The 57,671-nt window shown below is 62.8% G+C and carries 44 protein-coding genes (1 of these 44 running past the window's edge); 23 read left to right on the top strand and 21 right to left on the bottom strand.

Features of this window, described 5'->3' with window-relative positions; genetic code table 11:
* Window positions 1-387 carry the final stretch of a DUF4159 domain-containing protein gene (locus VHD36_21170; GenBank protein HVU89855.1) on the top strand. Its footprint begins 1,947 nt before the window's first position, so 387 of the gene's 2,334 nt are visible here — the last part of the coding sequence; its start codon lies off the left edge, out of view; the stop codon is at window positions 385-387.
* A 139-nt stretch (window positions 388-526) separates the two neighbouring features.
* The gene (locus tag VHD36_21165; GenBank protein ID HVU89854.1) at window positions 527-1,591 is read left to right on the top strand and encodes a class I fructose-bisphosphate aldolase; all 1,065 of its coding nucleotides are present in this window, start codon (window positions 527-529) and stop codon (window positions 1,589-1,591) included.
* Window positions 1,592-1,746: 155 nt separating this feature from the next.
* On the opposite strand, the gene VHD36_21160 is transcribed toward VHD36_21165, so the two are convergent.
* Window positions 1,747-1,971 carry a hypothetical protein gene (locus VHD36_21160; GenBank protein ID HVU89853.1) on the bottom strand — a complete coding sequence of 75 codons (225 nt, stop codon included), beginning with the start codon at window positions 1,969-1,971 and terminating at the stop codon, window positions 1,747-1,749.
* A 164-nt stretch (window positions 1,972-2,135) separates the two neighbouring features.
* Here VHD36_21160 and VHD36_21155 point away from each other — a divergent pair, with 164 nt between their 5' ends.
* From VHD36_21155 to VHD36_21135, 5 genes are all read left to right on the top strand, one after another.
* Window positions 2,136-3,083 carry a hypothetical protein gene (locus VHD36_21155; GenBank protein ID HVU89852.1) on the top strand — a complete coding sequence of 316 codons (948 nt, stop codon included), beginning with the start codon at window positions 2,136-2,138 and terminating at the stop codon, window positions 3,081-3,083.
* A gap of 132 nt (window positions 3,084-3,215) precedes the next feature.
* Window positions 3,216-6,242 (top strand): VWA domain-containing protein, encoded by a 3,027-nt coding sequence (locus tag VHD36_21150; protein ID HVU89851.1) that lies wholly within the window; start codon window positions 3,216-3,218, stop codon window positions 6,240-6,242.
* Entirely contained in the window at window positions 6,217-7,344 is a 1,128-nt protein-coding gene (locus VHD36_21145; protein ID HVU89850.1) for a DUF1559 domain-containing protein, read from the top strand. Before VHD36_21150 ends, VHD36_21145 begins: the two co-directional genes overlap by 26 nt.
* Before the next feature lie 88 nt (window positions 7,345-7,432).
* Window positions 7,433-8,716 (top strand): glutamate-1-semialdehyde 2,1-aminomutase, encoded by a 1,284-nt coding sequence (hemL, locus tag VHD36_21140; GenBank protein ID HVU89849.1) that lies wholly within the window; start codon window positions 7,433-7,435, stop codon window positions 8,714-8,716.
* A gap of 136 nt (window positions 8,717-8,852) precedes the next feature.
* Window positions 8,853-9,587 carry a matrixin family metalloprotease gene (locus VHD36_21135; protein HVU89848.1) on the top strand — a complete coding sequence of 245 codons (735 nt, stop codon included), beginning with the start codon at window positions 8,853-8,855 and terminating at the stop codon, window positions 9,585-9,587.
* Between the two features lie 107 nt (window positions 9,588-9,694).
* On the opposite strand, the gene VHD36_21130 is transcribed toward VHD36_21135, so the two are convergent.
* The 4 genes from VHD36_21130 to queA all read right to left on the bottom strand — a co-directional run bounded on the left by VHD36_21130 (window position 9,695) and on the right by queA (window position 13,366).
* On the bottom strand, window positions 9,695-10,228 hold the full coding sequence (locus VHD36_21130; protein ID HVU89847.1) for a hypothetical protein: 534 nt from the start codon (window positions 10,226-10,228) through the stop codon (window positions 9,695-9,697).
* Entirely contained in the window at window positions 10,225-10,611 is a 387-nt protein-coding gene (locus VHD36_21125) for a hypothetical protein (protein HVU89846.1), read from the bottom strand. The genes VHD36_21130 and VHD36_21125 overlap by 4 nt, the downstream gene beginning before the upstream one ends.
* 195 nt (window positions 10,612-10,806) lie before the next feature.
* Window positions 10,807-12,087: a phosphopyruvate hydratase gene (gene eno / locus VHD36_21120; GenBank protein ID HVU89845.1), complete on the bottom strand. Its 1,281-nt coding sequence runs from the start codon at window positions 12,085-12,087 to the stop codon at window positions 10,807-10,809.
* Window positions 12,088-12,319: 232 nt separating this feature from the next.
* Window positions 12,320-13,366 carry a tRNA preQ1(34) S-adenosylmethionine ribosyltransferase-isomerase QueA gene (gene queA / locus VHD36_21115; GenBank protein ID HVU89844.1) on the bottom strand — a complete coding sequence of 349 codons (1,047 nt, stop codon included), beginning with the start codon at window positions 13,364-13,366 and terminating at the stop codon, window positions 12,320-12,322.
* A 191-nt stretch (window positions 13,367-13,557) separates the two neighbouring features.
* Between queA and VHD36_21110 the strand changes: the two genes are divergently transcribed.
* From VHD36_21110 to VHD36_21095, 4 genes are all read left to right on the top strand, one after another.
* Window positions 13,558-14,736, top strand: coding sequence for a glycosyltransferase (locus tag VHD36_21110; protein ID HVU89843.1), 1,179 nt, complete (start codon window positions 13,558-13,560; stop codon window positions 14,734-14,736).
* Window positions 14,737-14,816: 80 nt separating this feature from the next.
* Entirely contained in the window at window positions 14,817-15,701 is an 885-nt protein-coding gene (gene rsmH, locus VHD36_21105) for a 16S rRNA (cytosine(1402)-N(4))-methyltransferase RsmH (protein HVU89842.1), read from the top strand.
* Window positions 15,702-15,764: 63 nt separating this feature from the next.
* Complete coding sequence (locus VHD36_21100) at window positions 15,765-17,387, top strand: LysM peptidoglycan-binding domain-containing protein (GenBank protein ID HVU89841.1); 1,623 nt, start codon at window positions 15,765-15,767, stop codon at window positions 17,385-17,387.
* Window positions 17,388-17,563: 176 nt separating this feature from the next.
* Window positions 17,564-18,895 (top strand): dockerin type I domain-containing protein, encoded by a 1,332-nt coding sequence (locus VHD36_21095; GenBank protein HVU89840.1) that lies wholly within the window; start codon window positions 17,564-17,566, stop codon window positions 18,893-18,895.
* A gap of 242 nt (window positions 18,896-19,137) precedes the next feature.
* Here the strand turns inward: VHD36_21095 and VHD36_21090 are convergent, their stop codons facing one another.
* A complete protein-coding gene (locus tag VHD36_21090; protein ID HVU89839.1) occupies window positions 19,138-20,610 on the bottom strand; it encodes a DUF1571 domain-containing protein in 1,473 nt (490 codons plus the stop codon).
* A 391-nt stretch (window positions 20,611-21,001) separates the two neighbouring features.
* On the opposite strand from VHD36_21090, the gene VHD36_21085 reads away from it, so the two are divergent.
* Window positions 21,002-21,694 (top strand): MBL fold metallo-hydrolase, encoded by a 693-nt coding sequence (locus VHD36_21085; protein ID HVU89838.1) that lies wholly within the window; start codon window positions 21,002-21,004, stop codon window positions 21,692-21,694.
* Window positions 21,695-22,031: 337 nt separating this feature from the next.
* Here the strand turns inward: VHD36_21085 and VHD36_21080 are convergent, their stop codons facing one another.
* From VHD36_21080 to VHD36_21065, 4 genes are all read right to left on the bottom strand, one after another.
* The gene (locus VHD36_21080; GenBank protein ID HVU89837.1) at window positions 22,032-22,448 is read right to left on the bottom strand and encodes a DUF433 domain-containing protein; all 417 of its coding nucleotides are present in this window, start codon (window positions 22,446-22,448) and stop codon (window positions 22,032-22,034) included.
* Window positions 22,449-22,898 (bottom strand): enhanced serine sensitivity protein SseB C-terminal domain-containing protein, encoded by a 450-nt coding sequence (locus VHD36_21075; GenBank protein HVU89836.1) that lies wholly within the window; start codon window positions 22,896-22,898, stop codon window positions 22,449-22,451. It lies immediately after the preceding gene.
* The gene (locus VHD36_21070) at window positions 22,895-24,646 is read right to left on the bottom strand and encodes an ATP-binding protein (GenBank protein HVU89835.1); all 1,752 of its coding nucleotides are present in this window, start codon (window positions 24,644-24,646) and stop codon (window positions 22,895-22,897) included. The genes VHD36_21075 and VHD36_21070 overlap by 4 nt, the downstream gene beginning before the upstream one ends.
* Window positions 24,647-24,858: 212 nt before the next feature.
* Window positions 24,859-25,245 (bottom strand): hypothetical protein, encoded by a 387-nt coding sequence (locus VHD36_21065; protein ID HVU89834.1) that lies wholly within the window; start codon window positions 25,243-25,245, stop codon window positions 24,859-24,861.
* A gap of 561 nt (window positions 25,246-25,806) precedes the next feature.
* On the opposite strand from VHD36_21065, the gene VHD36_21060 reads away from it, so the two are divergent.
* From VHD36_21060 to VHD36_21040, 5 genes are all read left to right on the top strand, one after another.
* Complete coding sequence (locus VHD36_21060; GenBank protein HVU89833.1) at window positions 25,807-27,798, top strand: M20/M25/M40 family metallo-hydrolase; 1,992 nt, start codon at window positions 25,807-25,809, stop codon at window positions 27,796-27,798.
* A 164-nt stretch (window positions 27,799-27,962) separates the two neighbouring features.
* Window positions 27,963-28,679: a hypothetical protein gene (locus VHD36_21055; protein ID HVU89832.1), complete on the top strand. Its 717-nt coding sequence runs from the start codon at window positions 27,963-27,965 to the stop codon at window positions 28,677-28,679.
* A gap of 1,325 nt (window positions 28,680-30,004) precedes the next feature.
* Complete coding sequence (locus VHD36_21050) at window positions 30,005-30,604, top strand: hypothetical protein (GenBank protein HVU89831.1); 600 nt, start codon at window positions 30,005-30,007, stop codon at window positions 30,602-30,604.
* Window positions 30,601-31,668: a hypothetical protein gene (locus VHD36_21045; GenBank protein ID HVU89830.1), complete on the top strand. Its 1,068-nt coding sequence runs from the start codon at window positions 30,601-30,603 to the stop codon at window positions 31,666-31,668. The genes VHD36_21050 and VHD36_21045 overlap by 4 nt, the downstream gene beginning before the upstream one ends.
* A gap of 66 nt (window positions 31,669-31,734) precedes the next feature.
* Complete coding sequence (locus VHD36_21040; GenBank protein HVU89829.1) at window positions 31,735-32,655, top strand: sugar phosphate isomerase/epimerase family protein; 921 nt, start codon at window positions 31,735-31,737, stop codon at window positions 32,653-32,655.
* A gap of 62 nt (window positions 32,656-32,717) precedes the next feature.
* Here the strand turns inward: VHD36_21040 and VHD36_21035 are convergent, their stop codons facing one another.
* Complete coding sequence (locus VHD36_21035; protein ID HVU89828.1) at window positions 32,718-33,773, bottom strand: hypothetical protein; 1,056 nt, start codon at window positions 33,771-33,773, stop codon at window positions 32,718-32,720.
* Between the two features lie 101 nt (window positions 33,774-33,874).
* On the opposite strand from VHD36_21035, the gene VHD36_21030 reads away from it, so the two are divergent.
* Window positions 33,875-34,387 carry a hypothetical protein gene (locus VHD36_21030; GenBank protein HVU89827.1) on the top strand — a complete coding sequence of 171 codons (513 nt, stop codon included), beginning with the start codon at window positions 33,875-33,877 and terminating at the stop codon, window positions 34,385-34,387.
* Here the strand turns inward: VHD36_21030 and VHD36_21025 are convergent.
* The gene (locus VHD36_21025; protein ID HVU89826.1) at window positions 34,328-35,845 is read right to left on the bottom strand and encodes an MmgE/PrpD family protein; all 1,518 of its coding nucleotides are present in this window, start codon (window positions 35,843-35,845) and stop codon (window positions 34,328-34,330) included. The genes VHD36_21030 and VHD36_21025 overlap by 60 nt on opposite strands.
* A gap of 483 nt (window positions 35,846-36,328) precedes the next feature.
* Between VHD36_21025 and VHD36_21020 the strand changes: the two genes are divergently transcribed.
* Complete coding sequence (locus tag VHD36_21020) at window positions 36,329-38,227, top strand: protein kinase (GenBank protein HVU89825.1); 1,899 nt, start codon at window positions 36,329-36,331, stop codon at window positions 38,225-38,227.
* Between the two features lie 20 nt (window positions 38,228-38,247).
* The gene (gene hemB / locus VHD36_21015) at window positions 38,248-39,261 is read left to right on the top strand and encodes a porphobilinogen synthase (GenBank protein HVU89824.1); all 1,014 of its coding nucleotides are present in this window, start codon (window positions 38,248-38,250) and stop codon (window positions 39,259-39,261) included.
* A gap of 177 nt (window positions 39,262-39,438) precedes the next feature.
* Here the strand turns inward: hemB and VHD36_21010 are convergent, their stop codons facing one another.
* The 3 genes from VHD36_21010 to VHD36_21000 all read right to left on the bottom strand — a co-directional run bounded on the left by VHD36_21010 (window position 39,439) and on the right by VHD36_21000 (window position 42,336).
* Window positions 39,439-39,999, bottom strand: a complete 561-nt coding sequence (locus VHD36_21010) for a hypothetical protein (protein HVU89823.1) — start codon at window positions 39,997-39,999, stop codon at window positions 39,439-39,441.
* Between the two features lie 149 nt (window positions 40,000-40,148).
* Window positions 40,149-40,451 (bottom strand): hypothetical protein, encoded by a 303-nt coding sequence (locus VHD36_21005; protein ID HVU89822.1) that lies wholly within the window; start codon window positions 40,449-40,451, stop codon window positions 40,149-40,151.
* Between the two features lie 19 nt (window positions 40,452-40,470).
* A complete protein-coding gene (locus VHD36_21000; protein ID HVU89821.1) occupies window positions 40,471-42,336 on the bottom strand; it encodes a pyrroloquinoline quinone-dependent dehydrogenase in 1,866 nt (621 codons plus the stop codon).
* A 320-nt stretch (window positions 42,337-42,656) separates the two neighbouring features.
* On the opposite strand from VHD36_21000, the gene VHD36_20995 reads away from it, so the two are divergent.
* On the top strand, window positions 42,657-43,934 hold the full coding sequence (locus VHD36_20995; protein ID HVU89820.1) for a serine hydrolase domain-containing protein: 1,278 nt from the start codon (window positions 42,657-42,659) through the stop codon (window positions 43,932-43,934).
* A gap of 261 nt (window positions 43,935-44,195) precedes the next feature.
* Window positions 44,196-45,062: a glycoside hydrolase family 16 protein gene (locus tag VHD36_20990; GenBank protein ID HVU89819.1), complete on the top strand. Its 867-nt coding sequence runs from the start codon at window positions 44,196-44,198 to the stop codon at window positions 45,060-45,062.
* Between the two features lie 228 nt (window positions 45,063-45,290).
* Here the strand turns inward: VHD36_20990 and VHD36_20985 are convergent, their stop codons facing one another.
* The 5 genes from VHD36_20985 to VHD36_20965 all read right to left on the bottom strand — a co-directional run bounded on the left by VHD36_20985 (window position 45,291) and on the right by VHD36_20965 (window position 54,292).
* Window positions 45,291-47,696: an MMPL family transporter gene (locus VHD36_20985; GenBank protein HVU89818.1), complete on the bottom strand. Its 2,406-nt coding sequence runs from the start codon at window positions 47,694-47,696 to the stop codon at window positions 45,291-45,293.
* Window positions 47,697-47,816: 120 nt separating this feature from the next.
* Complete coding sequence (locus VHD36_20980) at window positions 47,817-50,510, bottom strand: aminotransferase class III-fold pyridoxal phosphate-dependent enzyme (GenBank protein HVU89817.1); 2,694 nt, start codon at window positions 50,508-50,510, stop codon at window positions 47,817-47,819.
* A 129-nt stretch (window positions 50,511-50,639) separates the two neighbouring features.
* Entirely contained in the window at window positions 50,640-51,233 is a 594-nt protein-coding gene (locus VHD36_20975) for an aminodeoxychorismate/anthranilate synthase component II (protein ID HVU89816.1), read from the bottom strand.
* Between the two features lie 30 nt (window positions 51,234-51,263).
* The gene (gene pabB / locus VHD36_20970; GenBank protein ID HVU89815.1) at window positions 51,264-52,814 is read right to left on the bottom strand and encodes an aminodeoxychorismate synthase component I; all 1,551 of its coding nucleotides are present in this window, start codon (window positions 52,812-52,814) and stop codon (window positions 51,264-51,266) included.
* A complete protein-coding gene (locus tag VHD36_20965) occupies window positions 52,814-54,292 on the bottom strand; it encodes an AMP-binding protein (GenBank protein ID HVU89814.1) in 1,479 nt (492 codons plus the stop codon). Before VHD36_20965 ends, pabB begins: the two co-directional genes overlap by 1 nt.
* A gap of 435 nt (window positions 54,293-54,727) precedes the next feature.
* Here VHD36_20965 and VHD36_20960 point away from each other — a divergent pair, with 435 nt between their 5' ends.
* Window positions 54,728-56,074: a hypothetical protein gene (locus VHD36_20960; GenBank protein ID HVU89813.1), complete on the top strand. Its 1,347-nt coding sequence runs from the start codon at window positions 54,728-54,730 to the stop codon at window positions 56,072-56,074.
* Window positions 56,075-56,164: 90 nt separating this feature from the next.
* On the opposite strand, the gene VHD36_20955 is transcribed toward VHD36_20960, so the two are convergent.
* The coding region (locus tag VHD36_20955) for an aspartate aminotransferase family protein (protein HVU89812.1) at window positions 56,165-57,671 on the bottom strand (1,507 nt) is incomplete at its 5' end.

Raw genomic sequence — 57,671 nt, 5'->3', positions numbered from 1 at the left:
TTGGTGGCCGACGCCATCTGTTCGAGCGAAGAATTCGCCAACTCGATGCGGCAAGAGATGGCCGCGATTTTTCCCGACCAACCGCTCGCGCGACTGCCGCCCACGGATGAAGTTTTCACCGACAAGTACGGCGGCTTCGAGCTAAAGACGCTCGAGCGTCGCGAGCCGCAGCGACAAGCCCCCGGCGGCCCCCTCAAGGCCCACGTACGCCAGGCCGAGCCCGAGTTGGAAGGGCTGAAGCTGGGCGATCGGTACGCGGTGCTGTTCTCGAAATACGATCTGAGCTGCGCGCTCGAACGGCACGACTCGCTGGAATGCCCCGGCTACTCGCGCGACGATGCGGCCCGGCTGGGGTTGAACGTCGTGCTCTACGCGCTGCATCAGTAAGAGCCCTTATTTCACAACGCGTGTGCCCTCACGCCGCGACGAAACGCCCACGATTGTCTATACTACGGGCCATTCGACGTACGCTTCGTTCCGAACCTGATCTCCACCAGATATCGGCCGTCACGCCGGAGGTGTCCTGATGAGCGAATGGATTGTGAAACTGTTGGGGCCTGACGCCACGAAACTGCTCGAACATCGCTGCACGACGGTTCCCAAGGAGCAACTGCACCTGCCGGGACCCGATTTCGTCGACCGCATCTTTGTCCCCAGCGATCGCAATCAGCGCGTGATCGGCAACCTGGCCTGGATGCACAATCACGGCCGCCTGGCCGGCACCGGTTATATGTCGATCCTGCCCGTGGACCAGGGTATCGAGCATTCGGCCGGTGCGTCGTTCGCACCCAACCCCGAATACTTCGATCCGGAGAACATCGTCCGCCTGGCGATCGAGGGGGGCTGCAACGCCGTGGCCTCGACGTTTGGCGTCTTGGGCAGCGTCGCCCGCAAGTACGCGCACAAGATTCCTTTCCTCGTGAAGTTCAATCACAACGAACTGCTGACGTATCCGAATAAATTTGAGCAGATCATGTTCGGCACGATCCAGCGCGCTTATGACATGGGGGCTGCGGCCGTCGGGGCAACGATCTACTTCGGCTCGGAAGACGGCGATCGCCAGTTGGTCGAAGTGGCCAAGGCCTTCGATCACGCCCACGAGTTGGGCATGGCCACCGTGCTGTGGTGCTACTTGCGCAACAAGGCCTTCAAGAAGGACAAGGACTATCACGTGTCGGCCGACCTGACAGGCCAGGCCAATCACCTGGGCGTAACGATCCAGGCCGACATCATCAAGCAGAAGCTCCCCGAGAATAACGGCGGCTACAAGGCCCTCAACACCGGCGGCGAGAGCTACGGCAAGTACGACGAGCGGATGTACACCCAGCTGTCGACCGATAACCCGATCGATCTGACGCGCTACCAGGTCGTCAATTGCTACATGGGACGCGCCGGACTGATCAACTCAGGCGGCGCATCGGGCAAGCACGACCTGGTCGATGCCGTGCGCACCGCCGTGATCAACAAGCGTGCCGGCGGCACCGGCCTGATCAGCGGTCGCAAGGCATTCCAACGCCCCATGAAAGACGGCATCGAACTGTTGAACAAGATCCAGGACGTCTATCTCGATAAGAACGTCACGGTGGCATAGATAGCGGGCAGTCGGCAGAGGGCAGTAGGGTGCCCTGCGGGCACCAGAAATCGGCATCCTCGACCAAAAATAAAAGGCCCGCGGCGAATCTCGCCGCGGGCCTTTGTCATTGCTACTCGCTACCGCGCCGTGTGGCGCGGCGAAGTGGACACTGCTTAGATCACCACGACCGTGCGGCGGCGCACGACGCGACGGTAGCGGCGAGCCAGGTCGTCGCTGGACGCCTTTTTCGCGCTCACCGACGTGGCCGAAGACGGCGTTGATCCCGTGGTCGATTTTGTGTCTTCATGATTTGCGGTGGCAACCCAGCCTGCGGCACAGACGCAGCCGGCGACGACGATCGACGCCGCGATCACGCGAATCTTCAATCCTTTGCTCATGGCAAACTCTCCGTTGCACGAAAACTGGCTCCTGGAAAAACACTAGCCCTCATGCTAACGGGCGAGCCCGAGGTGTCAAACAAGGTGGCGAAAAGTTCAGCTTCGGAAACCGCGGTGCGGAATGGCATTATGGGGCAACCACGCGGCCCTGGTAGAATCGAGACATGCGCCTGCGACCAACCGGACCGCTGTTCGGATTCACACTGCGCGGCCTTTTCCTCATCACCACGCTCGTCGCGGTGGGCGTGGCATTCGTGGGCGTGAAGGTGAAGCGCGCCCGCGACGAAAAAGCCGTCTCCGCGGAACTCGTTCGCCTGGGCGCCTCAGTACAATATGCGATTGGCGACGTCGAAGGCGTCCCCTTGCGCGAGCATCGCACCTGGTTCGAACGCTGGCTCGATCTCGATCTGGAATGGCACGTCGCTAGGGTCACCGTGCCCGACCCCAAGGATTTAGACAAATCACTTGCCTTGGCTACCCAGCTTCCATACCTGAAGCGCATCGGGTTTTGGGGACAGCCTGACTTCACCGTAGAGAACCTCGCTGTGCTCAGCCGTCTGCCGGAGCAGAGCTTGCGGCAACTTGATCTTCGTGACTCCGCAAAGTTATCCGATGCGCTCGTGGCGGCCGCTGCCAAAGTTCCGCATCTCGAAACATTGTGGTTACGGAAAGATTCACGGGGGTCATCTCAGGCAGAATCTGCCGATTGGACGAATAAGAGCCTCGTGCCGCTTTCACAGGCAACCGACTTGAAGGAGCTCCATGTTCGCGGCCGAGGGTTCACCGACGCGCATGTACAAAGCCTTCCCGCCTTACTTCAGTTGAAATCGTGCTCCATCAGTGACACCAGGATTTCAAACGCAGGCTTGATCGCGATTCTGCACGCCGCACCACGTTTAGAGCGCCTTACGGTTGGAAACAGCCCAATAGGCGGCTCCGGATTGTCCTTCCTGAAGCAGTGCCCAAAGCTTCTCGAACTCTGGATTGCCGAATGCGAACTTACCGACGACGAAATCGCGACGATTCGCGAGAGGCGTCTATTCACACGGCTAACTCCCAAGATCGCAAAACCGACGTCCCCACCCGCACCGTGGCCCTTTGGTTTCGATTAGCGATTCCGTCGCGTTAAGAAACCTTCGCAGAATAGGCTGTCTCGATTCCGGCGCGATATAATGACCCGCGAGAGGGTAATGGCAGCTCTATTGACGCGTGCTTTCCCGCCGCTTCTCGAACGGTCGTGACGGATGTCCTACGGAATCTCTTTCGACAGTCCTGCCTGGTTGGCGCTGCTGGCCACGATCCCACTGGTGTGGTGGATCGGCCAGCGCAGCCTGGGGGCGATGGGGCGCGTGCGGAAACTGCTGGTTTGTCTCATGCGCGCGCTCGTCGTAGCGCTTTTCGTGCTAGCCCTGGCCGAGCTCGAAATCGTCCATTCGACCGACCGCGTGGCCGTCGTCTATTTGCTCGATCAGTCGTCGAGCATTCCGCCCGAAGATCGCCAGGCGATGATCGACTACGTCGATGCCGCGATCGCCGAGCAGCGCACGCCGCGCGACATGGCCGGTGTTATCGTTTTCGGCCACGAGGCGGGCATCGAAGTTCCTCCCTCGGCCGAGCAGGTGCGGATCGCGCGGCGCGTGGAAAGCCAGCTCGATCCCTCATTCACGGACATCGCGGCGGCGATCAAGCTGGCCGAAGCGACCTTTCCGTACGACGCCGCCAAGCGCATCGTGCTCGTGAGCGACGGCAATCAGAATCTCGGAAGCGCTCTCGACGAGGCGCAGGCGGCCTCGGCCGCCGGGATCGGCATCGATGTTGTGCCGGTGCGCTATCAGTCGCGCGGGGAAGTGCTGGTCGAAAAAATCACGGTGCCCCCCGACATTCGCAAAGGGCAGCCCTTTGACCTGCGCATCGTCGTCAATAACACGAACGATACCGGCAAGGTTGCCGGCCGGCTGCGGGTGCTCGAGCGCACCAGCGATCAGCCAATCGAGCTATCGAGCGAGCAGGTCGCGCTTTCGCCGGGCAAAAACGTGTTCACGATCCGGCAAGAGATCGACCAGCCTGATTTCTACACGTACGAAGCACGATTCGTGCCCGATGATGCCGCAGACGACGCGATGTCGCAGAACAACCGGGCGACGACGTTCACGCACGTGCGCGGCAGCGGCCGCGTGCTGTTGATCGAAAGCATGGAGAATCGGGGCGAGCACGCGCACCTGGTTGACCGATTGCGAAACAACAACCTGGAAGTGACCGTGCAGCCGGACAATCAGTTGTTTCAGACCATGGCCGAGTTGCAAGCTTTCGACACCGTCATCCTGGCCAACGTCCCGCGGTCCGACGGCGAAGACGCCGCGCGGCTGACGCATTTCAACGACGACCAGATGAAGCTGCTGGCCCGCAATACCGAGCTGACCGGCGCCGGCCTGGTAATGCTGGGCGGCCCGCGCAGCTTCGGCGCCGGCGGTTGGACCAATACGACGATCGAAAAGGCGATGCCGGTCGATTTCCAGGTAAAGAACCTGAAGGTCGTGCCCAGTGGGGCGCTGATGATCGTGCTCGATCGATCGGGCTCGATGGCGGGCGAAAAGCTGGCCATGAGCAAGATGGCCGCGGCCGCCGCCGTGCGCACGTTGGGCGAACGCGACCAGGTCGGCGTCATTGCCTTCGATGGCGAGTACCAATGGATCGTGCCGCTGTTGAAGGTTGGCGACGGTGGTCGCGCTTTGGACCACATCGCCGAAATCGGCAACGGCGGCGGCACCAACTTGTCGCCCGGCATGCGGGAAGGATTTCGCGCGCTCGACAAAGTCGACGCTGCCGTCAAGCACATGATCGTGCTGACCGACGGCCGCACCGAGGGAAGCGGTTACCCCGAGTTGGCCGCCGACATGCGCAAACGCCGCATCACGGTGACGGCCGTGGCCGTGGGCGATGACGCCGATATCGACCTGATGGGGCGCATCGCCAACGCCGGCGGAGGCAAGTTCTACAAGGTCGACAACCCGCGCGTGATTCCACGCATCTTCATGAAAGAGGCGATGCGCGTTTCGCGCTCGGTGATCTACGAAAAGGCTTCCGGCTTCCAGCCCGTCATCCGTTATCCGCACGAAATCGTCAGCGGCCTCTCTGGCGCGCTCCCCCCGCTGACAGGCTTCGTGCGGACGACGCTCAAGGACAATCCACTCGTCGAACAAGTGATCGTGGCGCCGGTCGATGCGGAAGAGACGAATTCCACGGTCCTCGGCACGTGGACCTACGGGCTGGGGCGCGCCGTGGCCTTCACCACCGACGACGGCGCACGGTGGGCCACCCAGTGGACCGCCTGGCCCGACTACGACAAGTTCTTTACGCAACTGGTCCGCTGGTCGATGCGGCCGGTGAATGACAGTGGCAAATTTACGATCGCCACCGACGTCGAAGGGAACCGGGTCAAATTGTTCGTCACGGCGCTCGACAGCCAGGATGAGTTCTTGAACTTTCTCGATCTGACCGGCAGCGTCGTCGGGCCCGACTCCGAGCCGCGCGAGGTGCAACTGGAACAGATTTCGCCGGGACGCTACGTCGGCGAATTCGAGGCCAACGAGACCGGCAGCTATTTCGCCATGATCAGCCCCGGACCAGGGCTGGCGCCGATCCGGGCGGGCATTAACGTCCCCTACTCGGCCGAGTTTCGCGACCGCGAGGCGAACATCGCACTGCTCGACTCAATCGCCGAATTGACCCCGCCCGGAGGACGAGCGGGGCAGATGATGTCTGGCGCGCTCGCGGACCCGCGCGGGCGCGAGTCGCTATTTGCAGTGAATAGTTTTCGCCGCGACCTGCCCCCGGCCGCGCGCCGGCAGGGTGTCTGGCATCTGCTCGTGTTCGCAGCGGGCTGCTTATTCTTCTTCGACATCTTCTTGCGGCGCGTGGCGGTGAATCTCTCCTGGGCTCCGCATGTGGCGGCGACGGCCCGCAACTGGCTGTTGCGCCGCAAGCCGGCGGTCGCGCCCACGGAGTACATGGATCGACTGCGAAGCCGCAAAGCCGAAATCGCCGAACGCTTGGAGCAAGCGCGGGCCGGCGCGCGTTATGAGCCGCTGGGCGAGGTGCCACAGGCGGCGACAGCAGCAATGCTCGATGCCGAAGCACCGCCAAAAACCGCTGCGCAGCCCGAGCCGGCGGCCGTCGCTACAGCCGCCCCACCGGCCGAAGAAAGCTACACCAGCCGCCTCTTGAAAGCCAAAAAGCAAGTCTGGGATGGGCCGCCGGGGCGGCATCGATAAGTTCGAGCACGCGCCCCAGGGTCGCTTTGCTCGGGCCGGCGAATACAATCGAGCGTACGAGAATGACGAGCGCGTAACGGGCAGCCTCATGCGATTCTTCTCCAGGACCAACGATCCGCAAAACAATAACCGCCTGCGCCGCGCGGCGTTCACACTCGTCGAGCTGCTGGTCGTGATCGCGATCATCGGGTTCTTGATCGCGCTCTTGCTGCCGGCCGTGCAAGCGGCCCGCGAGAGTAGCCGCCGCGTATCCTGCGCCAATAATCTCAAGCAATTGGGGCTGGCGCTACTCGAGTGCTACGACGCCCAGCAGCATTTTCCCGCCGGCCGTGGTGGCCCGACACCACTGGTGTTTTCACCCCAAGCATACATTCTGCCCTACGTCGAGCAGAACGGGTTGTACGGGCAGCTCGACTTGAAATCGGCGCCGACGACTTTGGGAATTGCCGGAGTGACGTACAGTGGCGCGAACAACGCCGCGGCGGCTGCGCAAGCGGTGCGCGTCTTGCAGTGCCCCAGCGACCCGGCCGAGGGGCAAGTGCCCGGCTCGACTTTCGGCGGCACCAATTACGTGGCAAATACCGGCAGCGGAACGGTCGACAACGGGACGCTCGTCAGCGCCGATGGCGTTTTCTATCTCACCTCGGCGGTGCGCTTCGCGGATCTGGTCGACGGCTCGTCGCACACCGCGGCCTTCAGCGAGCGCATGCTGGGCACTGGCCTGACGCTCAACGTGCCGACGCTATCCCAATCTGACGCGGCGTATTACGTCCTGGAGCTGGGCAACGGCATCGACGCCAGCGTCCTGAATTGCGCCACGCTGGCTACCGGCGATTGGTACAGCACGCGCAGCGCAAAATGGATTCTTGGCAACTACGGCAACACGCTGTACAACCACTTTTACGGGCCAAACGCCACTACTTACGATTGCATGAACCAGGCGCAGCAAAAGGGCTTCATGGCCGCGCGCAGCAATCACCCGTCGGGCGTCAACCTGCTGGCCTGCGACGGCAGCGCGCGGTTTATCGCCACGAACATTGACCTGGCCGTCTGGCAAGCGCTGTCGACACGCGCCGGCAGCGAACCCGTGGAAATGCCGTAAGCTATGCGCTCGTGGCGCGCCGTTCTACCGATGGATTCTCCAGCAGTGCCCGCCCTACAACCGCCGACAAGCGAAGGAGAACGTTTTCGTGCCCTATGAGAAGAGTCGGGCGGCCTTTGCCCGGGCCAAAGAGCTGATTCCTGGCGGCGTGAACAGCCCGGCCCGCGCCTATGGCGCGGTCGGCGGCGAACCGTTGTTTATCGAGCGCGGCGAAGGCGCGTACCTTTTCGACATCGACGGCCGCCGCTACCTCGATTACATCGGCTCCTGGGGCCCGATGATCCTGGGGCATTGTCATCCGGCGGTCGAAGCAGCGCTCTCCGCCGCCATTCGGCGCGGCACGAGCTTTGGCGCGCCGACGCTGGCCGAAAGCGAGTTGGCTGAATTGATCGTTGATGCCGTTCCGTCGGTCGAGAAGGTCCGGCTGGTCAGCTCCGGCACCGAAGCCACGATGAGCGCCATTCGCCTGGCGCGCGGTTATACGGGCCGTGACGTGATCGTGAAATTCGCCGGCAACTACCACGGCCACGTCGATAGCTTGCTCGTGGCCGCCGGCAGCGCCGCGGCCACGCTCGGCGTGCCCAACTCGCCCGGCGTCACGGCCGGCACGACGCGCGATACACTCGTGCTCGAATACAACGACATCGCCGGCGTCGAGCGCGCCTTCGCCGAGCATGGCGCGCGCATCGCCGGCGTGATTCTGGAACCGGTCGTGGGCAACATGGGCTGCGTGATTCCCACGCCCGAGTTTCTGGCCACGCTGCGCTCGGCAACAGCCAAGGCCGGCGCGGTATTGATTTTCGACGAAGTGATGACCGGTTTCCGCGTGGCTTACGGCGGCGCGCAAACGATCTTCGGCATCACGCCCGACCTGACGACGCTGGGCAAAATCGTCGGGGGGGGCTTGCCAGTGGGTGCTTATGGCGGGCGGGCCGAAATCATGGACCACATCCTGCCGGCCGGCAAAGTGTTTCAGGCCGGCACGCTCAGCGGCAATCCCCTGGCCACGGCGGCGGGCATTGCCACGCTCAAAATCCTCCGCGATCAGCCCCCTTACGCCCGGCTCGAAAAGCTCGGCCACCGGCTGGAAACCGGGCTGTGCGAGGCGGCCGAGGCCGCCGGAATTTCGTGTACAGTCGCGCGCGTCGGAAGTATGATGACACTATTCTTCAACCCGCGGCCGGTCGCCAACTGGGAGCAAGCTAGCCACTCGGACACCAAGCGTTTTGCCCGTTGGTTCTGGGAGTTGGTCGACCGAGGCATTTACATGCCTTGCAGCCAGTACGAGGCGCTTTTCATCTCGGCAGCCCATAGCGACGAAGACATCGACGCTACGATCGCCGAGGCGCGGGAAGTCTTGTCGCGACTGTAACCCTCTCGCGAATCATTCGCGGTCATCGGCTTGGAAGTCGGGCGCCCGTTCTGGCGCGCCGCGTTATCCCCAATGGTTCGTCGCTGCGAAGACTCTGCGCACTGAATCGGCGATTCCCCGCATTGATAAAACAACCATGATTCGACGCTGCATTTTTTCGATGCTGCTGCTGGGCATCGTCGCCCACACGGCGAGCGCATTTACGCTGACGGGCGACAAATGGCCGCAAGCTTTTCTCGGCGCGCCGGTGACGATCACGTACAGCTACGCGAACATCTTCGACGGCGGACTTTTGGACCCCAACAATCAGGCCGTGCCAGGTTCGATCATTCGGGAAAGCATCCAGGAAGCGCTATCGTTGTGGGCCGGGGTCGCGCCGTTGAACTTCGTCGAAGTGCCCGACTCCGGGCCAGCGGTTTCCGATGAGGAGTATTCTCCGTCGCTGAGCAACGCCGAAATCCGTTTCGGCGACCACTTCATCGATGGCTTTGGCAACACCAAAGCGCACGCCTACTTTCCGCTGCCGAACTCCGGCCTGGCCGGTGACGTTCATTTCGACACGGGTGACCGCTGGGCCCTGGTCGGCACGCTCACCTATCCGGACCTGCTCGGCTGTGCCGAACACGAGATCGGCCACGCTTTGGGGCTCGATCATTCGCTCGATCCCAACGCCGTGATGTACCCGACCTTCCATCGCATGGACGGCTTGGGAACCGGTTTCTTGACGCCAGATGACATTGCCGGCATCCAGGCGATTTACGGAGCGGGCGTTGGTTCGGTGACGCCGCTCCCCGAGCCGGCAACGATTTCGCTAGTCGCAGCGGCCGCGGTGATGGTAACTCTGGCGGCACAGCGCCGCAGGTTACGGTAGCCTTGGGTGCCACTAGTGGCTTGCCACTAGTGCAAGGAGTGCGGTAAGCACTGGTCGACAAGCGACCAGTGGCTCACACTCCCCACGGTTCGCGATATTCTAGTGACTCACCGCATCGGCCCGGTCCGATCGTGCATTTCGTAGTCGGTCATCAGCCACCGGTCTCCCTCGCGACGCAGGCGAACCATGAAGCGCCCTGCGAAGCTTTCGTAGGGTAATTCGCCGCGCCGATCATGAGCATTGATGTAGCCCATGAAGTCGGCCTCGGCCGTGGGGGGGCTCGTGTGGCGGTTGAACTTCACGTCCAAGCGGCTGAACGTCGCCTTATTGATCGTCACGCGCGACATTTCCGAAGCCACGCGGTTGCGCATGGGCGAGGCCGGATCGATGAATTGCTGCACCGCTTGCGGATCGTTCGCCTCGAGAGCTTGCGCCGCGGCGGTCAACGTGTCTTCGACGGTCTCCTTGTCGGTAACGACGAGGCGTTCGACGATCAAGAGGCCGGCGCCCAAGAGGCCCACGCCGGCGATCACGGCCAGCAAAATGCCGCGTCCGGTTTTGACCAACGCGATGGCCAATACGGCCTCGATGAGCACGATCGCCACGAACGTGGGCGTGGGATCTTCGACAAGCCAGCTCATAATCTTGCTTTTCGTTCCTGGCGTTCAGCACGTCGGGCATCGGCCTTCAGATAGCCCGTGACGCCGGCGGCGATCGCGCCGACGGCCAGCAAGATGGCGAGCGCCGCGGCCAACGGGCCCAGCGTGTGCTGCCGCGCGTCGTGCGTAGCGAGCAAATGATCGGCGGCCTTTTCGGCCTCGGTAACTTCGCCCGCGGCCCGGCGGCGGATTTCTTCGCGAGTGTCGTTCATCCGTTCGAGCCGCGCCTGGCGATACGCGTGCTTCGGACCAATGACGACGATCGCCGCCAGGGCGCCACACACGAACAGTGCCAGCCAGAACCAGGGCGAATCGGTGAGCGGCGCCGAGGGCCGCTTATCGGGTTCGTGCTGTCGTTCGGACATGACGCCCGTCTCCGCCGGCAGAACGTCTCGAACCGCGTTGCTTCGAGTAGTCAGCCCGTTCTCAACCGCTTTTCCGTACCCGGGGTCTTCGGCCCCGGTCCATCCCTGGGTGGCCCTGACAACTCGTTGTCAGGGCGCCGTAGGCGCTTCAGGTTTCTTGTCCGTGCTGCGAAGCAGCAGGAACGTTAACCACCGCTACCGCTTCGGGAAGAGCGGCCCGCCGTAGAGGGCCGCCTCGCCGAGCGACTCTTCGATCCGCAGCAATTCATTGTACTTGGCGGTCCGATCGGTGCGCGATAGCGAGCCAGTTTTGATCTGGCCGGTGCCGAGCGCCACGGCCAGGTCGGCGATGGTCGAATCCTCGGTCTCGCCGCTGCGGTGGCTGGAAATGCTCGTATAGCCGTTACGGTGAGCCATTTGGATGGCCTCGATCGTCTCGGTCAGCGTGCCGATCTGGTTCACCTTGATCAGGATGCTGTTGGCGATGTGTTCGCGGATGCCGCGTTCGAGACGCTTCGTGTTGGTTACGAACAAATCGTCGCCTACCAGTTGCGTCGTCGCGCCAAGCTTCTCCGTTAGCAACTTCCAACCGGCCCAGTCGTCTTCGGCGCAGCCGTCTTCGATCGAGCAGATCGGGTATTTCTTGCGCCAGCCGGCCAGAAATTCGACCATGCCGGCCGCATCGAGCTTCTTGCCGTCCATGGTGTAGGTCTTCGACGCACTGTCGAACAGCTCGGTCGCCGCCACATCGAGCGCGATGAACACTTGCTTGCCGACTTCATAGCCCGCCTTGCCCACGGCCTCGACGATGACGTCCAGGGCCTCGGTGTTGCTGCCCAGGTCGGGGGCAAAGCCCCCTTCGTCGCCGACGGCGGTTTTGAAGCCCTTCGCTTGCAAAACCTTCTTGAGCGAATGAAAGACTTCGACGCCGCAGCGCAGAGCCTCGCTGAAGCATTCGAAGCCCAGCGGCATGACCATGAATTCCTGCACGTCGACTTTATTGTCCGCGTGTGCGCCGCCGTTGATGATGTTCATCATCGGCGCTGGCAGCACGCGGGCCCCCACGCCGCCCAAATACCGATACAGCGGCAGGCCGCAATGCTCGGCCGCGGCGTGGGCCACGGCCAGCGACACGCCCAGGATGGCATTGGCGCCCAGGTTCTTTTTGTTTTCGCTGCCGTCGATTTCGATCATGCGGCGGTCGATCGCGGTCTGCTCGAGTGCATCGGCGCCGATCAATTCGCCGGCCAGTTTCTCGTTGACGTTCGTAACCGCCCGGGCCACGGCTTTCCCGCCAAAGCGTTTATCGTCGGTATCGCGCAGCTCCCACGCTTCGTGTACACCCGTGCTGGCTCCGCTCGGTACGGCGGCCCGGCCGAATGCCCCGTCCGCCAGGCGCACGTCCACTTCCACGGTTGGGTTGCCGCGGCTATCGAGAATCTGGCGGGCATGAATATCAACGATCGAAGAAGGCATGGCTGGGCTCTCCTGGAAATTCGGACGATTGGATTGAGGCGACGTCCTGCCACCGGCTCTCTGCAGGAACGACGGCGATGGACGGGCGGCGGCGCGACGATTCGCACGGAACGAATCACGAACACCGGGCGGGCGATTGCGACCCGCATTGTAGAGGTCCGGAACGAGTTCAACGAGGGGGGTGTCGCGAGGATCGCGTCGCCGAAATGGTTCTCGATCCGGGCGGCCGCGATCACGAAATCAGCATCGCGTCGCCGTAACTGTAGAACCGATAACCTTGGCGGATGGCTTCCTCGTAGGCGCGGGTGAGCAGATCATCGCCGCCAAACGTGCGCACGAGAACCAACAGAGTCGTGCGCGGCAGATGAAAATTGGTCATCAGCGCGTCGACCGCGCGGAATTGGTACGGCGGCCGGATGAATAAATCGGTCGAACCGCTCCAAGGCGCCAGCTCACCTGATGCCGCCGCGGTTTCCAGCACGCGCACGCTGGTCGTACCCACCGCGACGACGCGCCCTCCCGCGGCGCGGGCAGCGCGAATCGCGGCGACGGTCGCCTCGTCAATGGCGCCGCGCTCGGTGTGCATCGTGTGCTCGGCAAGCGACTCGACGGCGATCGGACGAAAAGTGTCCAATCCGACGTGCAGTACCAGGCGGCAGACGCGGACTCCCGCCGCTTCGATATCCGCGAGCAGTCGCTCGCTAAAGTGCAAACCTGCCGTGGGCGCCGCGACCGAACCGGCTTGCCGGGCATAGACCGTCTGATAGGTGTGCCGGTCCTCGTCGGTCATGTCGCCGCCGCGAATGTAGTGCGGCAGCGGCACGCGGCCGACACGTTCAAGCAGGTCGTACGTCGGCTCATCTGATTCGACTTCAACGATCCATACCCCCCCTGGCTGCCGTTCGATGAGCCGCAGCGAGACATCGGCACGTGATTGCCGATCCGCGAGGGTGATCCGTTCGCCCACGGCCGGTTTGCCACGCGTTTTGGCCAAAATTCGCCAGAGCCGCGGCGGTTGATGGGCGAGAAACAATCCTTCCCACGCGCCACCCGTCGCGGCCCGGCTGCCGACCAGCCGCGCCGGCACGACGCGTGTCTCGTTAATGACCAGACAATCGCCCGGCGAGAGTAGGGTCGGCAAATCGCGGACGTGCGCATGCTCGATCGATTGGCTAGCCCGATCGACCAGCATCAGACGTGCATCGGCGCGTTGCGCAAGCGGTCGCTGCGAAATCAATTCCCGCGGAAGCCGGTAATCATAGCGCGACAGCTCGGACATCTTGACCCTGGAAATACTCGTATCGAATCAGCCTTGCACGGCCCAGGCGGCATTGCAGGCTCGGTCGCAGCACGCGGCGAAGCTAGAATCGAGTATACGAAGCCGATTCCAGGCGTCGATACCATGGTCGACCGTCCATTGATGCCCGGCCAGGCTGCCGATTTCACAGACCAAACGCCTGCGCGAGAATTGTGACGCAATCGATCCCCACACCTGCAGATTCCGCCGCGCCGCCTGCTGGTGGTCGCAAGCTGCGCGTGTCGTTCGTGATTACGGACCTCGACGTGGGGGGGGCGGAGCGCGCGCTGGTGGAACTGGCAACGCGGCTCGATCGCGAAGCGTTTGACGTGCGTGTGTGGAGTCTGATGCCGGAGGCCGCGGACGAGCATCGCTCTCTGTTCCCCACGCTGCGCGCGGCTGGCATCCGCGCCGTCGCCTTGAACGCCATCGGCGTTGCGTCGGCGCCGCGCGTCGTGCGCAGGCTCACCGCTGATTGGCGCGAGTGGCGCCCCGACGTGGTGCAGACGTTTCTCTTCCATGCCAACATTCTGGGCCGGTTGGCGGCCCGGCGCACGGGGTTGCCGCATGTCGTGTCGGGCATTCGCGTCGCCGAGCGACGCGGGCGACTCCGGCTCCGGCTCGATCGGTGGACCGATCGCTGGATCGAAAAACACGTCTGTGTCAGCCGGAGCGTGGCCGAGTATTCGCACAGCGTCGGCGGCTTGCCGTCCGACAAGCTAGTGGTGATTCCCAACGGAATCGACGTGGCACGTTATCTGGAGGTGTCGCCCATTGCGCCCGGCGAACTGTCACTGCCCACGGGGCGACGGTGGATCACATACGTCGGGCGACTCGATCGGCAAAAGGGCCTGGACTGGCTCATTGAGCAAACGCCAGACTGGCTGGCTGCACATCCGCAGCATGACTTGCTGCTGGTCGGCGCCGGGCCTGAGCGGCAAGCCTTGGAAAACCTGGCCGCGCGCGTGGCGCCTGCCGAGCGCGTGCATTTCGTGGGCTGGCAGGCGAATGTGCCAGGAATCCTCGCGGCCAGCGACGTGCTCGTGCTACCATCGCAATGGGAGGGAATGCCGAACGTCGTCCTCGAAGCAATGGCCAGCGGCCGGCCCGTGCTAGCAGCGGACGTCGAGGGAATTCGCGAGCTGTTGGGCGATTCGAGCGAGCAGATCGCTCCCCCGGGCGACGCAGCTGGGTGGCGAGCGATGCTCCATCGGCTGCTCACCGATCCGACGCTAGCTGCGGAACTCTCGGCGACAAATCGCGAGCGGGCGCAACGCTGCTTCTCGCTCGAAACGATGGTGCAAGCGTATGCCGACTTGTATCGTTCGCTAGCACCTCTTCCACCGATGTGATGTAACCCGATCTAGCTTGACCTCTCGGGCAAACTCGGTCATTGTGGGCGACCCTCTCGGAGTCCGGACTGGAAAAACGTATGCCGCCGCGCTCCGAACATGTGCCGGTGATGCTGGCTGAAGTTCTGGCGTGGCTCGATCCGCGGCCGGGTCAGGTCTTCGTCGACGGCACGCTGGGGGGCGGCGGTCATACGCGTGCGATTGCCGAGCGGGTCGGCCCGTCGGGACTGGTGATTGCGCTCGATCGCGACCGCGTGGCCGTCGAACGGGCGCGGGGTGAGTTGGCGGATACACCGGTGCGCGTCGTGCAGGCGAACTATCGAAGCCTGACAGGCGTGCTGGAAGAATTGCAGATAAAGAGGGTTTCAGGCACGCTCTTGGATTTAGGTTTATCGAGCGACCAGTTAGCAGATCGCGAACGAGGATTCAGCTTCGATGCCGAGGGCCCACTCGATCTGCGTTTTGATACAGGCGAAGGCGAGCCGGCCAGCGAACTGGTAAACCGGATGAAGGAAACGGCGCTGGCTGATTTGATCTATCAACTTGGTGAAGAACGCTTCAGCCGACGGATCGCGCGGCGCATCGTGGAACAGCGGCAGCAGGAACGAATCGAAACGGCCCATCAATTGGCCGAGATCGTCCGTCGCGCAGTACCGCGCTCGGCCGATACGCGGCGCATCGATCCGGCAACGCGCACATTTCAAGCCTTGCGAATCGCGGTCAATGACGAACTGGGGGCGCTCGACCAGGCGCTTGCGGAAATGCCCGATTGCCTGGAACCGGGCGGCAAATTGGCGATCATCAGCTTTCATTCGCTGGAGGATCGGCGCGTGAAGGAGGCCTTTCGCGGCGACGATCGCTGGCAGCCGCTCACAAAGAAACCCCTCCGCGCGAGTGAACAGGAGACTTTGCAAAACCCACGGGCGCGCAGCGCAAAGCTGCGCGTGGCCGCACGCCGCGTCTGAGTCAAACTAAATTACGTCCCCGGCACGACCGGTCACCTGCCAAGTTAGGGAGAACGAGGCACTATGACGGAAGATCTCAAGCAGCATGATGCCGACTTAATCGACGAGCCCGATTCGCCCGCCGCCGCCTCGGCACTAGGCCGGGAAGTGCGCTTTGGGCTATCGCTGCTCGGGCTTTTGTTGGCGATGCTGGCCGTTGCCGTGTACGTGAAGATGGGAACGCCCGGCCTGCCATGGGGCCGTCAGGAAGTGGCCGCGACAGACGATGGTCCGGAAGCCGCGGCCGCCCCGGCCGAGGAAACGGCTCATGTCGAGGCGGCGCCGCAGACGCCCGTTCCGGCCCCGGAAGATACTTCGAGCACCAAGCCGCTTTGGTCCGGCGATCAGTACGCCGGACGCCACGAGGCAGCGCCTCCGACCGACGCGCCGCTGCCTGTCGGAAATGTCGAGTCGACGATGGCGGAGCCACGAGCTATCGCCGAGCAGCCGACCGAAGTCGTGCCGGGAAATCCGTTTGCCGACGTGGATCAGGCGCCGTCCGGCGCGATCGATCAGGTTTCGGCCGAAGCCGAGGTGACTCCCGAACCCGAGCCCGCGCAAGCAGGCCCTGAACCCGAGGCGCCAGCGTTCGCAGCACCCGCCATGATGGTCGCTGGCGCCGAGCAATCGGCTGCCGGCGCTGATCAACCGCCCGCGGAGATGGAGCCGGAACCCGACCTGGCCGGCGACGCGCCCGCGAACGGCGCGCCTCTGGTGGCCGAGGAAAACGAATCAAGAGGATCGGTGCGCGAGCCGGGCTTGATTCAGCCTGCCGCGGGGCAACAGCCTACCCTGGCCGAGCCCCGAGCCGCTCCCTACGGGCGCCCCGCAGCCCAAGATCGATATGCCAACGCGCCGCGGAACAATCTGCGCGAAGGTTCGCTCGAAGAGGGTCCGCGTGCGGCCCCTTCGGCGGAGCACACGCCGCTGCACGCGGTGCCCGATCAACATTTGAACTCGCGTGGTGTACCACCGTCGGCAGATCCCTATGCGACGCCGCTGGAGCGCGATTTGCAGAACGCGCGCACACCGCAGTACGGCCAGCCCCATCACGCCGCGCCTCCTCCGGCGACGAATGATCTCGATGCGCCGGCCGCGGAGTTCGCGCCACCGCAGGACGATATTTCGCGGCATCAGCATCACCCGGCGCATACCCCCACGCCCGACGGTACATACGCCGTCGAGCCGAACGACAGCTTCTGGACGATCTCGCAGAAAGTTTATGGCACGGGCGGTTACTTCAAAGCCATCCAGCGGCACAATCGCAAGCCGGGAGCCAATGCCGACGGACTCGAGATCGGCGAGCGGATCATCGTGCCGCCGGTCGAGGAATTGGAACAGCGCTATCCGCAATTGTGCCCCAAGCGGCGTGCCGCCCCGCCGGCGGGTACGCGCGCCCTGCCCACCAGCTCGCAAGGCTATGGCGGCCGGGTCTATGTCGTGCAGGACGGCGATACGCTCTTCGACATCGCCCGCTACGAGTTGGGCAAAGCCTCGCGCTGGGCGGAGATCTACGAATTGAATCGGGCACAAATCGGCAGCGATTACAACTTCGTCGCGCCTGGCACGAAGCTCATGCTGCCCGACGAGGAAATGAGCCAACCTGACAACGTCACCGCACGCCCCGGCTCGCAATTCCCCCGCTAATTGTCGTGCTTCCGGCCACTCTACGCGTCTGATCCCAAGAGACCTTTGCCGGGCTGACAAAGGTGCCTTGCCACAGGTTACAATGGCGCAGCACCGAGCGCTTGTTAGGGCCTGCGTCTCAGGTGGCACGAGTTGCTATTTCAACAGGTCAACCACCTGTTCTTTCGGGGGCAGCTATGGCGAAGTGCATTCGCGCATTGGTCGGTCTGCTGAGCATTGCGCTGGTTTCGCGGGTGTGCGCCGCGGCCACATTCACGCCATTGGGGATTCTTTCCGGCTACCAGGGGAGCATTGCCAACGACATCTCCTCGGACGGCTCGACCGTCGTGGGATATTCGAGCAGCAACAGCGGAGGCGGCGGCGGCTGGCGATGGACGGCAGCCACGGGGCTCGTCGCGCTGCCGAACGTCACCGCAGGCGACAACGCGACTCCCTACGGGGTCTCGGGCAACGGCTCGGTGATTGGCGGCGACGAGCAATCAAGCGATTCCCTCACGTTGAACGGCTACCTGTGGTCTGCGACCCAAGGTCCATCGTTTCTGAGTGCTCCGGCGGGTGCCAGTCGTCCTTCGGTGCGCGATGTCTCGTCAGCCGGTTCAGCGGCCGCGGGCATTATGTCTGTCGCCGGCAATAACGAGGCATTCCTGTGGACGAGCAGTGCGGGCATCACGGATCTCGGAAAACTTCCCGCGGCGATCGACAGCCGCGCGCTGGGAATCTCGGCCGACGGCGCTACCGTTGTGGGTGCATCCGGCACTCAGCCGTTTCTATGGACGAAGGCCGGCGGCATGGTCGGCCTCCCCTCGTTGCCGGGCGCCACGCTCACATACGGAACCGCGGTGACAAACAACGACACCATCGTTGCCGGCAGCGGCTTATTCCTGGGCGCGCCCGCGGCTACGTTCCTCGAAGCCTTTCGCTGGACAAGCAAAACCGGCTCAGTGAGCTTGGGATTTTTGCCGGGGGCGAGTTCCAGTCAGGTGGGCGGCATGTCTCTTGATGGTTCCATGATCGTCGGCAGCTCGGGGACCGCCTTTGTATGGACGCAAGCCAGCGGAATGCTGAACCTCAAATCGGTCCTGTCTGCCAACGGCGCCACAGGCCTGACCGGCTGGACGCTGCTCGCCGGGAACGGGGTTTCGGGCGATGGTCGCGAAATCGCTGGTTACGGACTGGATCCGGCCGGGCATTATGAAGCATTCCTGGCGACGCTCCCTTCGTTCGCGACGGGCGATGTGAATCTGGATGGCATCGTAAACAGTCAGGACATCGCTTTCGCTTCGAGCAATTGGCTACAAACAGGCATCGGCGTAACGGGCGACGCCAACGGCGATGGCATCGTGAATACCCAGGACCTGGCCCTCATGTCCTCGAACTGGTTGAAATCCGCGGCCGCTTCCAATGCGGCGGCTGTGCCCGAACCGGCCACGGCTTTGCTGGCTCTTGCAGCGATGATGTTTCTCGCCTGGCAGCAGACGTGGCGAAAACAAATCACCAAAGCGCGGTGAGAGCCAGGCACATCGCGAAGCGTCTTCACTTCCGCCAGCGCCTCGATAAACAGGCCAATCCACCGAGCACCGCGAGGACCAGCGCGAAAGGCTCAGGCACGGGGGCGTGCTGGGTGCCGCCGACCATGCCATGTCCAAGTGACGTGCCCAGCCAGTTCGACGACACGGGGGCAGGTCCTGCGCGTTGACGATCGACAGGCGATCTGCCGGTGGGGTCCTTACGCTGTCGAAGGGCCGGCCGACTATTTAAACCCGTAGCTCGGGTTCTCGGTGCTGAAGTCGGCGTCGGTGAAGCCGTTGTTCACCTTCACGTTGAGGAACGTGTACTCCTCGTTCAGCTGCGGCTGGTTCGACGGGCCCGACGGCCAATCGTAGGCCTCATAGCGGATCGGCAATTGCATTTCGTCGTCGACGTAGATTCGCGCCAGGTGGAACAGGAAATTTCGGCGCGGATGGGGATGCTCGACCTGGATGCAAGTGCAAGTCCGGTTGTTGACCTTCGCGCCTTGGATCCAGTTGACCGTGCATTCACCGTACTTCACGTCGTTCGAGCCAATTTCCAGCAAGCGTTCCAGCAACCGACGCATGCCCATTTCGGTGATCGGATAGCGGTTGCCGCTCATCGCCAGCGCACTGGTGGGCTTGAGCGACACAGTGCCGATCAAGCGATGCTTGATGCCGTTGCCATGTGCGAGCAGACTACCGTCGTTGGCGCCGTCGACGAAAATGGCCTCTTGCCCTTTGACGCGGGCGGGGCCGAGGAAGTACGTGTACACGCTGAACGGCTGGTGCCGCACCTTGACGAAAATGTACTCGTGCTCGCCCAGCGTGCCGTCAATGCGCTCGCGCTTCACCAGCGTGCAGGAATAGTCCTGGATTTTGCTGAAATCCGCGAGCCCCTGCTTGGCCCAACGCAAGGCGGGCATCAGCGGATGCTCTTGCGGAGTCTGCTCGCCAGCGGCTGCCGACGGAACCGTATTCGGCAGCGACGACGCCGTCGAAACTTCAGTGGCCCGGAAGCCGGGAGGATCATTCGCCGCGGGCGTTTGCTCGGCCGGCGCAGCCGCGGGCTGCCCGGCGTCGATCGGTTGTTCGAATTGCGCCGGACGCACTCCGCCACGCACACCCGCCGGGGCACGGTTAGCTTCAGGATAGGAAGCCACGCCCGGCGCTTGCGGCATGCGCGAGTTATCGAATCGGCTCGGCGCTGCTGACGTGGCACCGAACTGTTGGCGGCCCGGCTGAGCGCCATAGGCGTTCGGTTGCGCTTGGTACTGCGGATTGGCCGGCGCCTGATTCGCGTAAGGCTGGTTGCCGTACGGCTGGCCGGAATACTGCGGCGAACCGGCCGGCACCTGGAATTGCGCTTGCGCGTTCATGTTGGCGGGGGCCTGGGTGGCCGCGCCATACTGCTGGCCTTGCGGACTCTGAAAGCGCGTCGCCGCGGGGGCCGGGTATTGCGGGCTTTGGAAGCGCGTGGACGGCGGCGGCTGGTAACGCGGCCCAGAATTCTGTAGCGCTGCGTTCTGCGGCGCTTGATACTGCACCGGCGACTGCTGATTGGGATATTGGGGGTAGGTCGCTGCCGGCTGCTGATTGCCAGGCGGCGCGGAAGGCGCCTGCTGACTATAGACCTGTGCGTCGGCGGAGCGGGCGGCCAGGGCGGTGACGATGCCGGCCGCCCACGACTTCCAGCCATTCTTCCTGAAGGCCATCAAACCGACTCCTTTCGGTCGCGGTAGCGGATTGCTGCGGCGCCGCGCCAGTATGTTTTTGTTCCGTGCGCCCCCGTGCATCACGCCCCTGCAAAGCCCAGACGTTCGCGAGCAAGTGCCGTGCCGGCGCGCCGCCTGAACGGATCGCGATCAGTCGAGCTTTTGCCTAAGGTCACTGCCTGTCGGCAGATTCTCGAAATTCGTGCGCAGCAAGCGGCGGGCGATGCGGGGATGCTGTCATGGGTAGTTATCGCCAATCGCTGGTGCGGAATTTACAATGCCTGAGCCGGTCGACACGATCGTCTGGGCTACGCGGTGCTAGCAGTCGTCGCCCCCAAAGCGCCTGCTGCCTGGGCAGACTATACGATTAACCACGTTCGAGGAATACCGAGTGCAGCCGCCGCAGCCGACTATCGCGACAATCGTTTCCGCACCTTTCGCCGAAAACTCGTACATCGCGCATTTTGAAGGGCGCAACGACTGCGTTGTGGTCGACCCGGGCTTCGAGCCGGAGAAGATCTTCGCCTACATCCAAGAGCAACGACGGGTGCCAGCGGCCTTTTTGATTACCCACGGCCACGCGGACCATATCGTCGGGAACGTGGCGATGAAAGAGCGCTGGCCCGAGGTCCCCATCGTGATCGGGCGCGAAGAGGCACCGAAACTGACGAACGCTGACTTGAACCTGTCGGCCAGTTTCGGCGCGCCTTTGGTTACCCCACCGGCGGACATTTTGCTCGATGAGGGTCAGACGTACTCGGTGGCCGGATTCGACTTTGAAGCCCGTACGATTCCTGGCCATTCGTCAGGGCACATGGTGTTCATCGCGCGGGCGCTCCGGCCCATTATGGTCTTCGGTGGCGATGTGCTGTTCGCCGGCAGCATCGGGCGAACCGATTTTCCCGGCGGCAGCTTCGAGGCGCTGGCCCGGGGGATTCACCAGCATCTCTTCACGTTGCCCGACGACACGATTGTCTTTCCGGGGCACGGCCCGGCAACAACGGTCGGTGAAGAGAAGATCGAAAACCCATTCGTAGGCGTCGATGCGGGCAGGGGCGGACGTGGGCAAAGCTCGTTCGGTTAAATCGCGGGCGTGCGGAATGATTGATTGCAGTTACAGAAACTCGATTCGCGCGAACATTTCCTCGGCTGACTCCAAGCGCCAGAGCAGTGTTAGCAGATTCACGACCTCGCCGAGTCGCTCGTGGTGTGGCGACCAATAGATCAACCCGGCGTGTGGAGTTCCTGATGCTGCAAGAACCAGAAAATCGTCATCGCGCGTGATGAGCACGCGCTTTGCGAGCAGAGCGTATGCGAGTTGCTCTGCATCCGATGCCGCAAGTAAGCCGGCTTCGGCGGTAGTCGTGACATCGATCCCTCGCCTCCGTAGCGCGGCGGCAACGATCGTCGTAACGTTCTCATCAAGATGAAAGGAGATCGGTGTCGGCATCGCCTCCCCGCAGCCGGTCAAGAGTGCTTGACCGCGTCTCCGACTTCAATCGCACGGCGACGTTGATCTCTTCACGAATGTCCGCGTCGATCTGCTCGCGGTGGTCGTGGTAGAAGGCTAGAGCCGCATACACGTCGGCGATTTTGATCGACGGAATATGGGCGACGATCTCTTCGGCTGATCGGCCTTGCTCGGTCCAGATCACGACGTCTTGCACGCGCACACGGTGGCCCGCGATGCGCGGCTTGCCGCCACAAGTCCCAGGGGAAATCTCGATATGTTGCCGCTCGACATATGCCATGTGGCAATTATACCCTGCAACCCGATGGACCGGTTTCGCCTCGTCTACCAAAATCCGCCGCTTACCGCGAACCGCAACCTCGCCCAATTACGGCCATGCGTTCCAGAATGGCCGACATACCCTACTAAGCCGTTCTTCCTGCTCTTCCGTCAGATACAAGATGTCAAGATGTTCCTCGGCGTTGAAGATGGACGAAAATACTTGACCGATCTCACGCAATAGCGGGTGTCGCCCCCATTTCGCTCGAATGCAGAGTGCCACGTTAATGCTCTCGATGTCCTCATATTGTGTTATGGCAAGATAAGCTCGTTGGATGTCCTTTCGTCGTTCGAAGAGCTGGATCAATTTATCTTTGAGCTCACGTTCGGGCGCACCGTCGTGCTCGCCAAGAAAATGAAGCTGCTCCGCCCGAAACTTCTCGGGTAGCCGGGCCACTTCCTTTCGACGAAACCAGGGAAACCGCATGTTGGCACCTTTCGGGCCGGATGTCGCGCCGGGTTTACCGTAAGCGAAACGCAGCGCCGCCAGTCGCGTCACTTCGCCGGTGGCGGTATCTGCAGTTCCGCCGTGGGCCGCGGAACATCGGGCAATAGCGCTGGCAATTCCAGCGTGAAACGGCTGCCGGCGCCCACCTCGCTTTCGACCGTGATCCGGCCGCCGTGTTCCTTCACGATTTTCTCACTGACCGACAGGCCCAGGCCGGTGCCACGGCTCCCCTTGTGCGACACAAAGAGTGAGAAAATATTCTTCAGCTCTTCGGGCGGTATGCCAGTACCGTTGTCCTCGACGGTGATGCGGGCCACGCTTTCGGCCATGTCGAAAGAGGTGGAAATCACCACGCGACCCGGTGGCCGCGCTTTCGCGTCGGCTGATTCGTCCTCCTCGTCGCTGGCCGCCGCGGCGCAGGCGTCGACGGCGTTGGTCGCGACATTCAAAACGGCACGGTGAATGCCGTCAGGATCGAACGTCAACGTGGGCAGCTCGTCGGCCGGCTGCCATAGTAGTTCCACACCTTTTTCGCTCGCCCGGGCTTTGACCAACTCGGCCACGTCGGCCACCACCTGGTTCAAGTCGCCGGGTACCAGGTCCGGCTCGCGTTCCTTGCTGAACGTGAGCATGTCCATCACCAGGTTCGAGATCTTCTCCTGGTTGCGTTCGACGAACTCCCACCCTTTGCGGACCATGTTTTCATCGGTCCGCGCCAGTCCATCTTTGATCAGGAAGCTGGCGGCGCGAATGCCTTGCAGAATGTTCTTGATGTCGTGCGACAGCGCGGCCACGGTCTGCCCGACGGCCGCCAGCCGCTCGGCCTGCACCATCGCCGAATAATATTGCGTGTCCTCGACGGCCAGCGCCGCCTGATGCGCGATGGCGATCATCAACTTCAAGTGGTCGTCGTTGAACTTGTTGGCCCCGGAACGCAGGCTGAGCTGCTGCGGGCTCGACATGGTGTCGATATAGATGACGCCGACGATGCCATAGCGGCCGGCCATCGGAACGCAAATCGCCTCGCGCACGCCGGCTCGCACGATGCTGGCCGCGGGGTTCCAGCGGTCGTCTTCGCGGGCGTCGCTGGTGAGCACGCCCTCGCTGCGCTGCATGCAGTAATCGAGGATCGTCTGGCTGATCGCGATGCGGTCGTTGCCGCCGCGCCCCTTGCGGTTGTGGCGCACGCGCGGGATGAGCTCTTTGCTGGCCGGGTCGACGAGCATCATGCAGCCACGGTCCGCCTCGACCCAATCGAAAATCAGCCGCATGATCCGATCGAGCAACTGGTCGATATCGAGCGTATGACTCACGGCCAGGGCCGTGCGGTACATCACCTGCAAGTGGTTACCGCCGTGAGCCAGCCGCATGTTGGCCGGAATGTCCGATTCCGGGTCGTAGAGGTGGCTGCCCGCCTCGTGACTCATCGAGCGAACGATGCGCGAGCGGTCGTCGGCCTGCTGCCGGGCGATGATGTCGATTTTCTGGGCGATATCGCTTTCGGCGCCGCTGGGAATCGCCGTGTACAGCAACTGACTGCTGCCGACCTGGACCTGGTCGCCGCTGGCCAAGGAATGGGTCGTAATGCGTACGCCGTTGACGTAAGTGCCGTTCGAACTGCCCAGATCCACCAGCAGGTAGCCGAGGCCGCTGCGGCGTAGCTCGGCGTGGCGGCGCGAAACTTCGGTATCGTGAATCTGGACGTCATTGGCCGTATCGCGGCCGATGCCGAGAGTGTCGGAAGACAGCTCGAAGCGCATCCCCTGGTCGTTGCCTCGAAAAACGAACAGCGAAGGCACGGCGCGACTCCACGAGCGGCCCCATGCAAGCCTCTCGGCAGGGCCGGTCGAACTGGGCAGGATTGACCCCAACTCACGCAGTCGCGGCAAACTGTCCGCGTAGCGCCTTGGCACGAGGGAGTTGCGGCGGCGGCGCCAGCACGTACCGAAGAAATCTAACGCGGCACGTCACGGCGATCCCTGGCGTCGACGATCCGCGGTCTTGCCCCCTTTCAGGCGGCTCGGGCGACCGACTGCTGGTAGCTGGCCAGCAGTTCTTCGATTTTACGAATCAGCGGACCGTAGTGGTAGGGTTTGCGGACGAACTCTCCGGGGGGGAGCAGATCGCTGCGGCGACCGCGGCCCCCGAGTAATAAGAGTGGGGTCGCTCGGGCACGCGATTGGGCCGCAAAATCGTCGGCGATTTCGGCCGGCCCGGCGGCCAGATGCTCGAGGTCCAGCACGATCAGATGCGGAACATGCTTGCGCGCCAAAGCCAGGCCCAGCGCCGGCTCGCCCGTCGCGAGCACGCGCACGCCGCGCGGTTCCAGCGCCGTGCGTAGAACCTCGTGCGTCTCTTCCAAAGGATCGACGATCAACACGCTATAGCGAGGGACCAAGGAGTCGCTCCGTGTCGGCATGCGGGCAGGCATTGGTGGGAACCCGCACTTTTGGTCGCCGCCGCCAGCAACCACTGACCCCCCCGACGTCGAACGTTACCGCCCACGCGCCTGCGGTTCCGGGGCTGGCGACAGCCCGACGGCCCTTACACGGCAGTAACGTTCCATGAGGGTCGGGAGCATAGCGACGGCGGGCGGACGTGTCAAAAGCGATTTTCCGACGCAATCGAACCGGGCCACGCGAGCCGCCACGCCACACCATCCGGCAGCTTGACGAAGTTCTCGCAACCACTGAGAATTTCATGAGATAGCGCATGTCGACTACGATCTGCGCTACCTCTGGCGCGCTCCACAGCTGTGCTTGCTTGCGTACATCAGATTGGTTCCCGCCTGCGCGCCGAACAAGGACTCCCTTCACTTTGGGCCGTTGGGGCAGGCTTCCTACCGTAACTTCTCCTCGAGATCGAAACCCTCATGATTGTAATTCATCGTGGACCGCAACCGCGGTCGAACATTTTGCGGTTCGCTCGTCGTTCTGATCGGGTCGCAGGTGTCGCCGGGTTGCTGCTCGTAGCGCTCGTCGCGGCCGCCCCCGTGCGGATCGTGCGGGCCGTCGAAGCCGAGGCCGTGGCTTCGGCCGAGAAGCGGCTGGCCGACAGCACGCGCTATCTTTCGGATGACGCACTCGAGGGGCGGGGTGTCGGCACGGCCGGAATCGATAAAGCCGCCGATTACCTGGCCGAACAGTTCGCTGCGCTGGGGCTCAATACGAAGCTCTATGACGGTACGCCGTTTCAGAAGTTCAAAATGCCGATCGGCTCGGAAATGGGCGAACCCAACGTGCTGTCGTTCGCCGCGCCAGCGGCGTCCAAGGACAAATCGATCGAATTGAAGTTGAGTGCTGATTTTACGCCGCTGGCCATGGGTAGCTCGTCGGTTCTCGACGTGCCGCTGGTGTTCGCCGGATATGGCGTGACCGCGAAAGACAAGGACTACGACGACTACGCCGGCCTCGACGTAGAAGGAAAAGCCGTCGTTATTTTGCGGCGCTTGCCGCAAGAGGGAACCGCGCACCCGGCGCTGGGCAACTCCGAGCACTCGCTCTATGCCCCGATGTCGCGCAAAGTATCGAACGCTTACGAGCACGGCGCTGCGGCGGTAATTCTGGTCAGTTCCGAGGCCGGCATCGAGAAGAACATCGAACCCCGCCGTCCGCAACTGAAAGCCGCCGTCGCCGCAGTTACCGAAGCCCAGGCCGAGTTTCAGAAAATCGAAAAGCCCACGCTGGCCCAAGCCGCGGCGCATCAAAAGCGTCTCAGCGATTTAATCGAAGACCTCCAGACGCAAAACAAGAACTTGGGCGACGTGCTTGATCCGCTGCTTCCCTTCAACGCTCCTGGCGGCGGCGATCCGTCGCACATTCCCGTGGTGCATTGCCAGCGGGCGGTCGTCGATCGCTTGTTGAAAGAGGCCCTCGGCACGAGCCTGAATCAGCTCGAGCACGAGATCGACAAGGGGCCGACGCCGCATAGCCGCGAGTTGACTGGCTGGCGATTAACCGGCGAGATCAACGTGATCCGCCGCGAAGCGGAAGTGAAAAACGTCGTAGCCGTTCTCGAGGGCGAGGGGCCGAAGGCCGACGAGACGATCGTCGTCGGAGCCCACTACGATCATCTTGGTTTCGGCGGCGAGGGGTCGTTCGTCAACGACGGCAAACAGATTCACAATGGCGCCGACGACAATGGCTCCGGCACGGCAGCGCTACTGGAAGTGGCGCGGATCCTGGCCACGCGCGAGAAGAAGTTACCGCGCCGCGTGGTGTTCATCGCTTTTACCGGCGAAGAACGAGGGCTGATCGGCAGTGCCCGTTACTGCAAAGAGCCGCTGTTTCCATTGGAAAACACCGTCGCCATGCTGAACATGGATATGGTCGGCCGACTGAAGGACGAAAAGTTGATCATCCAAGGGATCAATACGGCGCCAGAGTTCGGCCCAATCATCGACCGGCTGAACCAGGCGTTCGGGTTCGACCTGACACGGAAGGAAGGGGGGAGCGGCCCCAGCGACCATTCGTCCTTCTACGCGAAGAAAATACCGGTCATGCACTATTTCACCGGCCTGCACAGCGATTATCACCGGCCCAGCGACGATTTCGACAAGATCAACGTGCCGGGCATGCGGCGCGTCGCCGAGATCGTAGCCGCCACGGCCGCTGCGCTTGCCGAATCCGACGCGCGGCCGACGTACGTCGAAACCAAGAGCAGCGAGCGTGCCGGTGGCGATGGTGATCGCCCGTATTTCGGCAGCATCCCTGATTTTGGTCAGGAAGAACCGGGCTATGCCATCAGCGGGGCCACCAAGGACAGCCCCGCCGACAAGGCGGGCCTGAAAGGGGGCGACATCATTGTCAAGCTGGGTGACAGCAAGATTGGTAATCTGGAAGATTTCGACAACGCCCTGCGGAAATTCAAGGGGGGCGACAAGGTGCCGGTTGTCGTTAAGCGGGGCAGCGAAGAGGTCCGCACCGAGGTAACGCTCGCGCCGCCACGCTAGCACATGATCGGCTCATTTCCGGTCGATATGAAGGTACGCCGGTCCCGGGGGCGGGTCTCGTCTTGACCCATCGTAATGATCGTGGCAAACTCTGCCCCGCTAATCTGACCCGTGGCTGGCAAGAGGCCGGCTCGACGGGTGCTTCAAGGATGGAGACACACGACATGGATTGTCGACGCATATTCGTGGCCGCTGGCGCCGGCTGCCTGGCCTTCGTGATCGGTTGCAATTCGGGCGATTCCGCTGCGCCGACCACGGCTGCAAGCGGCGGCGCTTCGCCGTCAGCCGCCGCAAAACCGAACGAAGTCGTGCATACGTTCCTGGAGGCGATCCGCACCGGCAACGATGACCTGGCTTCGCAGATGTTGACCGAAGTCGCGCGCACCGAGACCCAAAAGCATGAGTTGGTCGTGGCACCGCCAGGAAGCGACACGGCGAAATTCGAAGTCGGCGAAGTGGAATACGTCGTCAAGGATGAACTGGCGCACGTCGCAAGTAAGTGGACCGACGTGGGGGAAGACGGCCAGCCGCACACGGACGAAATCATCTGGGCGCTGCGACTTGATCCGCAGGGCTGGCGCATTGCCGGCATGGCGACGACGATTTTCCCGAACGAGCCCCCCTTGCTGCTCGACTTCGAGAAGCCCGAAGAGATGATGCAGCAGCAGCAAATGGCCGAGGCCGAGATGCAACGTCGCGCGCAAGGTGGCAAGGGGCCAGTTCCCGCCGCGCAAACTCCGCCGCCGGCCGCGCAGGTTCAGGCCCCCGCGGCGAAGGTTCAAACGCCGGCCGCCAACGCCACAAACCCTCGACTGCAGGGCACGCAGCCGCCTGCGCAAAAGGCAGCCCGTCCCAACGATGGCAATGTTTTGCGACAGTAGCAGGTCGCGCGAGCCGCGATAAAACGACGAAAATCGCGGGAAAAACCGCCTCGATCGATTTTTCCGCTCCTTCGTGCAGCCCCTCTGGCTGCCAAACGATCGGCCCATAATCTCTTTGATGGCCGTTATTTCTGTCGATTCACGGCAAGCCGTGTGGTAAAGACGCGTCGGCGCTGGTAAAAATTACCCAACTTTCCTGCCTTGCGTTGATTCTGGTCTATAGTTCAGCAACAACGATCTTCGCAGATCAGCCCAGAATCCCGCCTCTTTCTATCCTTCCGTTTTGGTCCTTGACAACGAAATCGTCAGTGTTAACTTAACCGGCCTAGCCTATTACGCCACGCTTGACCGGTTGATCGTTAAAGTCCAACCGAGGTCTAAGCTAGCGTCAGCAGGAGAAGGTACAAGGATTTGGTCCGAAGGTCCCGCCCCAATTGTCGGCCGTCGCGACTGGGGATGGATACAGAGTTGGACGGCTAATAGTTTGGGTCACAACCCTTTCGGTACGGTACCTGTTTAGTGGGAGGAGTGAGAATGAATCGTGCATTGTTTTTCGGCATCGCGATGTTCTTCGCGATGGTCGGCATTGCCCTCGTGGGCGCCGACAACAAGGCTTCGGCTGGTTTCCGTCATCGTGGCTGCGGTGGCTGCGCCTGTGACGGCGGCAGCTGCGGCGGTGGTTGCTCGGCTTCGGACTGCGGTGGTTGCAGTGCTCCGGCTTGCTGTGGCTGCCACGGTCGTCATCGCTGCTGCGGTCTGTTGCACCGTCTGCGTAGCCGTTGCTGCGGCTGCCACGGCAACAGCTGCGGTGGTTGCTCGGCTCCGGCCTGCAACGGTGGCTGCGGCGGTAGCGCCCCGGCCGCTGACGCTCCGGCTGAGACCCCTCCTCCGGCTCCCGCCGCGACCTAAGTTCGCTCGGGTTGGCCGTTCGCGTGGAATGATTCCAATCGGACTTACGGATAGGTAGACGGCGCCGAAGGTAGACATCCGGCAATCGAGAGATCAACCGGATGCGACGGATCTTACAAGTGAAGCCGAGCCTCTCCGCCTGGAGAGGCTCGGCTTATTTCATGCGCCTCTCCCTGTGTCGCCCACACCCCTAGCACTCGGTCGATCGTGGCACGCGGCAAAGCAGTGAAAGTCGGCGATTTATTCCAGTCGCGCGGGCGGCCTACCGATCTTTCTGTATGCTAGCAGCAAGTGCCGCAACACCTCGGTCTGCGGCTTTCGCCACGTGACTTCGACAGCCCCGATTCATGGCAACGGTCTCAACAAATTCCGCGACCTCGGGTGTCACTGGCGAGCCCAGTGAGGGTGTGCGGTCGTTGGTAAGCTTTCTGATCTTCGTGCACCTTTTTGCACTTCTGATCGGCATTCTCTCGGGCGAAGTTCCCTCGCAGCTCGAAGTGGCGATGGCGCGGCTGCCTGGCCTGCGGCAATACCGACAGATCCTGGGCATGGACCTGCCGTACTCGTTCTATTTCACGCGCGGCAACGAACCGGGCGGCGACCTGGACATCGATTACAAGCTGACGGCCACGCTCAAAGGCGCGGACGGCGCGACGGAGACGGTCGAGTTTCCGAACGCCGATATGCGGCCCCATCAGCGTTATCATCGCTATCAGGCACTCGCCAAGCAATTGGCGACATTTGCCAGCGAGACCGCGCCAGAACCCCGCAATCTCGAGCTGCTCGCACAAGCGATCGCCGGCGGATTGCTCCGAGCTTATGACGCGCAAGCAGTCGAAATTCGTTGCCGCGGAGAGCTCACGCCGCCGGTCATGGAAGAGTATCAGCCCGAGCAGGACACGCGCAATAACTTCAAGGATGCGTATGACGTGCGGGCGTTTCTGGCCGACGGTCAGGTGGAACTGCTGAAGAAGGAGCCGGCCCGCGACACGGCGCCTCCTCCGAAATCGCCATGAATCAGAAGACCACAACCCCAGGGCAACAAAACCGGCCCGCCGCCCGCGTGGGAGCGCCCGGTACCCCGCCCGCGCGCGCGCCGCATGCGGGAGAAACGTCCGCTCTCGGTGCCGCCCTTGGTGATTACTTTCGCGAGCTCACCGAGCGCTTTGGTCAGGCGTGGAATCGCTTCTGGTTTACCCCGACCGATCCGCTCGTGTTGTCCGTGATGCGCGTGCTGGTTGGCTTGCTGGCGATCTACACGGTGCTCACGTATACGCCCGACCTCGAGTGGCTGCTCAGTCCGGACGGGCTCTTGGCACGCGATAGCGTGACGCAACTCCGCGGCGATTTCTATAGCCTGTCGTATTTCTACTGGCTCGATACGCCGGGCAAGCTGTGGGCCGCTCATCTGGTCGGCATCGCGGTGCTGGGACTTTTCACCGTCGGACTCTTCACGCGCGTGACGTCGATTCTGTCACTCATCGTACTGCTGTCGTATTTTCATCGGTCCTTCGTCGTAACGACCGAGTTCGAGCCGGTGCTGACTTTCGTCATGTTCTACCTGTGCTTGGCGCCGTGCGGAGCGTATCTATCGGTCGACCGCTGGCTCGCGCGGCGGAAAACCAGTAGCGCGCCGGCCGAAACCGAATCTCGTGCAACTTGGACCGCGACCGTGCCAGCGCGTTTGATTCAAGTACATCTGGCGCTCGTGTACGGGATGATGTTGCTCGCGCAATTGAACGAAGTGCCGTGGTGGGACGGGACGGCGATGTGGTGGATCGTCGGGCGACGCGAATCGGCGATGACCGACCTCGTCTGGCTGCACGCGCATCCCTGGCTCGTGAACGCCTGGACGCATTCGTTCGTGCTGTTCGAGGCCTTGTTCCTCGTGCTGGCCTGGAACCGCCTGGTGGCGCCCCTGTTGGTCGCCGCGAGCGTCGCGGTGTGGGGTCTGTTCGCCGTGGCGACGGGCCTGGCCCCCTTTGCCACGATCATGGTCATCGCCGGCATGAGCTTTCTAACGCCCGGCTCGCTGCGGACCTTCGCTGGTTGTTGCGGCCTGGGACGACTTCTACAATAGCGGCCTCCCGCGGCTTTCACGCGGGTCCTTGCTCACGTTTCCCAGCACAGCGGGAGATTGCCGCCCATGAACGCTCCTTGCGCACGACGTGACTTCTTGCGCACCGCGCTGGCCGCTGCAGGCGCCGCGGGCGCTGCGACATATTGCGGATTGCCGTTGGCGCAAGCGATCGAGCCAATCCGCCGGGTCGGTGGCGCGAAGTTCAAGTTCAGCCTGGCCGCCTACAGCTATCGCGACCTGCTCACGGCCAAGCCCCCCAAGCTGTCGCTGGAGGATTTTCTAACCGACTGCGCGAAGATGCAGTTGGAAGGGACCGAGCTGACGTCGTACTACTTTCCCAAGGATCCGACGAACGAGTATCTGCGCCACCTCAAGCAACGATCGTTCGACCTGGGGCTTGACATCTCCGGCACGGCCGTGGGCAATGATTTCTGCGTACCGCCGGGGCCGAAGCGTGACGAGCAGATCGCAGACGTGAAGCGGTGGATCGAACGGGCCGAGGTTCTCGGCGCGCCGGTGATTCGCATTTTCTCGGGTCACGCGCAACAAGGAGCGAGCGTCGAAGAAGCTCACAAGCTGGCGGTCGCCGGTATCGAAGAGACCTGCCAGTACGCCGGCGAGCATGGGGTGTATTTAGCGCTCGAAAACCACGGCGGCCTGACGGCCACGGCCGACGGCCTGTTGACGCTGGTGCGCGACGTGAAGAGCCCCTGGTTCGGCGTGAACCTGGACACGGGCAATTTCAACACGCCCGATCCGTACGGCGACCTGGCCCGGCTCGCTCCCTACGCGATCAACGTGCAGGTGAAGATTTCCATGCAGCCGGCGGGCGGCAAGCGCGGGCCTGCTGATTTGAAGCGGCTCGCGCAGATTCTCACCGACTCCGGCTACCGCGGCTACATCGTGCTCGAATTCGAAGAGCCGACCGATCCGCTCGTCGAATGCCCACGCTATATCAACGAAATACGGCGGGCGTTCCTCGGCTAACCGCGATGCTTTCCGGCCGCGGAAGGCGTCTGTGAAATTGACCGAGTGCCGGGAATGAATCGTCACTCACCCTGCGATGGGCCGTGTGCTTCGCCCAGTTTTTTGAGCCAGTGTTCGTAGTCATCCTGGCAATCGGCCGCATTGACGAACTGCTTCCAGACCAACCGGGCGCGGAAGCCATATTCTCGCCCCGCCTCGACGTGGTGAACGACGTACTGCCAGTCCCAGGCGGGCCGCGAGAGCTTGGGAAGCTTGAACTTGAACAGGCTGAAGCGAATCTCGTCCTCGGTCGTATGGTCCCGATCGAACATGAGCATAAAGACCATGTTGTGAAACGCCTGGCCGTAATAGAAGGGCTTTGTGAAGCGGGGGTTGTCGTAGCTCCAGAGATTGAGCTTGAAGTTGTGATCCGCGTCGTATTCCAGCGGCGCCGCGTCGCGGTGCCGGTACGTCCCGCCACTGTTGTAGTCGGCGTGTCCCGGCGGCGCCTCGGCCGTGATCCAATGCTCGGCCGTATCTTCGGCGTCGACGCCGCGAAAGTGCAGCGCCACGTCAGGCACGCTGTTCATATAGTCGGCAAAGAAGAAGACCGCGTAGCCGCGCGGTGCAAATAAGCTCGCGTCGCGCGGCGTGCAGCGAAAGTCGACGTCAATGCTATAGGGCTCGGCCAGCGTGTAAGTCATCGTGCTGTCGACTTTCCAGGGGTCGTCCTCGGCGCGGCGAACGAGTCGCACGCTTTTGCTGCCCGGCACCCAGAACAGTTGATACTTGCCGTGCCGCGGCGTGAACATGTTGTTGGGGCTGGCATGGCCGGCGATGATGTGCTCGAAATTCAAGCCGGCCGACGCCCCCTTCGTGTCGGGGTCGAAAGCGTCGAAATATCTGGCCCCCCGGCTGAACAGCGCATCGACACCGCTGAGGACTTGCGGCGATTCGGAATTATCCCGAAACGAAGCCGTCAGCTTGCCCAGCTCGAGGGTCACGGTGGGAAAAGGTGCCCCTTCGGCCGCCCGAACGGCGTCTGCGAGAGTACACAGGATTAACGCCAGACCAGCCAACGTGAAACGGTAGCGCCGCAGGCGCACCAGGACACGGTTCGCCGCTCCCAATGCTCGCATGATTGGCCTCTCCGACAGTCACGCAGGGCGAAATTGCAAAACGCGAATCGCGACCAATACTTTACCGGTTCTTCGTTGCACCCCGAAATGTATTTTTGCCGATGCCGTTCGCTGCCTTTCTGGTCGCCGTTGTCGCCGTCGTCACCTGTGTGGGCATCCACCTAGGCACGCTCGTCGTATTGTCGCGGACGCTCGATCGTTGGTTCAAACGCGCGCACTGGTGGGCCATCGGCTGCATGGTGCTGATCGCCATCCACGCGCATATTCTCGAGATCAGCAGCTTTGCCGTCGGCATCCGGGTGCTCGAATACCTGCACAACGGAAAGGTGTGGCAACCCGACGAACGATTCTTCGAGCCGTGGTATCAATCGGCCGTTGCTTATACCACCCTGGGTGATGAAACGTCCACACACGCCAGCATACGGCTCTTGATCTCGGTCGAAGCCCTGACAGGGCTGATCCTGATCACGTGGACCGCCTCGTTCTTATTCCTGGTGATGCAGCGTACTTGGGACGCCGAGCGCATCAACTGGAACGACAAGCCAAAGAAACGCTCAAAACCCACCGCGCTCGAGGATCTCGAAATCGTAGAGGCGGGCAATCTCGTCGGCTGATTTGTTGGCCAAGCCAGTGAAGCGCTGGTACAGCGCATCGACGTCGCGCACCCCCAGCCCGGCCAGCAGGCGGAACTTGTGCGCCAGGAGCTTGTCGAGATTTCCGCTCGCGTTGCGGGCGTGCCCTTCGGGGTACATCACCAGGCCGCTTGAGAGCGTGCCGAGCGTCGCGTGCTCGATCTCGATCGACGTGGGGATGCCGTCCGGATACTTCGCGTCGTAGTCCGCGCCGCCGTGTACGAATTCGATCCGCTCCATGATCTTGCGCGTCAGCGGGTGGTACAGGCTCTTGTCGTTGTAATCCTCGGGCACGAGCATCAGCTCCTGCCAGCCCGAGCGACGCTGCTCGAACGCCTTGCGCAACAGCGTGGCGATGATGTAAACCATCGAATGATCGGCGCTCTGCCGAGTGTGCGGATCGCGCTTGGCCGGATCGCCGATGATGTGAAAAGCTGGCTCGTAAATCGCGATCTTCACCCGCTTCAACTGGCTTTCATCCGCCAGTAATTGCGGATTGGCCGCGAGCAAGTCCTGAATGCCCTGCAGCGCCCCGGCCGATTGATGCTCGTAGAGTCCCAGCTTGAAATGCATCCCCATCACGGCGAAATCTTCGCCCGCCGTCGATAGCGTCAGATCGAACGGGCTGGTGTCGCGCGATTTGGGCTTTTCGAACAGGCAGAAGATCGCCTCGGGATTGCGGAAGATATCGGCCGGACCGACGAATCCGCGCATCGCGCGGCGCATCGACAGCACGGCCACCTCGGTGCTGATCGCGGCCGATGCCCCCTTCGAGTCCGACAATTGATGCCCCGCCCGGATGGCACGAAAGGGAATGTAATGTGCCACGACCATGCCGATGGCCGATTCGATCTGATCAACCGTGGCGCCCATGATCGCGCCATAGACGGCGGCCGAGCCAATCGCCCCGTGTACGACGTGGTCGATCTTGTAATCCTTCAGAGCGAAGACCTCGGCCAGGCGACCGCGAATCTCATCCAGCGCGATCATCGCCGCCAGCGTCTGCCGGCCGTCAAGTCCGCGCAACTGCGCCGCGGCGACCGCCACGGGATAGAAGTCGTTGTGGCCGAATTCGCCACGCGTGTAGCCACGGGCCGGGTTGTAGCCGAAGTTCGTGCCGTTCGAATCCCACTCGCGCACCGCCGAGCTATTGGCCAGCACCGCCTTCTCGGGCATCACGCGCTCGGTCGAGCCCAGGCAGGGCACGCCTTGCGGGTTTTTGTATTCCAGCGCCTCGCGCCGCAGCACCGTGGGGGCGTTCGTGCCGCAAGCCAGTGCCGAGACGCCGCAGGCGATGCTGTCGAGATGAAATCGCTCCACCATCCGATAGACCGATTCGGCCGGGCCGGTGAACCGCCCGCCGAGAAAGTCGATCGCATACTGAGCAATACCGCGGGCCTGGTTCTCGTTGCGCGCAAGGGTCAGATAGTCGTTGGACACTTCTGTGGATTCCTGTTGCCGATTCAGTGGACGCCGACACAAGCCGCACCGGCGAGCCGGCGATTATCGGCCTGCGGACCGTTTCTCGCAAGGATGGCCGGCGGCGGGCCAAGAGAACTGCAAAGTTGAGATTCTGCGCGCGAATTTTCTGTAGCCGGCCTCTGTGAGGGCCGGGATTTCACGTGCCGCTTCCGGGTCGCAGACCCTGGCTACAGACTTTGCAGTTCTCCTGAGGGGCAGGCGGGACGCCTGCACCACAAATGAATTCGAGCCCGCAATTAGACTCTAATCATGCACCCCTCGTCAGCCATCGGAATGTGAACGTGCTGGCTGCTTCCCTCGTTCGGGGCTAGATTAGCAGGAGGGGAAGTTCGCAGCTGCAAGCGGGGTAAGTCGCCGGGCCAGTTCGCCGCGCGATGCTCGCGCAGCCGGTGCGAGTCTCGCTGCGAGAATTCGACTCCTTTGTCGCCGTGCGGTCGGACCATGCAAATCGAGCAACTTGGCCCGTACAAAATCAATCGCCAGCTCGGACGGGGCGGCATGGGGACCGTCTACGAAGGCATCCTGCGCGATACGGGCGAGCCGGCGGCCATCAAGATTCTCTCCGCGACGCTCGCCCACGATGACGGCTTTCGCGAGCGTTTCAAATCCGAGATCGAAACGCTGCGCAAGTTGCGCCATCCGAATATCGTTCGCCTGTACGGCTTTGGCGAAGAGGACAACCACCTCTTCTACGCCATGGAGCTGATCGTCGGCCGCAGCTTGGAAGACGATCTACAGGCGGGCCGAAAGTTCGCCTGGCGCGAAGTCACGGACTATGCCATTCAAACGTGCCGGGCCCTCAAACACGCGCACGACCGTGGCGTCATTCACCGCGATATCAAACCGGCCAACTTGCTCGTCTCGCAAGAGGGACAGGTCAAGCTGTCTGACTTCGGCATCGCCAAGCTGTTTGGCTCGACAGGCCTGACGGCCGTCGGCGGCGTATTGGGCACCGCCGAATACATGGCCCCGGAGCAGACCGACGGACGCCCGATCACGCCGCGCTGCGACCTCTACAGCCTGGGCGGCGTGATGTACACGCTGCTGGCGGGCCGGCCGCCGTTTAAGGCCGCGACACTGCTCGAGATGTTGCAATTGCAGCGTTTTGCCGAGCCGGACCCCGTGCGCCGGTACGCTCCCGATGTGCCGGAGGAACTGCAAGTCATCATTTCCGACTTGCTGATCAAGGATCCCGATCAGCGCATCGCGACGGCCATGGTCTTGTCGCGCCGACTGGAAGCGATGCGGCACGGCCTGTCGCAGCGCATCGAGCCTTCGCTCTCCGCGCCCACGCGCGACATTACGCAACCGCCGATCGTCAGCGTGTCGAGCGCCACGATGACCGCGCCCGGGCAGCCGGTAGTGCCGGAAGACCAGGACGCAGCGTCGGACGCTGATTCCGGCGAATACGAGCTTACGCCGCCGGCCGGTCCTCACGAGCTTACGGCAGCCGCGCGCCATGAACGGGCGCTCAAGGCGACGATCGACCTGGTGTCGGTTACCGCGGCCAAAACCGGGGAGCAGCGGGCCGGCGTGCCGACGGCCCCGGCTGCAACCGAGAAGCCCGCCTCAAGCTTCGTAACCGTTTCGGAAGAAGAACACCGCCGCACCGACGCTCCGCGCGAGCACGCGACGCCGCGGAATGTCTTGCAGACGGTCGCCCTCGGCATTGCGGTGACGGCATTGGCGGCCGGCACCTGGTGGATGATGCAGCCGGCGTCGGCCGATCGGATGTACGCGCGGATCGAAAACACCGTCGTTCCCGGCGACGTCGCGTCGCTGCAGGCGGCCGATCGCGATATCGAGTCGTTTCTCGCCCATTATCCCGACGATCCGCGTGCTCCGATCGTTAAGCAGCATCGGGAAGCGATCCGCCTATATCGCGCCGGTCGCCAGGCCGAACGCCGCGCCCGCTCGACCGCCGCCGTAGAAAATGCGTCGCTGGTGGATCGGGGCTACCTGGAAGCCATGTCTCTCGCGAAGCTCAACCCCGAGTTGGCCGCGGAACGTTTGCAGGCGCTTCTGGCACTTTATGACAACGACGGCGGGCTGCTGCCGGCCGATCAGGAGTCGTTGAAACTGGCGCGCCAGCAATTGGCGCAATTGCAAGCTCAAATCGATGAGCGATCGCGCTACGACGTGCAAGTGTTGCAAGGGAGGCTGGATACGGCCGACGCGCTTGCGAGCACCGATCCTGCGGCGGCGCGCGAGATGCGCGAGGCCATTATCAAGCTCTACAGCGACAAGCCGTGGGCAACCCCCGTGGTCGAACGTGCCAGGGCCGGTCTGGCGGCCCGCACGGCGGCAGACCATCATAAGAGTTCGCCCCCCACGCAATGAACATTTGCCCGAAAGCGTCCATGAGCAACCCGCAGCCCTCGCAACCCGGTTTCCCCACCACGCGCTTGCGCCGTTTGCGGCAGCATCCGCGGTTGCGCGAAATGGTGCGGGCGGTGCGGCTTGACCCGAAGCGGCTGATCCAGCCTCTCTTCGTACGTCCGGGTAACAATATCCGCCAGGAAATCGGCGCGATGCCGGGCGTGTTCCAGCTTTCGATCGATGAGATGGTACGCGAAGCCGAGCAATTAGGGGCTGCCGGCGTTGGCGGCGTCATTCTCTTCGGTATCCCCCCCGAAAAGGACGCGCTCGGTCGCGACGCCTACAGCGAGTCGGGCATTGTGCAGCAGGCGATTCGAGCCCTGAAACGCGCCACGCCCGACTTACTCATCGTCTCGGACGTCTGTTTCTGCGAGTACACCGATCACGGCCACTGCGGCGTAGTGAATCAAGCGACGGGGCGGACCGACGTCGACAACGACGCGACGCTTGCACTTTTGGCCAAGCAAGTCGTCAGCCATGCCCAGGCCGGCGTCGACATGGTGGCCCCTAGCGGGATGATGGACGGCATGGTCGCCGCGATCCGGCACGCCCTCGACGGGGCCGGCTTTGCGCACTTGCCGGTGATGAGCTATGCGGCCAAGTACGCGAGCGCTTTTTACGGGCCGTTCCGCGACGCGGCCGAAAGCGCGCCGGCTTTCGGCGATCGCCGCACGTACCAGATGGACCCGGCCGTCGACCCGGGCCAGGCCTTGCGCGAAGTCGAGCTCGACCTGGCCGAGGGAGCCGACATCATCATGGTGAAGCCGGCGCTGGCTTATCTCGACATCTTGCGCAGCGTGCGCGATCGTTTTCCCGGCGTGCCCCTGGCTGCCTACAACGTATCAGGCGAATACAGCATGGTGAAGGCCGCGGCCGGCCGTGGCTGGCTCGACGAGCGCACGGTCGTGCTCGAATCGCTGACGGCCATGCACCGCGCCGGCGCCGACATGATCCTCACGTACTGGGCCAAGGACGTCGCCGGTTGGATCAAATAGCGGAGCGTGGATGGTAGCACCGAGCGTTGTCGTCGGGCCATCAGAGACCGACTGGTTGGCACGGACAACGCGCTTGTCCATCCGTCGTGAGGCGCCAGACAGTGTCGCTTGATGACAACGGCATGCTTATTCGCCTTTGGCGAAAAAGCATGGCACGCCTCGAAACCGGGCGTACGATCAGTTCTTTTCGGCCGTTGGCTTCTTGATCGCCCCTTCGACAGGGCTCTTGGCCCCTTCGGTATATTTGGCGCCTACCAGCTCATACGACTTTTCGGCCCGCGTCCGCAGCTTCTTCACGGCCGCAGGGAAATCCTCATCCGTCACGCTGTCGTCGCAGAACGCGCAGCAGCTTTCCCATGTGTAGCCCAGTTTTTTCCACTGGGTCATACCGCCCGGGCTGATCTCGTCGGTCACCGGGCACCAGACGATGCTCATCGCCTGCATGAAGTTGTTGATGTACCGCTCCTTTTCGGCCGTCTTGGCGTACTTGTCGGGATCGGCCAGGAATTTCTCTTTGGCGTCAGGCTTGCTGCCGCGGTAAGTCACTCCTTTGTACTCCCACGTCGGCAGCTTCGGGTCCGACGGCACGAGGTACACCGGGCAGAGATCGACCGACTTTTGCTTCTGAGGAATCTTCACCTTGTCGAGCATCACCGAATCGGCCGGCAGTTGGGCCCAAGCGACGTTCGAGCAGGCGAGGGCAGCGACAAAAAACAGAATTGCGATTCGTGTCGACATAGAGAAACCTCTTGGGCCAAATATCCTTTGCGTGCGGGCATAAGTGATCATTAAAGGTTAACGCCCGGCTGAAATGCGTTCCAGACCATCACCGCGGCACGTCGGGACATGACCCTTGTTTTGCGAACTTTCCGTGGTGGCGACTCTCGTCAGCCGAGGGTGATTCGCAGTATCAGCCACAGCGTAACGCCCACGAACAGCCCGCCCAGCGCAGCCTTCACACCTTGGCCAAAGAGCACTCCCACCGCCGCGAAGCCACAGGCCGGAATCGTCGTGATGAAGAAGATCAGTCCCAGCTCCATCCAGCCCGGATCGCCGTGGTTGTACGACCATCCGAATGCCACGGGCACGGCGGCAATCAGGGCCACCGTCGCCACGGCCAGCCCCGCTGCAAGCGTCACCTGCCGCGACGTGATGGAAAACCGATGACCGCCGCGCGGCGAGTTTTCCATGAGCTTCAAAGGTCCTTGGTCACTCGCCCAAGCTATAGGCGACCACGCGTCCGTCGTTCGTGGCCATGGCGATGTACTGCTTGCCGTCGGCCATGTAGGTCATCGGCGTGCCGCTGGGCGAACCGGGGAGTGGGATTTCGGCGATCACCTTGCCCGACGCTTTGTCGAAAGCGCGGAACAAGTGCGCCGCTCCGCCCGAGCGTCCACCGCGCCCGGCAGCACCCTGCCCGACGAAGAGCAGGGTCTTGGTCAAAAGCGGTCCGCCGCCGCCGCTGCCCAGTGGGCCCACGTCGCGACCGACGATTTCGCTGATCTTCTTGCGCGGGCCGTCGCCGTGCGGAATCATCCAGGCGTGCTCGCCCGTGTTCAGGTTAATCGCCGTGATGCGGCCGTACGGAGGCTTGAAGAGCGGGATGCCTTTCGGGCCGTCCAGCCCGCCAGCAAAGGCCGGTCCGCCGCGGACGTAACGCAGGTTCGAGCGGGCCGGATCAGGCTCGTTCAGCTTCACCACGATCGGCGCCGTGATCGACGGAATATAGAACAGACCCGTTTCCGGGTCGAACGCCGCGCCCCACCAGTTGGCTCCACCGGCCCAGCCGGGCAGGTTGACCGTGCCACGCTCGCTCGGCGGCGTGAAGAGAGGGCCGTGATCGTAATCACTGATGATTTCTTTGGCCTCGGCGAGAATTTCGGGCGTGAAATCGACCAGGTTCTCTTCGGTCGATCCCTGCCGTTCGTAAGGCGCGGGCTTGGTGGGGAAGGGCTGCGTGGGCGAAAGTCTCTCGCCGGGCACTGTCGATGGGGGCACGGGGCGCTCCTCGATCGGCCACACCGGCTTGCCCGTCACGCGATCGAAAACGAACGTGAAGCCCGTCTTCGTGATTTGCGCCACGGCCTTGATCGGCTGACCATCGACTTTGATATCGCACAGCACCGGCGCGCCGGGCAGATCGTAATCCCACACGCCGTGATGCACGGTCTGGAAGTGCCAGATTCGTTCGCCGGTCTTGGCGTTCAGGCAGACGAGCGCCTCGGCAAACAGTCCATTACCCAGCCGCTGCCCGCCGTACCAGTCGTTGGTCGGCGTGCTCATCGGCAGGTACACATAGCCCAACTCTTCGTCGGTGGTCATCAACGTCCAGACGTTGGCGTTGCCGGTGTACTTCCATGAATCTTCTTCCCAGGTGTCGTTGCCGAATTCCCCCTCTTGCGGAATGGCGTGGAAGAGCCAGGCCGGCTTGCCCGTTCGGACGTCAAATGCCTGCACGTCGCCGCGCGGGGCTTCCTTGTATTGCGGACCGTCGGAAATGCTCGAGCCCACGATCACCACGTCGCGGCAGATCACGGGCGGCGAGGTCATGGTGTAGTTCCGGGCGTTGACGGCCAGCGGAATGGCCTTGGCCAGGTTGACGCGCCCTTCTTCGCCGAAGCTGTCGATCTTCTTGCCGGTCTTGGCGTCGATGGCATAGAGGTACGCGTCATGGCCGGCGAGCAGGATGCGCTCTTCCTTGCCGTCGGTCCAGTAAGCGACACCGCGATGGACGTAACCCAGGTTCGTCGGCCGGCCGGCCTTGTAGACTTCAGGATTGAACACCCAGATCGACTTGCCGGTGCGGCCGTCGACCGCCGCCACCTGGGCAAGCGACGTGCTGATGTAGAGCGTATTGCCCACGGCCAGCGGTGTGGTCTCGTAGGCGAAGGAACCGAGCGCGCGGTTCTCTTTTTGCAGCGGCAGGTCGGGCGAATCCCACGACCAGGCCAGCTTCAGTTTTCCTGCGTTTTCGGCGTTGATCTGGTCGAGCGTGGAATATTTCGTGCTGGCCGCATCGCCACCGTAATACTTCCAACTGCCGTCGGTTGCGCCGCGCGCGACGGTGTCACGCATTGGGACCTTGTCCGCAGCCGATAGCTGCGTGGTTGACGAAACGAGGATCACGACTGCGATAGAGAGTTGAACTGGCGAGCGCATGCTTGTTCCGCCCTCGAAGTGTGGTTTGCCAGCGGCGACAAACGCCCGACCGCTTCCCCCCTTAGGAAACGGTCGACAGAGAGCAAGCATTATGCCCTGGCGGAATGCGGCATTCAATCCGCCGGGCGGCTGCCGAAACTTGTTGCGTACCGCGCCCCGGCCAGAGACAATGACCGTCCTCATCAGTGCCACCCGGGCCGGGGTGGCTTAATCGGTGCTCACGAAAGGGGAATCTCATGCGCTCGCGCCTGCTCGTTGTCGGATTGTTCCTGTTCTCGGTTAGCTCCCGGGCGACGTTCGCCGCACCGCTTCCCGACGCCCCGCCTGATCGGGTCGGACTGGATGCCAAGCGCCTGGCCGAGATCGATCCCATCGTGCGGTCGTATATCGACGAAGGAAAACTGGCCGGAATCGTACTGTTGGTGGCGCGCGAGGGCAAAGTCGCCCACACCAGTGTCTACGGCAAGATGAATATCGAAGCGGGCGAAGCGATGCGACGCGATGCGCTGTTTCGCATCTATTCGATGACCAAGCCCATCACGGGCGTCGCCTTGATGACGCTCTACGACGAGGGGCGATTCGATCTCGACGACCCGGTGTCGAAATATTTGCCCGCCTTCAAAGATGTGAAGGTATATGCAGGCGAAGACGGCGGCACGGTCAAGCTCGCCAAGTTGACGCGGCCGATTACCATTCGCGACCTGATGCGACACACCGCCGGGCTGGCCTATGGCCTGCTGTCGATTTCGCCGGTCGATGAAATGTACAAAGAGGCCAAGATTCTCGACCGCACGAAGAACCTCGACAACATGGTCGAACGGTTGGTGAAGATTCCGCTGGCCCAGCAGCCGGGCGAAAAGTGGATGTACAGCATCGCCGTCGACGTGCAAGGCAAGCTGATCGAAGCGCTGTCGGGCAAGCCACTCGACGAATATTTCGCCGAGCGCATCTTCAAGCCGCTGGCCATGAGCGACACCGGCTTTCACGTCCCGGCCGACAAGCTCGATCGGATGACGGTCAACTACGGCAAGAAAGACGGCAAGCTGTCGCCTGTCGACGGCGGCAAAGACAGCCAGTTTGCCACGAAGCCGGCGCTCCTGTCCGGCGGCGGCGGCCTGGTCTCGACTGCCGACGACTACCTGCGCTTCTGCCAGATGATGCTCAACCGCGGCGAGCTTGACGGGGTGCGAATACTCAAGCCGGAAACGGTCGATTTGATGACCCGCAACCATCTCCCGGAAAAACTGGTGCCGATCGCGCTGGGCCCCTTGTCGATGGCGAATACGGGCTTTGGGCTGGATTTTGCCGTGCGGGTCGACACGGCCAAGGGAGAGCCCGCCGGGTCGCTGGGCGAGTACTGGTGGGGCGGGGCGGCCAGCACGCAATTCTTCATCGCGCCGCGCGAAGACCTGATCTGCGTCGGCATGACCCAGTTCATGCCGGCGACGCCGACGTTCGTGCAGGACGCGCGCAAGAAGCTCTATGCCGCGGTGCTCGAGCCGGCGGCCAAGTGAGGCGAGGCACCGGAAAAAGACGTGGCGGCTGCGCATGTGGGCCGGAAGGAACCGCGGTGCGGCGGCTGCACAGGATAGGGCATTTACGGCAAGGGCATTCGCCCCCCTGCGCAGCGAAAGTTGGTCGATTTCGAACCACGTTTTTACATCGCCGGTGAAAAAAATTTCAAAATTGCGATCCGTTCCTGTCGAGTCCTGGGCGCGGAAGGAGATTTCTTGTAAGCAGAAAAGAACCTCAGGGGCACTGAGGAGTTCTTTGACATGAAGTGTTCTTTCGCCCTGGCGGCATGCCTGATTGTCTGCGCCGCGAATGTCCAGGCGCAGCATCATCATCGGCAGCCACCGCCCCAGCCGGCGCCGCCCCCCACGACGCCGACTCCCACCACGCCGGCGAAGCTGCTGTTTTCTTCGGAGTTCGACACGGCAGCCGATTACACGGCCGGAGCGGCCAAGAAGTGGAATACCAGTTGGCCGCTTGGATCGGGCGTCAACAGCAATGCATCGCCCGGCGAAGTGCAGATCTATGTCGACGTGCAAAACGGCGAGACGTGGGGACCCAATCCCTTCACGCAAGGGGCCTCGATGGTCGGCATTTCGGCCACGCCCACGCCCGGGTTGCCGGCGCCTTTTACCTATACCTCGGGCGTCTTGTCGACGGCAGGGATTTTCTCTTTTCAGTACGGCTATGTGGAAATGCGGTGCATGGCCCCCAGCGGCAAAGGATTCTGGCCCAGCCTGTGGATGATGAAGTGGACCGGCAGTTGGTTCAACGTGGTGTGGCCTCCCGAGGTCGACATCTTTCAATTCAGCAGCCGCATCAATAACGAGTACTACCCGGCGGTGATCTATGGCAGCGGCACGACGGCCGGCACCTTCGTGAACGGCGGTACGAATCTTGCGCAGGCCATGCACACCTATGGCTTCGAGTGGACCGCCTCGACAATGAACTGGTACTTCGACGGGAAGCTGGTGTTGACGCAAAAAGCTCCGGCCGGAACCGCCGTGCCGATGTACCTGATGCTCAGCCTGGCCGTGGGGGACGACGGCGGCTGGATCGGCCCGCCCGACGGCAGCACTGCCAGGTGGTGGATCGATTACGTGCGCGTGTACGACAAGAAGCCGTCGTAAGTCGCGCGCATTCTTCTCATCGAGGGCACTGGGATCGCGGCGGGACGATGGCCTTCAATGCTGCGCGTGCCCAGTGCCCTCGATCATTCACCACGACGTTGTTCAAACCAGCATTGGGTGCCACTGGTGGCTCGCCCGCGACTGGCGAACGCCGCGTAAGGGCCGGGCGGACAATCCCCCCGTGGCGTCCCGCCGCGGAGCCACAAGGTATTGAATCGCTGGAGAGAGCTACTGAGTAGCGCTCTTGTCCGCGATTGCGCCAGCGCCCACCAGCTCGCCGCCTCCCGATACCTCGTCCGGCCTATGCACGATGTCTGGCCTGACGCCGCGCGTGAAAAAGCGCCCCAGGGGGCCGGCCACAATCGCCGGCAGCAGCACCAGGTCGGCGAACAGCCCCCAGGCCAAGAGCAACAGCATAAGCAGACCGAACATCTTGGTCGGCACGAACGAGCTGAAGCCGAACACGGCCAGCCCTAAGCCGACGATGATCGAGCTCTGCGCCATGGCCACGGCGGCGTTGCGATACGCAAACACAGCGGCTGTCTTTCGGTCGTAGCCACGGCCGATCCCGAAACGAAACCAGGTCAGATAGTGGGCCGCATCGTCGACCGACACGCCCATGGCGACGCTGGCCGTCATCATGGTGCCGATGTCAATCACGGCTCCGGCGTAGCCCAAGTAGCCGAACACGACCGCCATCGGCCATACGTTCGGGAACATCACAAGTAGACCGGCCAGCACGCTGCGGTAAACGATCGCCATCACCGCGGCCATGATCAGAAAGGCGGTGAAAAAGCTTTCGATCAACCCGTTGAGCAGCGCCCGTTCGGCCTTGTAAACGACTGGCGTGACTCCTGTGTAGAGGGCCGAGGCCCCGCGCACGTCGGGATCGTTCGCCGCGTCGAGAAACGGTTCCACCTGTCGCTCGATTTCGTGAACGAACAGCCCGTAGTCGACGTCTTCGTCCGCGAGCAGGCGCAGGCTGATGCGCCATTCCTCTTCGTCGTTCCCGTCAGCGGTATCGCGGCTGAGATAGTCGCTCGATTCGAATTCCGCGCGGCTCTTCAAAAGCTGCTTGTTGAGCACGTCCTGGCGGACACGCTCGGGATTTCGCACGAGCAGCCGCTGCATCGCCTTCGAGGCCCCGCGGCCGCCGCTGGACACCGGCTGGTCGAGGCTGGGTGCAAAGGTCACGGGTGACATCGAGCTGCTCACCTCGGGCAGCGCAACCAGGTGCCGTTCGATGCGATCGACCAGCGTCAACCTTTCGAGGAACGACTGCTGATTCTCGCGATTGTCGAAGCGGATGATGACTTCCATCGGAATCAGCCCGCCCAGGTGCTCCTGCAGCCACTCGTATTTGCGCACCAGCTCAGCCTCGGGCGAGAAGAGATTCGCGATCGAGACCGACGTCTTTACGTACCGCGCTCCGATCCCCAAGCCGACAAGCGTGGTGGCAAAAGCCAGAATGACGAGCGCATGGTGCCCGACAATCCCCCAGGCAAGCTTCAGACCCAACCGATGAAACCAGCGTCCATCCGTCGGTTCGTCCCAGGGATGGATGGCTGGCGGAGCGACCGGACGCGGCGGCCAGAGCTGCAAAGCTGCCGGCACGCAAGTGAATAACAGCGCGAGCGTGCACAGCACGCCCAGGCAGGAATAAAACCCGAACAGGCGGATCGGCACCAGCTCGCTGATGCACAACGAGCCGAGCCCGATCGCCGTCGTCATGGCCGACAACATGCACGGCAGCCAGGCGCGGCGCAGCGCGCGACCCGCGGCGCCTGCGCGACCCCCTTCTCCTACCGTCGCACGATAGTAGTTGATGATGTGGATCGCGCCCGACAGGGCCGCGGTGTACACGACCGGCGGCATGGAATACATGATGGCGTCCATCATGTTGCCGGTGAAATAGACCATGGCCAGGGCCACCAGCGCGCTATACACCGCGGCGGTGCAAATCAGAACCGTCAGCCCCCACTGCCGCATGCACCAATAGGCGAGCCCTAGGCCCGTGAGCGCAGACAAGCCAGCCAGGTATCGCAGCGTGCCTGCGCTTTCGTCGTCGATCGCCACGTTGTCGACCGGCGGCCCGCCCATGTAGATGTCACGCGCGCTCAGGCCAGTGGCCATCTCGGCGGCCTTTTCGAGCTGCGCGAGCGTGTCGTGCAGGTCGACTTGCCCTTTCGGCGAAAGCGATACCACGGCGCTGACTTGCCGATGATCCTTGCCGACCAGCACTCCGGCCAACCGCGCCGCGGCCTCGGCACGTGTGAGATTCACAGGCGCCCTGGTCAGTCGCTCGACGACCTCGGGCCCGGTGAGCACGGTGGAAAAGAGCGCCGTGTCGATGGGCCCGTCTGTGCCGCTACGGCGCGCATCGACCAGGCGGGCGAACTTTTCCACGCGCGGATCTTCGAGCGTCGCGCCGGGCCAACTGACAAGCACCTGCGTCTCGTTCTCGAAGTGCTTCTGGAACCAGTGATAGTCCTGGGTTTCCTGGAACGTTTCGGGCAGCCAGTCCTTGACGTCGTTACGATTCGTGCCGGCAGCCCTGATCGCGCCATACGCCAGCACCGGCAGCACGAGAATCGCTGCTCCCAGAATGATCTTGCTATAGCGCTCGAAAAACAAAACGTGGAACCTCGCTGCTGGCACGTCCAAAGGAAACACTGCGGGCGAATGTCGGGAGTCCGGCCGACGTGTCGCCATCGGCTCGCGTCGCCAAGACTGCCCGCAACCTGCCGCGTCTACTCACTTGGCCGCTACGGGACCGCGATGCCGCTCGGCGGCATCGTGGTGCCCGATGACCGATTTGCTAATCACGGTCGACATGACGTGAGTGCCCAGTTCCCACTCGCTCGCGACTTTTTCCAAGGCATTGAGGAACTGTTCGACTTGTTCGCTCGTGATGGTCAGCGGCGGCTGAATTCGCAGCACCAACGGGTTCGAGCGAGCGACTTGCGTGTAAATGCCGTGTGTGTCGAGCAGCACTTGCATCGCATACAAGGCGGGAATGTTGTCGATCAGGTCGTCGAGCTTGGGGACAAGAAACGGCATCAGGCCGCTTTCGTCGACGGCTTTCCAGGCGGCCGAAATCTCATGCGGCAGCGGCTGAAACTCGAGGCCCAACAGCAAGCCACGCCCGCGTACTTCCTTGAGCACTTCGGATTCCTGCACCAGGCGGGCGAGCCCCTCGTGCAATTGGCGACCTCGAGCGACGGCGTTTTCCACCAGGTCCTCGTTGCGAATCGCGCGGATCGCCGCTAGCCCGGCGGCGCATGCCAGACTCCCTCCTCCAAACGTGCTGGTGTGCAGGGCAAACGTTTCCAGGCTGCCGTAGGCTTTGTGCCACAAGTCGCGTCGGCAGAGCATGGCGCCAATCGGCATCAGTCCGCCGCCCAGGCTCTTGGCAACCGTCATGATGTCCGGCTCGACGCCCAGCGCATCGACCGCGAACATCGACCCGGTGCGCCCCATGCCGGTCTGCACTTCGTCAACGATCAACAGGGTGCCGTGAGCGCGGCACAGTTCTTGTGCCTGACGGAGGAAGTAATCGCCCGGCACGACCATGCCCGCCTCGGCCTGGATCGGCTCGACGACGAACGCCGCGAAGCGTCGCGTGCTCAATGCCTGCTCGAGAGCGGCCACGTCGCCAAACGGAATGCTCTCACAGCCGGGCAATAGCGGACCGAACGGCTTTTGGTATTCGGGATTGCCCGTGATCGATAACGACCCGAGCGACTTGCCGTGGAACGATCGATCACAGTGCAACAGGCCGGCGCGTCCGGTGGATTTCCGTGCGAGCTTAAGGGCAGCCTCGACCGATTCGGTGCCGCTGTTGCAGAAGAAGACCATCTCCAGCCCTGGCGGGGCGATGCTCACCAACTCTTCGGCCAATTGCGCCGCGTAGGGATTCACCGCCGATTGCGCGAAGCCCGGCGCCTGTTGCCGCAGCGCGTCGTTCACCGCGGCGACGACCGCCGGGTGATTGTGCCCGAGATTGACGGACCCGAAGCCGGAGACGAAATCGAGATAGGGAACGTTGTCGGCATCCCACAAGTACGATCCCTCGCCGCGCACGAACGTTTTGACGAAGCCCCCCTTGCCTCCGAGCGCCACCAGCACGGGATTCATGTGCCGGGCGAAGAGCTTTTCGGCGCGGCCGGCAAGGTCGACGATCTTGGCCGGCTCTTTTGCGTGTTCCGCACCGTGCGTAATGCCGTTGGTTGCGCCGTTTGCACCCGCGTGCAGACCATTGCTTCCACCGGACGGTGAATGGCCATTCGCATGGCCGTTGCCGTTTCGCGCTGGCAATAGTTTGGCCGACGACGGCCGACGCACCAGTCGCGAATTCGCTTTGCGAAAGCGGATAAGCGCCGAATCATCGAGCGGCAGCCCAAACGAGAAAAACCGCGAAAAATCGAAGCCGTGCGATTTGGCGATACGGCCGATCTCGTTGATCTTGTCCACGTCCAGGCTGCGGCCGAGCGAAAACGATTCGGGGCGCTCTTCCAAGGCCAGCACCATGGTTTCGGCCAGGCAACTGGGAATCATGCCGTGATGGAACCACAGGAATTTGCTGGTGCGCGGCATGCAATCGGGAATCTGCGTCAGTCCGCCCGAGAGGACCAGCACGTCGTCGCGCGTGGCGTGCGATTCGCAAATGTCGGTCGGAATGGCGACGTCGACCACGACGCTCCACGGCTTGAGCATCGCCTGCTCGATGCAATGCCCGGCCGAAGTGGCCGAGACGACGATCTTCGCCCGAGCGACCGCCGTGGCGATGTCGAATTCCAGGGAGGCGCCCAGTTCCTGGGCCAGCGCGCTCGCTCGATCCGAGGGGCGCCGCCCGACGAGAATCAAATGCCCGCAATGCGGTGCGAGCAATTTCGCGCACGCCGTGGCGATACTGCCTGGCACGCCGACCACGGCCACGGTTTCGTGCCGCAAGTCGATTTCCAGCTCGGCGGCCGCGTGATGGACGTTCTCGATGGCCGCGAAAACGGTCAGGCTGTTGCCTGTGGTCACAGGAACCGGGCTGCGCTCGGACAGGTATTTGCCTTGACCACCGACGACTCCCGTCATTGAACCCAGCCCGACGACTTTCGCCCCCCACTGCGCGGCCATTTCCACGGCCTGCTCCATGAACTCCATGGCGCGGGCTGGCTCTTCCAGAATGCGCATGGCATCCAGCGGAATCTCGTACAACCGGCCGTCGGCCTGCGCGCCGCGGAGCGAAACGAGCCCGGCCATCTCGTCGGCCACGCGATTGGCCTCGACGATGTCTTCGGTGAGCACGTCTTCGTACGATCCGACAGCCTCGTGTACGGCGCGACAAAAGCCCACCGGGTCGGTCCCCCAGCGGTTTTGCAGCGCGTCGCCGCCGAAATGGAGGACGTAGTTGGTCTCGTCAGAGAGCGGGTGAATCAGGAAGGCGAATTTCATGGTTGCGAATCTCGGCGCGAAACAACCGACCGCGCCGTCGCACTAAACCCGTTCCTCCGTGACCGGTGTGCGCCGGCAGTGCGGCCGCAAAACGGTTCCAACTGAATTAAGCGTCGCTACAAAAACGTTCTAATTTCGACCTCCGTGATCGCCGTGCAGGAAGTTGCGCAGCAATTGCTTGCCGACGGCAGTACCGATCGATTCGGGATGGAATTGGATCCCGTAGATCGGATACTCGCGATGGCGCACGGCCATGATCACGTCGTCCCAGGTTTTGGCCGTCACCTCCAGGCAATCGGGGAGGGATGTCGGATCGCCGACCAGCGAGTGATAACGCATGGCCTCGAACGCGCGGGGCACTTCGCGAAACATCGTGTTGCCGTTGTGATACACGTAGCTCGTCTTGCCGTGCATCACTTCCGGAGCGCGGATCACGCGTCCCCCCAACGAATAGATAATTCCCTGGTGCCCCAGGCAGACGCCCAGGATGGGAATCGTCGGCCCCAACTCGAGGATCGTTTGCCGACAGATGCCGAAATACGCGGGATCCTCGGGGCTGCCGGGCCCGGGCGAGATAATGATCCGGTCGGGCGCAAGCTGCGTCAGTTCGTCGAACGAAATCTTGTCGTTGCGAAACACGAGCGGCCGTTCATCCGTTTCCCCTATGTATTGATAGAGGTTGAAGGTGAACGAGTCGTAGTTATCGAGGATGACGGTCTTCATATTTACCATCGCGCGAAATTCCGCGCGCTGTTACATCTGGCAAGCCTTCAAATTCTTCACGGCCGTAATCAAAGCTCGCGCCTTGTCGAGCGTTTCGTAATACTCGGCCTGCGGAACACTGTCAGCCACGATCGCGCCGCCGACGTTGAAGTAGCAACGGCCATTGCGCTCGACCAGCGTACGGATCACGATCGACAAATCCATCACGCCCGAAAAATCGAGATAGCCGATCGCGCCCGAGTAGATGCCGCGCTTGACCGGCTCCAGCCGGTCGATGATTTTCATGGCCTCGATCTTGGGCGCGCCGGTCATCGATCCTCCGGGGAACGAAGCCCGCAAAAGATCCAGCGCATCGAGTCCTTCGTCCAGCTCGCCGCGTATGGTCGACACCATCTGGAACACCGTGGCGTACGGTTCGACGATCATCAGCTCGGGCACGTGAACGCTGCCGAACCTGCAGACGCGGCCGAAATCGTTGCGCACCAGGTCGACGATCATCACGTTCTCGGCGCGATCTTTGACCGACGAGAACAATTCTTGATAGATCGCCTCGTCGTCGGCTTCGGACTCGCCGCGGCGGCGCGTTCCCTTGATCGGCCGGCTCTCGGCAACCCGGTCCACGCCCAGGCTGACGTACCGCTCGGGCGAACTCGAGATCACGTGCCCTTCAGGAAAGTTCAAAAACGATGCAAACGGCGCCGGATTAATGCGCCGCAGCTCCTGATACAGGTCCCACGGATCGCCGACCAGCTCGGTTTCGAGCCGGTGCGTCAGACAGACCTCGAAAATATCCCCCGCGAAAATGTGTTCCTTGCAGCGTTCGACCAGCTCGCAGTAACCCGGCAGGTCGAAATGCGATTTCACGTCGATCGTCGTCGCCGCGGCGCGCTGGGGATTCGGCCCCGACCAGGCAAGATCGGGCGGGGCTGCCTCGAAGGCTTCGATCCGCGCGAGCATCTGGTCGCGCAGCCGCTCGGCCCGCGCGCGTGCCTGCTCCTCGGTCGCGCCGCGCCCGACGACCGACAGGAACGACCGCTCGCTCTGGTGGCAATGAGCCAACAGAACGTCGTGGAACATGAAATAAACGTCCGGCATTCCCAGGTCGTCAGCACCGAGGTCGGGCATCTCTTCGACGAAGTAGCCCGCCTCGTACCCCAGGTAGCCCACGGCGCCGGCCAACAGCGGTACCGGCTGATCGGCATAACAAGCGACGTCGACGTACGATTCGGCAAGCAAGGCGCGCAGATCGTCGAAGACGTCTGCCTCGCGCGTTTCAACCTTGGGAGCGGCCAGCGGACGCCCTTCGGCGTCGTGGCGGCGCGTGACTTCGATCCGCGCCGTCGCCGGCGCGCCCGGCTGCAGGCGCCGCTTCGCCTTGTACACCAGGAACGGATCACCACCGACGAACGAGAACCGGCCCAGCTTTTCCGGATCCTTCGCGCTATCGAGCAGGAAGGAATACGGCTCGAACTCGTACAGCCGGCGATATTGCCAGAACGGGTGCGCGAGCTCCAACTCGGTGACGAGGTGGAACGCGGCCCGCTGGCCTCGGCCGATGGTTGTCGAGCTGGCGGTGTGCATCAGAAGGCCTTCTCGCGCAGGTCAAACAGCCGCTTCGCCTTGAACTCGGTACGCGGCAACGTGCCGAATGGCACCAGGGCCACGTCGACGTCGATACCCAGCGAACCCTTCAGCGATCGGGCGATGCGCTGCTGCGGCGTCGCGTAGTCCCCCTTGGGGATCTGCGAGTTCGGTTCCACCGTGATCTTGATGCGATCCATGTCGTCGACCCGGCGAATCTCGATCTTGAACTCATCCCCCACCTCGGGCAGCCGGCGAACGGCGTCCTCGATCACTGAGGGGAAGAACATCAGGCCACGAATCTTGATCAGTTCGTCGTTGCGCCCCTTCAGGCCGCCGATGGCCCGGGCGTGCGTCCGGCCGCACAGGCAAGGCTCGGTCGTCACGCTGATCCAATCTCCCATCACGTACCGCAAGATCGGCTGCGATTCGCTGAACAGGTTGCTCACGACCAGCACCCCCGATTCGCCGGCCCCGACCGGTTGCATGGTTTCGGGATGCAAGACCTCGGGCAGGTAGGCGTCTTCCATCAAATGCACGTCGACCTGGCCGTCTGGGCGTCGCACCTGCTCGCGGCAGGTGTAGCCCAACGGGCTCATGGCCACTTCGGTGCAGCCAAAGTCGTCGTGCAGCGAGGCGTGCCACAGATCTTCGATGCGTTTCTTGGTGCTGGGAACGCAGGGGCCCGGCTCGCCGGCGGCCACGATCATGCGGATCGAGCTTTCTTGTGGCGAATGGCCGGCATCCTGCATGACGCGCCCCAGGTAGAGAGCGTAAGAGGGCGTGCAAAGTAACATCGTCGGGCGATAAGTCTGGATGAAAAACGCCCGCCGCTCGGTATTCGCCCCTCCGCCCGAGATAACCGGCACGCCCATCAGGTTCAGGGCATAATGCAGCCCCCAAAAGGCGACCGAGGTGCCATAGCCGAAGCAATTGATGGCAATGTCGCCCCGGCGGGCCCCCATGGCGTACAAAGCCCGGGCGCCAAGCCAGCTCCACAGGTCGCGGTCGTGGGTGGTGTGGCGGAAAACTCGGGGCTGTGCCGCGGTCGTGCCCGACGTGGTGAACAGCATCCAGCCGCGTTCGGTCCAATCCTCCTGGCGGAGCGGCGAAAAGGTGCCCCACGGGGGATTGGCTTCCTGGTTTTCCAGCCATTCCTCGCGGCGCGTGACCGGGATTTTCGGCAGATCGTCCAGCGTACGAATACTGTCGGCCGCGAGCCCGGCTCGCTCGAACTTGGCCCGATAAAACGGACTGCACTCCCACAGGTACTGGTAGGCGAGGATCACGCGCTCTTGCTGCAGCGCGCGCAGTTGGTCGCGCGAAGCCGTTTCGAGCTCCGGGCACCAATAGCGGTCGTCCGCGGGAGCGTCGACGTGACACATCGACTCGCGGACAACTTGTCGCCAGCGCTGGCGAATATCCTCACTCATAAGTACCTGCAAATGCAGACGCACGTGTGCAAGGCTGTCACTCACACCTCACGTCCGTGAGCAGGTGCAAACGGTAATCGATGTGTCCTGGATTTACCTCCCAGGAAACCTGCAAACCGATCATTGTTCGTTTCGCGATCGAAGCGAAGCAGCGTCGGCTGCCCGTGGATTTGTTTCTGGCTGGCGAGCGAGGCCCGACGCGCTGCATCGGTCTCGTGCGTGGCGGCAGCTTCCCTAGCTCAATACAGGTTGCCCATCTTCCATAAATTGCACAGCATTGTCAAGGAGCGTAACGACTTACGGGGACCCTCGACCAACGACAGCACGACGATTCCTATTAGAAGCACGAGTTATGATTATCTGTTTTACCAATCTGAAAATCTGGAGAATCTAGACGAGTAGCAGCAAGCGGGGTAGCATCCCATCCTGCTGCGACGGCGGCGGCTTTACAGCATCGGGGGATTTCAAAACCGCGCAGCGATGTCTGATACGCTCTCTCCTTCTCTTCTGCCGCTGACGCCGTTCGAAGAGTACATGCTGGCCGACGATCGCGCGCGTCAGCCTATGACCTTCTGGTTGAAAGCCGAGGTGCAGGGCCGTCTCGACCGCGACGTCTGGCGACAAGCGGTCGACGATATGCTCCCGCGGCATCCGCTGCTCTGCCGCCTGCTCGAGGGGGACGAGACGGCGGGCTACCACTGGACAGCAAAGATCGGGCCGCCGCCGGCGATCTCCTGGGGAGGCCCCGACGAACCGCTCGATTTTCCAGCGGGCCGGATGATCGACCTGCGGCGACAGCGGGGACTGCGAATTTGGGTGCGTGGAGATGAGCACCGCGCCACGCTGTGGTTTGAATTTCATCACGCCTGCTGCGATGGCGTTGGCGCGGCCGGCTTCATCGACGATTGCCTGAACGCCTACGCCATGCTGGTGGAAGCGGCCGGTGGCAGTCGCCTGCGCACGGTAGATCCCGCACGTCTGGCTCGTCGCGGCCGGTTCGGCCTTACCTGGTGGCGGCGGCTATTGCGATTGCCGCAAGAACTGCTGGCCCTGGTGGGCGTGGTCGAATTCTATTCGCATCGGCCGCTGAGCCTGGTTGATGACAGCGACGAGGAGGACCAGGCGGCCGATCTCTCGGCCGGCCCGCTCTCGTTATCGCATCAATTCGACGCCGAGAAGTTGCAAGAGCTGCGTAGCGCGGCGCGCGCTCGCGGCGCCACGGTGAACGATCTCCTGGTCACGTGCTTGTTTGCCGCGCTGCACGACTGGGTTGCCGAGCATAAGCCGGATGCGGCTGGAAAAATCGCGCGCGTGATGGTGCCGATGAATCTGCGCCTTCCGGCCGACGATGCCACACCGGCTGCGAATATCGTGTGCATGATCAATCTCGATCGGCGCATGAATGCCAAGGCAACCGTGCCGAAACTGCTGCGCCTGGTGTCGCTGGAAATGGGAATCGTCAAACGCTGCCGGTTGGGCCTGGCGTTTCATCACATTCTGGGACTGGCGCAGCGCCTCCGACGCATCCCGCGCCTCTTGCCGACGGATCGCTGTCTGGCGACGTGCGTGCTCAGCAACCTGGGTGAGCCGCTGGTGGACGCAACGATCGAGGTCGACGCCCGCCGTGGGCCGTTGAGATTACAGAGTCTGGCGCTCCTGCCGCCGCTACGCCCGCATACGGCGGCGGCGTTCGGCGTCGTCACGCATGGGACGGTGACAACGCTCTCGATGCACCGCGATCCATCCCTGTCGCTCCAGAAAGCCGAAGACCTGTTGCGTCTGTTTTCTCGACAGATCGAAGGCTGCCTCGCTGGCGACCTCCTCTGACGGCTGTGCCATGCTTTTTCGCGGCGCGCGAATCAGCATGCCTGAACCTCGGCGACGCATCGCTTGGAATTGTCTTCGCCACATTCAAGATCAAGCAATCGTCTGGTCGATCGCCTGACCGCTGCGATCTTTGCCCCCTTCGTGCGTGCCGAGCGTCGATTTCGAGATCAGGTCATTCACGACGTTCTTGGCAAAATCAATGCTGCCGATGACCCGATCCACAGCCGCGAGCACTTGATCGACCTCTTCGGCGGTGATGGTCAACGGCGGCTGGATGCGCAGCACCATGGCGTGGGAGCGCGCGACCTGCGTGTAGATGCCGAATTCTTGCAGCAGATTGTGCATGGTGTAGAGGGCCGGAATGCTTTCGATCAATTCCCCCAATTGCGGCGCGATGAACTCGCCGATGCCCTGGGCCTGGGTCTGCTTCCAGTGCGTCATGATGGCGTCGGGGAGCGGGTTGAACTCGATGCCCAAGAGCAGTCCACGGCCGCGGATCTGTTTGACAAGCTGATATTTTTCGGCGATGCCCTCGAGCCCCGCGCGGAGTTGTTCCCCGCGTGCCCGACCGCGCGCGACCAGATCTTCGTCGGCCAGCACTTTGAGCGCGGCCAGCCCCGCGGCGCACGCCAGGCTGCCGCCGCCGAACGTGCTGGTGTGCAGCGCGAAATTCTGTAGCGAACCATAAGCCTTGTGCCACAAATCACGCCGGCAGAGCATGGCACCGATCGGCATCAGCCCGCCCCCCAGGCTCTTGGCCAGCGTCATGATGTCAGGGCGAGCTCCGTCGTGATCCGTCGCGAACATCTCTCCCGTGCGCCCCAATCCGGTTTGCACCTCGTCGACCACCAACAGCGTGCCAAACTCGTGGCACACGTGCTCCGCTTCGCGCAGGTAGCCGTCGGGCGGGACGATCATGCCTCCTTCGGCCTGCACCGGCTCGACGAGGAAAGCCGCAAAACGCCGCGATTCCAGTGCAGCGTGCAAGGCCTCCACATCACCAAACGGAACGGCCTGGCAATCGGCCAACAGTGGCGCGAACGGCTTTTGATAATTGGGATTGCCCGTAACTGAGAGTGCCCCGAGCGATTTGCCGTGGTAGGAACGGTCGCAGTGCAGAAAACCCGCCCGCCCCGTCGCGATGCGAGCAAGCTTGAGCGCCGCTTCGACGGCTTCCGAGCCGCTGTTGGCGAAGAACACCATCTCCAGGCTGTCCGGCGCGATCTGGATCAATTGTTCGGCGAGCGCCGCCGCGTATGGATTGACCGCCGATTGCGCGAAGCCCGGCGCGTGCTGGGCCAAGGCCGATTGGATGGCCGCCACGACGCGTGGATGATTGTGCCCCAGGTTCAGCGATCCGAAGCCCGAGACAAGATCCAGGTAGCGGCGCCCCTCGGCGTCGCGCAGATAGTTACCTTCGCCCGCGACGAACGTCTTCAGCGCGCCGCTTTTTCCGGTCAGCGTCACGAGCACGGGGTTGATGTAGCGCGCGTGCAGTCGGGCGGCCTGCACGGCCAGGTCTTGGATGCTTTCCAGCGCGCCGGCAGCAGCGGTCTTGTGATCGGTGACGGCAATGTGTTCACCGTCAGGCCGTCCG

Source organism: Pirellulales bacterium, from assembly GCA_035546535.1.
Lineage (GTDB): Bacteria > Planctomycetota > Planctomycetia > Pirellulales > JACPPG01 > JACPPG01.
The sequence above is the reverse complement of the archived record's forward strand: the minus strand, read 5'-3'. Positions and strand labels throughout refer to the sequence as shown.

Coding starts and splice junctions, on each gene's coding strand:
- VHD36_21165 (HVU89854.1), top strand. CDS start 527: ATGAGCGAATGGATTGTGAAACTGTTGGGGCCTGACGCCACGAAACTG.
- VHD36_21160 (HVU89853.1), bottom strand. CDS start 1,971: ATGAGCAAAGGATTGAAGATTCGCGTGATCGCGGCGTCGATCGTCGTC.
- VHD36_21155 (HVU89852.1), top strand. CDS start 2,136: ATGCGCCTGCGACCAACCGGACCGCTGTTCGGATTCACACTGCGCGGC.
- VHD36_21150 (HVU89851.1), top strand. CDS start 3,216: ATGTCCTACGGAATCTCTTTCGACAGTCCTGCCTGGTTGGCGCTGCTG.
- VHD36_21145 (HVU89850.1), top strand. CDS start 6,217: ATGGGCCGCCGGGGCGGCATCGATAAGTTCGAGCACGCGCCCCAGGGT.
- VHD36_21135 (HVU89848.1), top strand. CDS start 8,853: ATGATTCGACGCTGCATTTTTTCGATGCTGCTGCTGGGCATCGTCGCC.
- VHD36_21130 (HVU89847.1), bottom strand. CDS start 10,228: ATGAGCTGGCTTGTCGAAGATCCCACGCCCACGTTCGTGGCGATCGTG.
- VHD36_21125 (HVU89846.1), bottom strand. CDS start 10,611: ATGTCCGAACGACAGCACGAACCCGATAAGCGGCCCTCGGCGCCGCTC.
- eno (HVU89845.1), bottom strand. CDS start 12,087: ATGCCTTCTTCGATCGTTGATATTCATGCCCGCCAGATTCTCGATAGC.
- queA (HVU89844.1), bottom strand. CDS start 13,366: ATGTCCGAGCTGTCGCGCTATGATTACCGGCTTCCGCGGGAATTGATT.
- rsmH (HVU89842.1), top strand. CDS start 14,817: ATGCCGCCGCGCTCCGAACATGTGCCGGTGATGCTGGCTGAAGTTCTG.
- VHD36_21100 (HVU89841.1), top strand. CDS start 15,765: ATGACGGAAGATCTCAAGCAGCATGATGCCGACTTAATCGACGAGCCC.
- VHD36_21095 (HVU89840.1), top strand. CDS start 17,564: ATGGCGAAGTGCATTCGCGCATTGGTCGGTCTGCTGAGCATTGCGCTG.
- VHD36_21090 (HVU89839.1), bottom strand. CDS start 20,610: ATGGCCTTCAGGAAGAATGGCTGGAAGTCGTGGGCGGCCGGCATCGTC.
- VHD36_21055 (HVU89832.1), top strand. CDS start 27,963: ATGGATTGTCGACGCATATTCGTGGCCGCTGGCGCCGGCTGCCTGGCC.
- VHD36_21045 (HVU89830.1), top strand. CDS start 30,601: ATGAATCAGAAGACCACAACCCCAGGGCAACAAAACCGGCCCGCCGCC.
- VHD36_21040 (HVU89829.1), top strand. CDS start 31,735: ATGAACGCTCCTTGCGCACGACGTGACTTCTTGCGCACCGCGCTGGCC.
- VHD36_21035 (HVU89828.1), bottom strand. CDS start 33,773: ATGCGAGCATTGGGAGCGGCGAACCGTGTCCTGGTGCGCCTGCGGCGC.
- VHD36_21030 (HVU89827.1), top strand. CDS start 33,875: ATGCCGTTCGCTGCCTTTCTGGTCGCCGTTGTCGCCGTCGTCACCTGT.
- VHD36_21020 (HVU89825.1), top strand. CDS start 36,329: ATGCAAATCGAGCAACTTGGCCCGTACAAAATCAATCGCCAGCTCGGA.
- hemB (HVU89824.1), top strand. CDS start 38,248: ATGAGCAACCCGCAGCCCTCGCAACCCGGTTTCCCCACCACGCGCTTG.
- VHD36_21010 (HVU89823.1), bottom strand. CDS start 39,999: ATGTCGACACGAATCGCAATTCTGTTTTTTGTCGCTGCCCTCGCCTGC.
- VHD36_21005 (HVU89822.1), bottom strand. CDS start 40,451: ATGGAAAACTCGCCGCGCGGCGGTCATCGGTTTTCCATCACGTCGCGG.
- VHD36_21000 (HVU89821.1), bottom strand. CDS start 42,336: ATGCGTGACACCGTCGCGCGCGGCGCAACCGACGGCAGTTGGAAGTAT.
- VHD36_20995 (HVU89820.1), top strand. CDS start 42,657: ATGCGCTCGCGCCTGCTCGTTGTCGGATTGTTCCTGTTCTCGGTTAGC.
- VHD36_20990 (HVU89819.1), top strand. CDS start 44,196: ATGAAGTGTTCTTTCGCCCTGGCGGCATGCCTGATTGTCTGCGCCGCG.
- VHD36_20980 (HVU89817.1), bottom strand. CDS start 50,510: ATGAAATTCGCCTTCCTGATTCACCCGCTCTCTGACGAGACCAACTAC.
- VHD36_20975 (HVU89816.1), bottom strand. CDS start 51,233: ATGAAGACCGTCATCCTCGATAACTACGACTCGTTCACCTTCAACCTC.
- pabB (HVU89815.1), bottom strand. CDS start 52,814: ATGCACACCGCCAGCTCGACAACCATCGGCCGAGGCCAGCGGGCCGCG.
- VHD36_20960 (HVU89813.1), top strand. CDS start 54,728: ATGTCTGATACGCTCTCTCCTTCTCTTCTGCCGCTGACGCCGTTCGAA.